This is a genomic window from Kitasatospora sp. NPDC051705 (genome assembly GCF_044453265.1).
Classification (GTDB): Bacteria; Actinomycetota; Actinomycetes; order Streptomycetales; family Streptomycetaceae; genus Kitasatospora.
The window spans coordinates 163,218-218,899 of the sequence record NZ_JBITCO010000008.1; the positions used below are offsets into that span (position 1 = coordinate 163,218).

The window sequence follows — 55,682 nt, forward strand, 5'->3', positions numbered from 1 at the left end:
AGTCGCTGCCCGAGCACAAGCAGCTCGCCGTCTACCAGCTCGCCGTCCGGGCCGGGGCGCTCAACGCCCTGCCCGGGTTCGACGAGCGGCCCCCGGCCGCCGGCGGCGCCGAACTCGTCCACCTGCGCGAACCCGCGGCCAAGGCCGTCCAGGACGTCCCCAGGGTGCAGCGGCAGGAGCCGCCGGAGGGCGAGCCGTGGATCGAGAACCTGCTCGCCGACGCGGCCGGCAAGGTCCTCGCGGAGCGCTTCGTCCCGCAGACCGGCGGCGGCTGCGACCGCTGCTCGTTCCGCCGCAGCTGCTCCGCCCAGCGCGACGGGGCGCAGCTGCTGTAGGGCCTGCCCGGCGAGCCCGTCCGTCGGGCCGGGCGCCGGGCCCGGGTGCGGGGGGCCGGAGTAGCCAGGGTCACTCCGGCCGGGCGTCCGGAGTGTCGGTCCGGCCCGTTAACGTTGCGGGGTGACAGCCGTGCTCAGCCATCCCGACCAGCTCAAGGAGCTGTTGGGCATCCCGTTCAACCGGGAGCAGATGGCGGCCATCGGCGCACCCCTGGAGCCGGCCGTGATCGTGGCCGGCGCCGGCTCCGGCAAGACCACGGTGATGGCCGCCCGGGTGGTCTGGCTGGTCGGCTCCGGCGCCGTGCGGCCCGAGGAGGTCCTCGGCCTCACCTTCACCAACAAGGCCGCCGGGGAGCTCGCCGAACGCGTGCGCACCGCGCTGCGGGTCTGCGGGCTCGGGCTCCCCCCGGCCGAGGGCTGGGGGAGGGGCGCCGACCAGGACGACGCCGAGTCGCTCGGCGAGCCGGAGATCTCGACCTACCACGCCTTCGCCGGCCGATTGCTCAAGGAGCACGGCCTGCGCATCGGCATCGAGCCGGACGTGCGGCTGCTGGCCGACGCCACCCGCTTCCAGCTCGCCGCCAAGGTGCTGCGCACCGCCCGCGGCCCGTTCCCCGCACTGACCGGCACCTTCGCCAACCTGGTCGCCGACCTGATCGCGCTGGACGGCGAGCTCGCCGAGCACCTGGTCGAGCCGGCCGCCCTGCGCACCCACGACGAGGAGCTGCTGGACGCCCTCGCCACCGTCAAGCTGACCAACGACGACCTGCGGGCCGTCCCGGCCACCGCACGGGCCCGGCTGGAGCTGTTGCGCCTGGTCGAGGAGTACCGGCGGCGCAAGCGGGCCGCCGGGCTGATGGACTTCGGCGACCAGATAGCCGCCGCCGCCCGGCTCGCCCAGGACCGGGCCGAGGTCGGCGAGCTGCTGCGCGGCCAGTTCCGGGTCGTGCTGCTCGACGAGTACCAGGACACCTCGGTCGCCCAGCGGCTGATGCTCGCCGGCCTCTTCGGCGCGGGCCCCGACGGCCGGGGCGGCGGGCACCCCGTCACCGCCGTCGGCGACCCCTGCCAGGCGATCTACGGCTGGCGCGGTGCCTCGGTCGCCAACCTCGACGAGTTCCCCCGGCACTTCCCGCGGGCCACCGGCGGGCCCGCCGCCCGCTACGCGCTCAGCGAGAACCGCCGCAGCGGCGGGCGCCTGCTCGCCTTCGCCAACGAGCTCGCCGCCCCGCTGCGGGCCATGCACGAGGGCGTCGAGGCGCTGCGCCCGGCGCCCGGCGCCGAGCAGGAGGGCTACGTGCGGGCCGCGCTGCTGCCCACGCACGCCGAGGAGGTCGACTGGCTCGCCGACTCGATCGCCCACCTGGTGCGCACCGGCACCGCGCCGGGCCGGATCGCGGTGCTCTGCCGGGGCGGCGCGGCCTTCCCGGACATCCACGCGGCGCTGGTCGCCCGGGAGGTCCCGGTCGAGGTGGTGGGCCTGGGCGGACTGCTGCAACTGCCCGAGGTGGCCGACCTGGTGGCGGTCTGCGAGGTGCTCCAGGACCCGACCGCCAACGCCGCGCTGGTGCGGCTGCTGATCGGTCCGCGCTGGCGGATCGGCCCGCGCGACCTCGCGCTGCTCGGGCGCCGCGCCGCCGAGCTGGTGCGCACCGACCGGCCGGAGGGCGTGGAGGCGCTGACGGCGGCCGTCGCCGAGGCCGACCCCACCGAGGTGGTGTCGCTGGCCGACGCGGTGGAGACCTTCCTCGACGCGGACCAGCCCGACGAGCTCCCCTTCTCCGCCGAGGCCCGGGTCCGCCTGGCCCGCCTCGCCCAGGAGCTGCGCGACCTGCGCCGCTCGCTCGCCGACCCGCTGATGGACGTGCTGCACCGGGTGCTGACCGTCACCGGCCTGGAGGTCGAACTCGCCGCCTCCCCGCTGGCGCTGGCCGCCCGGCGGCGGGAGACCCTGCACGCCTTCCTGGACGTCGCCGCCTCCTTCGCCGACCTCGACGGGGACCCGGGCCTGGCCGCCTTCCTCGCCTTCCTGCGCGCCGCCCAGGAGTACGAGCGCGGCCTGGACAGCAGCCTGCCCGGCGGCGAGGACACCGTGAAGGTGCTCACCGCGCACAAGTCCAAGGGCCTGGAGTGGGACGTGGTCGCCGTCCCCGGGCTGGTGAAGGGCGCGTTCCCCTCCGGCAGCCCGCGCGAGCGCTGGACCAGCACCAAGCGGGTGCTCCCGCACGCCCTGCGCGGCGACGCGGCCACCCTGCCGGACGTGCGCGGCGGCTGGAACGGCAAGTCGATGACGGCCTTCCGGCAGCAGCTGGCCGAGCACGCCGGGATCGAGGAACTGCGCCTGGGCTACGTCGCTTTCACCCGCCCGCGCGCCCTGCTGCTGGCCTCCGGGCACTGGTGGGGCCCGAGCCAGAAGACCGTCCGCGGTCCGTCCGCCTTCCTGGAGAAGCTGCGCGAGCACTGCGAGCTGCCCGGCGCCGGCGAGGTGGAGTGCTGGGCCGAGCAGCCGGAGAAGGGCGCCGAGAACCCGGCGCTGGCCGCGGTGGTGGACCGCCCGTGGCCGCTGCCGCTGGACCCGGCCGCCCAGCACGCCCGCCGCCGGGTCGCCGCGGTGGTCCGCGCCCGGGTGGCCGGGCTGGGGGCCGAGCCGGTGCCCGTCGAGCCGATGGCCGTCGAGGACCAGCGCCAGTTGGCCTCCTGGGACCGCGACCTCACCTCCCTGCTGGGCGAGTTGGAGCGCTCCCGGCGCACCGCCCGCGACGTTCCGCTGCCCGCCGCGCTGTCGGCCACCCAGCTCCTGCGGCTGGCCGCCGACCCGGACGGCTTCGCCCGCGACCTGGCGCGGCCGATGCCGCGCCCGCCGCAGCCGGCCGCCCGGCGCGGCACCCGCTTCCACGCCTGGCTGCAGTCCCGGATCGAGCCGCTGATGCTGATCGAGCCGGGCGCGCTGCCCGGTGCGGACGACGACGGGATCGAGGACGAGCAGGACCTGGAGCGGCTCAAGGAGGCGTTCCTGCGCACCCCGTACGCCCAGCGCCGGCCGCACCGGGTGGAGGCGCCGTTCCACCTGGTGCTCGGGGGGCGGGTGGTGCGCGGCCGGATCGACGCGGTCTACCGGGACGGTGACGGGGAGTCGGAATCCGGTGGTGCGTCACGCTACGAAGTGGTGGACTGGAAGACCCACCGCGAGGAGACCGCCGATCCGTTGCAGCTCGCGGTGTACCGGATCGCCTGGGCGGAGCAGGCGGGCGTTCCGCCCGAGCAGGTCACGGCTTCGTTCCTGTACGTCCGCAGCGGGCGGATCGTCCGCCCGACAGGACTTCCCGACCGAAAAGAGTTGGAACGGCTCCTGATCGGGAACAGTGAATAATGAGTCACGCAGAGCATCCAAGTCATCACGGCAACGCCCGAAACCTGTGCGTCATGCACGTTTCGTGCCTATTGTGGGGTCGGTAACCGGTCAACCCCCGTGCTCCGGCCGCCAGCGAGGCCCGCATTCGCTAACCCTCAGTCATCACCGCAGGTGCCCCAGGGCATCGGCGTCTTCTGCTGGAGAGATCGACGTTGAGCGCGACCGGATGGATCAGAGAGCGGTTCACCGGGCCGACCCCGGGACCCGCTCCGGGCGCGACCGGCACCTGGCCGAGGACGGCGCTCGCGCTGCCCTTCCTCGGCATGGCGCTGATCGTCGCCCTCGACTACGTCAGCAACACCGAGGTGACGGTCGAACCGGCCCTCACCGCCGTCCCCGCGCTGGCCGCCGTGGTCAGCCGCCGCACCTGGTACCCGCTCGCCATCGGTCTGTGCACCGAGACCGTGGCCTTCCTGATGGCCCTGCGCAGCGACGCGCTCGACCAGTCCGTGCACGCCGCCAGCGTCTTCGCGATCCTGCTGGTCGCCACCATCGGCTGGGTCAGCGCGACCCTGCGGCTGCGCCAGGAGCGGGCGCTGGCCGACGCCCAGCTCGTCGCCTCGATCGCCCGCCGGGTGCTGCTGCGGCCCGTCCCCGAGCGGGTCGGCACCGTCCGGGCGGCCGTCCACTACGAGGCCGCCGCCGCGCACGCCAGGATCGGCGGCGACCTGTACGAGGTGGTCAACACCCGCCACGGCGTGCGGGCCGTGGTCGGCGACGTCCGCGGCAAGGGCCTCGGCGCGGTCGAGACGGCCGCCGCGGTGCTGGGCGCCTTCCGTGAGGCCGCCCACCAGGAGGGCGCGCTGGACCGGGTGGCCGGCTGGCTGGCCGTCAGCCTCGACCGGGCCCTGCACGAGAACGACCACCCGGGCGTGGAGGAGGAGTTCGTCACCCTGGTGCTGATCGGCGTCGGGCCGGACGGCACCGCGGAGCTCGTCAACTGCGGCCACCCCGCCCCGCTGCTGCTGCGCGGCGGGGAGGTCAGGCCGCTCGAACTCGCCGAGACCGTCCCGCCGCTGGGGGTCCTCGACCCCGCCGACGTCCGGCCGCCGGTGCACCGGGTGCCGCTGCGTTCCGGCGACCGCGTACTGCTGTTCACCGACGGGGTGATCGAGGCCCGGGACCGCTCGGGCGCCTTCTACCCGCTCGCCGAGCGCCTCCCGCGCTGCGCCGACGGCCGCCCGGCCGAGGTCCTGCAGCGCCTGCACGAGGACGTGGTCCGCCACGTCGGCCGCCAGCTCGGCGACGACGCGGCGATGCTGCTCCTCCAGTACGAGCCCCCGTCCGTCCAGGGCGCCCGACTGCCCCACCAGAACGGAGTCCTGGCCCACCGGACGTAGGGCCCGTCCACTTCCTAGAGCGAGACCTCCACCAGCAGCGGCCGGTGGTCGGAGACGGCCGCGCGCGGTGCCGCGGCCGGGCCGACGGCCGTGCGCGGCACGCCGATCGCCAGCACGTGGTCGAACTGCACCGCCGGCCGGTGCGATGGGTAGGTGGGCGTGCGGGCCAGGTCGTACCAGCCCTGCAGCCGGGCCCGGGGTTCGCGCACCCGGCGTCGGCGCGGCTCGGCCAGGGCGGGCCGCGCCCGCCGGGCCGCCCGCAGTTCGCGCACCCGGGCGCGCGGCGCGGTGCGCTCCAGCGCGGTCGCGCCGCCGAGGACGGTGCGCGGCACCGCGCCGACCAGGTTGAAGTCGCCGAGCACCAGGTAGGGCTGCGGCAGGTCGGCGATCCAGCGCCGGATGCCGGCCAGTTGCGCCATGTTCCACCCGGGGACGAAGGAGAGGTGCGCGGCGACCACGGTGAACGGCCCGCGGTCGCCCTCGAGCACCGCGGCCAGCGCCGCCCGCGGTTCGTCCGGCACGGGGGTGAGACCGCGCCGGCCGGCCACCCGCAGGGGCAGCCCGAACGGTGCCGGGGCGAACCGGCGGGCCCGCCAGTGCCGCACCGGCAGCCGGGTCAGCAGCGCGGTGCCGTAGGACGGAGGGGCACCGTCGCCGACGTCGCCGGGGCCGTAGACCCGCAGGCCGCCGGGCACGGACGGCTCCGGCACCCAGCCGGCCACCGGTGCGGGCCGGCCGTGCAGGGCGGCGGCGAAGCGCCAGTCGGCGGCGCCCATGGCCTTGGCGGCCACCGCGGTCTGGTCGGTCCCGCCGGAGCGGGACTGGTGGCGGTCCACCTCCTGCAGGGCGAGCACGTCGGCGTCGAGGGCGGCCACCGCGTCCGCCAGCGGGCCGCCGGCGTCGGCCGGGTAGGGCCGCGGGGCGCCGTCGGGGGCGAGCGGCTGACCGTGCAACAGGTTGAAGGTGGCGATGCGCAACTGGCTCACACCGCACGACGGTACCCGCTCGACGGGGGAGGGGGCGGCTTGAGCCGGTAGGGCATACCGGGTATACATACTCGGTATGTCCATCCGTCACGGTCTGCTCGCCCTGCTCGACCAGGGCCCGCGCTACGGCTACCAACTGCGCACCGAGTTCGAGGCGCGCACCGGCGCCACCTGGCCCCTCAACGTCGGGCAGGTCTACACCACGCTGTCCCGCCTGGAGCGCGACGGCCTGGTCGAGTCCGCGGGGGAGGACGAGGAGGGGCACCAGTTCTACGCCGTCACCGATGCGGGACGCGCCGAACTGCGGGCCTGGTTCGACACCCCGGTGCCCCGGACCAACCCCCCGCGCGACGAGCTGGCGATCAAGCTCGCCATGGCCGTCACCGTCCCGGGCGTGGACGTCGGCGCCGTCGTCCAGGGCCAGCGCCGGCACAGCATCAAGGCGCTGCAGGACTACACCCGGCTCAAGGGCCGCGCCCTGGCCGGCGGCGCCGCGCCGGGGGAGAAGGGCCGGCCGGGTGCGGTGCCCACCGAGGGCAACGACCTCGCCTGGCTGCTCGTCCTCGACCAGCTGATCTTCCAGACCGAGGCGGAGATCCGCTGGCTCGACCACTGCGAGACCCGGCTCGCCCAGCACGCGCAGACCCTGCAGGCCCGCGCTGCCGAGGCCGCCCGCGACGGCGGGGCCACCGCCACCGCACCCGGCCGCCGCCGCTCACGGACCTGAGCCCGGCCACAAGGAACCACCGGCTCGGCCCCGACACCGAGCCCACGACCAGCAAGGGGGGAATCGTGTCCCACTCGGACCCGACCCGGCACACACCGGTGCTGCACCTGGAGAACGTCACCCGCGTCCACGGACAGGGCGCCGCGGAGGTGCAGGCGCTGCGCGGCATCGACCTGAAGGTCCACCCCGGCGAGTTCGTCGCCGTCATGGGCCCGTCCGGCTCCGGCAAGTCGACCCTGCTCACCCTGGCCGGCGGCCTGGACAGCCCCAGCAGCGGCCAGGTCCTCGTCGAGGGCGTCGCCCTCGGCGGACTCACCCGCAAGCGGCTCGCCCAGGTCCGTCGCCGCGCCGTCGGCTACGTCTTCCAGGACTACAACCTGATCCCGGCGCTCACCGCCGCGGAGAACATCTCGCTGCCCCGCGAACTCGACGGCCTCTCCGCCCGCGCCGCCCGCCGCGAGGCGCACGCCGCCCTGGAGGAGCTCGGCATCCCCGAGCTCGCCGACCGCTTCCCCGACGACATGTCCGGCGGCCAGCAGCAGCGCGTCGCCATCGCCCGCGCCCTGATCGGCGACCGCCGCCTCGTCCTCGCCGACGAACCCACCGGCGCCCTCGACTCCACCACCGGCGAGGCCGTCCTCGCCGTGCTGCGCGCCCGTTGCGACGCCGGCGCCGCCGCCATGATGGTCACCCACGAGGCCCGGCACGCGGCCTGGGCCGACCGCGTCGTCTTCCTGCGGGACGGCCGGATGGTCGACGAGAGCGCCAGCCAGGACGCCGCCAGCCTGCTCGTCACCGCCGCCACCAACAGCCTGAAGGTGGACGAGTGAAGCTCAGCGCCTGGCGGGTCGCCCTGCGCATCGCCCGCCGTGACGCGCTGCGCGCCAAGGGCCGCAGCGCCCTCGTCATCGCCATGGTCGCGCTGCCGGTCCTCGGCGTCGCGGGCGCCGACGTGGTGTTCCGCAGCGCCGAGCTCGACCCGGGCGAACGCGTCGTGCGGATCATGGGGCAGTCCGCCGGCGAGCTCCAGATGATCGAACGCGGCTCCACCGTCCTGCAGGCGCCCGACCCCGACACGGGCGTGTACGTCCAGAACCCCAAGGACGACGCCAAGAAGGGCGCGCCCCCGCAGTACACCCCGGCCCAGCGCCGCAGCCTGGACACCGAACCGGCCGACCTGGCGAAGCAGCTGCTCCCGGCCGGCGCCACCCTCGTGCCCGAGCGGCAGGGGCCCTACACCTCGGCCAGCAGCGCCGAGGGCCTGCTCAGCACCCAGACCACCGAGGCCGACCTGACCGACCCGGTGTGGCGCGGCCGGCTCGACCGGGTCAAGGGCCGCGCCCCCGAGCGGGACGGTGAGGTCGCGGTGACCACGGCGTTCCTCGCCCGCTCCGGCCTCAAGGTCGGCGACCGGACCACCGTCCGGGGCCTGGAGGCCACGCCGTTCACCATCACCGGCGTCTACGAGTACCCGGGCGAGCTCACCGCCACCGAGATCATCGCCCGGCCCGGCACCCTGATCGACCCGCTCGCCAAGCTCCCCGGCGCCGTCCAGAGCCGCAGCGCCGGCACCGGCGCGCCCACCCGCTGGCTGGTCGAGCTCCCGGCCGGGGCCGTCCTCGACTGGCCCAAGGTCACCGAGCTGGGCGGCTACGGCTTCACCCTCGCCTCGCGGGCCGTCCTGCTCGACCCGCCGGCCCGCGCCGACGTGCCCTACTACACCCAGGCCGACAAGCAGCGGGTCACCGAGACCTCCTACTTCGACCGGACCTCCGTCGTCATGCTGGCCACCGTGGTCGGCATGGCCCTGCTGGAGATCGTGCTGCTCGCGGGCCCCGCCTTCGCCGTCGGGGCCAGGCGCTCCCGGCGGCAGCTCGGCCTGCTCGCCGCCGGTGGCGGTGACCGGGCGCAGGTCCGGGCCGTCGTGCTCGGCGGCGGCGTCGTCCTCGGCGTCACCGGCGCCGTGGTCGGCCTCGCCCTCGGCGTCGGCCTGGTCGCCCTGCTGCGCACCCAGGCCGAGGAGTACTCGGGCAGCCGCTTCGGCCACTTCGACCTGCAGCCGCTCGACCTCGTCGGCGTGCTCCTGGTCGGCCTGGTCACCGGCCTGCTCGCCGCCGTCGTCCCCGCCGTCCAGGCCTCCCGCCAGGACGTCGTCGCCGCCCTCACCGGGCGCGACTCGCTCAAGCCGCCGAACCGCAAGCTCGCCGTCCTCGGCCTGCTGATGGTCGCCGGCGGTGCGGCGCTCGCCCTGCTCGGCGCCACCAGCGGCTTCGCCAGCCGGAGCCTGGCCGTCCTCGGCGGCTCCGTGATCGCCGAGCTCGGCATGGTCGCCCTCACCCCCTACCTGGTCGGGCTGTTCGGGAAGCTCGGACGCTGGCTCTCGCTCGGCCCCCGGCTCGCCCTGCGCGACTCGGTGCGTCACCGCGGCCGGACGGCTCCCGCCGTCGCCGCCGTGATGGCCGCCGTCGCCGGCTCGGTCGCGGTCGGCGTCTACCTCGCCAGCTACGAGGAGCAGGGCCGCCGCGAGTACGTGGCCTCCGGCCCCTCGGGCGCCGTCATGCTCGGCGGCGGGTACGCCTCCAACGGCCAGGAGAAGCTGCTGCCGCAGATGCGCGACGCCGTCGAGCGCAACATCCCCGGCCTCGGCCAGCGCGCCGACGTCCTGCGGATCAACTACAAGGGCGACTGCTCCGACGGGAACAGCTGCGGCTACGCCCGGATCGAACTGCCCAAGGACCTGCGCTGCCCCGCCTACGAGGGCGACGACCAGCGCGACCCGGAGGAGATCGAGCGCATCGTCCGCTCCGACCCGCGCTGCCAGACGGGCGGCCGCCGCGCCAGCCACTTCGGCGACCTCTCCGCCGGCGACGCCACCCTGCTGCGCAACCTCTACGGCGTCACCGCCCCGGCCGCCGGCGAGGCCCTCGCCGCGGGGCGGGCGGTGGTCTTCGACGCCCGCTACATCAAGGACGGCAAGGTCGTCGTCGAGCTCAACGAGCCCTCGGACGAGGCCGCCGACGGCTCGGTCAGGACCCGGCCCAAGCGCACCGAGGTCGCCGTCGACGCCGTCCTCGCACCGGCCGCGATCCCGGGCGCCGGCCAGGCCGTGATCAGTCCGCAGACCGCCGCGCGCCTCGGCCTCACCACCTCCCCGGCCGGGTCGGTCTGGCTGCCCGACGCCGTCCCCTCGGACGGCGCCGAGCAGAAGGCCAACGGCGCGCTGTCCAGGCTCACCGACCAGCAGGGCCTCACGGTCGAGCGCGGCTACCAGTCCAAGACCGGGCTGATCGGCCTGGGCCTGTCGGTCTTCGCCGCCATCGTCGCCCTGGGCGCGGCCGGCATCGCCACCGGTCTCGCCGCCGCCGACTCCCAGCGCGACCTGACCACCCTCGCGGCGGTCGGCGCCGAGCCCCGGATCCGGCGCTCGCTGTCGGGCTTCCAGTGCGGGGTCATCGCGGCGATGGGCACCCTGCTGGGCATCGTCTCCGGGGTCGTGCCCGGGGTGGCCCTGCGCAAGGTCGAGGCCGCCGCGCACAGCTATCCCGGGATGAGCCCCGATGCGGTCGCGAACCAGGGGATCGTGGTCTTCCCGTGGCCCACCATCACCGTCACCGTGGTGGTGCTGCCGCTGCTCGCGGCCGGGCTGGCGGCGCTGCTCACCCGTTCGCGGATCTCGCTGCTGCGCCGCTCCGGCTGAGGCCCGCGCGTCGCCCCGTCACCCCCGGCAGCCCTCGGCGGCGGCCGGGGGTGACGGATGTTACAGCTCCCGCGGCGCCCGGCAGCCGGACGGCCGGGGCGGGCACCCGCACGGGCGAACTAAAGTCGTCCGTATGACGAGAACCCCGGACAGCGTCGTCCGCTCCTTCATCGACCAGCACTGGTCCGAATTCCTCGCGGACCTCTCCGAGTGGCTGACCATCCCCTCGGTCTCCGCCGACCCGGCCCGGGCCGGCGACGTGCGGCGCTCCGCCGAGTGGCTGGCCGCCAAGCTGCGCGACACCGGCTTCCCGGTGGCCGAGGTGTGGGAGACCGACGGCCTGCCGGCGGTGTTCGCCGAGTGGCCCTCCGGGGACGACTCCGCCCCGACCGTCCTGGTCTACGGGCACCACGACGTGCAGCCGGCCGCCAGGGAGGACGGCTGGGACACCGAGCCGTTCACCCCGACCGTGGTCGACGGGCGGCTGTTCGCCCGCGGTGCGGCCGACGACAAGGGCCAGGTGTTCTTCCACACCCTGGGCCTGCGCGCCCACCTGGAGGCCACCGGCCGCACCGCGCCGGCCGTCAACCTCAAGCTGCTGATCGAGGGCGAGGAGGAGTCCGGCTCGCCGCACTTCGCCGACCTGGTCCGGCGGGAGGCCGAGCGGCTGGCCGCCGACGTGGTCGTCATCTCGGACACCGGCATGTGGTCCGAGACCACGCCGACCGTCTGCACCGGCATGCGCGGCCTGGCCGACGCCCAGATCGACCTGTACGGTCCGGACGCCGACATCCACTCCGGCTCCTTCGGCGGTGCGGTGCCCAACCCGGCCGAGGTCGCCGCGGAGCTGGCCGCCGGCCTGCACGACGCCGACCGCCGGGTGGCCGTCCCGGGCTTCTACGACGGTGTGGTCGAGCTGACGGAGCGCGAGCGCGAGCTCTTCGCCGAGCTGCCCTTCGACGAGGAGCAGTGGCTGCGGGTCGCGAAGTCGTACGGCACCCGCGGCGAGGCCGGCTACACCACCCTGGAGCGGGTCTGGGCCCGTCCGACCGCCGAGGTCAACGGCCTGTGGGGCGGCTACACCGGCCCCGGCGGCAAGACGATCGTGCCGTCCTCGGCGCACCTCAAGCTCTCCTTCCGGCTGGTCGCCGGGCAGGAGGTGGAGAAGGTCCGGGAGGCCGTCCGCGCGTGGGTGGCCGAGCGGGTGCCCGAGGGCATCCGCCACGAGCTGGTCTTCCCGGGCGCGACCCGGGCCTGCCTGACCCCGCTGGACCACCCGGCGCTGCAGTCCACCGTCCGGGCGATGGGCCGGGCCTTCGGACAGCGGATCCTCTTCACCCGCGAGGGCGGCTCCGGCCCCGCCGCGGACCTGCAGGACGTGCTCGGTGCGCCGGTGCTGTTCCTCGGCATCTCGGTGCCCTCGGACGGCTGGCACTCGATCAACGAGAAGGTCGAGCTGGACCTGCTCGCCAAGGGCGTGGAGACCGCCGCGTACCTGTGGGGCGACCTGGCCGAGAACTTCCGGCCCGGCGCGTGAGCGCACCGCGGGACGGGCGACCCGGCGTGCCCGTCACGCCGGGGCACGCCGGCCCGGTCCCGGCGCGGGCGGCCTCCGGGCGCGCCACGGCCGGCAGATCACTCATCCGGATGATTCACCACGTGGGGATGGAACGAAGTGAGCACCGTGCCTGAGACCGAACCCCGGCTGCCCCTGGCACTGGCCCGGGCCGGAGTGGACCGGGCGGCCGAGCACCGGTTCGACGAGCCCTGGCTGGCGGCGGCCTGGAGCCACCCGGCGACCCGGGTGCTGCCCATCGCCGGCGGCGAGGCGTTCGTCGTCGACACCGCGCAGGGCACCGAACTCGTGCTGCTGCCCTCCTTCGAGGCGCCGCAGACCGGGGACCGGTACTTCCTCGGCACCGACGAGGACGGCGTCTCCTACTTCGCACTGGCCGGCGAGAGCCTGCCCGGCCGGCTGGACGGCGACGCCCGCCCGGCCGGGCTGCGCGAGGTCGGCGCGCTGCTGTCGGACCGGGACGCCGGACTGCTGGTGCACGCCGTGGCGCTGGAGCACTGGCACCGGCTGCACAGCTTCTGCTCCCGCTGCGGGCACCCGACGGAGAAGGCCGGCGCCGGGCACGTGCGGCGCTGCACCTCCTGCGCGGCCGAGCACTACCCGCGCACCGACCCGGCGGTGATCATGGTGATCACCGACGAGCAGGACCGCTGCCTGCTCGGCCGCCAGGCGCTGTGGCCGGAGGGCCGCTGGTCGACCCTGGCCGGGTTCGTCGAGCCGGGGGAGTCGATCGAGCAGGCCGTGGTGCGCGAGGTGCAGGAGGAGGCCGGCGTCCGGGTCGGCGAGGTGCACTACGTGGCCAGCCAGCCCTGGCCGTTCCCGTCCAGCCTGATGCTCGGCTTCACCGGCCGGGCGCTGCCGGACGGCACGGCGATCACCGTGGACGGCGAGGAGCTGGCCGAGGCGCGCTGGTTCTCCCGCGAGGAGCTGCGGGCCGGGATGGCGGCGGGGGAGATCCTGCCGCCGTCCGGGATCTCGATCGCCCGCCACCTGGTGGAACTCTGGTACGGCGAACCGCTGCCGTCGTCGGCGCGCTGGTAATTCCGGCCGAATGGGGGCGCGTGGCTTATGCCGCGCGCCCCCATTCGTCTTTGCAATCCCTTCCCGATTCCGACACGAGCGGATGTTCGTAGTCGGACGGGCCAGTTCTGCTACCGCCCGGTGCCGCCCGGCGTGCGGTCCCCACCCGGGCGGACGACATTGCCGGAAACGGCTGAAAACGCGTCACCGCGCTCGCTAGATTCACTCGGGTGACAATCCCCCGGGGCACCGCCCAATCCCCCAAATACCAGCGACTCGCCGCCGACCTGCGCCGCCGGATCGCCGAGGGCGAGTTCACCGCCGACGCCGCCCTGCCGGTCGAGAGCGAACTGGAGCGCCAGTACGGAGTCGCCCGCAACACCGTCCGGCTCGCCGTCGACGTCCTGGTCAACGAGGGCCGCCTGGTCCGCCTCCAGGGCAAGGGCACCTACCTGCGGGAGCACCCCGTCCTGGACCACCGCGCGTACGGGCCGACGCTCGCCCCGGCCGCCCGCGACTGCCTGGCCCTGCCCTCCGCCGTCTACCTCGGCGAGGCCGCCGAGGCCGGCCGCGAGCTCACCACCGACTTCGAGATGATGATCGTCCGGGCCCGGGTCGACATCGCCGAGCGGCTCGGGCTGCGCCCCGGCGAGGCCATCGTGGTCCGCCGCCAGCTGCGGCTGCTCGACCGCGAGCCCTACTCGATCGAGGAGAGCCACTACCGCGCCGGGCTCGCCGCCGGCACCCCGCTGATGGAGCCGGACCCGGTCGAGGGCGGCGACGAGGCCGTCCTCGAGGGGCTCGGCCGCACCGAGATCGGGGCCGTCGACCACCTGGTCGCCCGGATGCCCGGCCCCGAGGAGGCCCAGTGGTTCCAGGGCGGCCCCGGCGTGCCCCTGGTGGTGCAGACCCGCGTCACCTACGACCGGCGCGGGCCCGTCCGGGTCATCGAGACCCGGTACTCGGCCGACCGCAGCCGGCTCGTCTACGGCGTCGGCGACCTCGGCGCGCGGGTCACCCTGCCGGCGCCCGCCGCACCCGTCGACCCCGCCCGGGCCGACGCGCCGTGACGCGCGCCGGCCCGGCCGTCCGGGCCGGCTCAGGCCGCCAGGGCCTTCTTGACCTGCAGCAGGCTCGGGTTGGTCATGACGACCTGCTCGCCGCCGCCGGCCGGCTTCACCAGCACCGTCGGGACCGTCTGGTTGCCGTTGTTCACGGACTCGACGAAGGACGCCGACGCCGGGTCCTCCTCGATGTTGATCTCGGTGTAGCCGATGCCTTCACGGTCCAGCTGGCTCTTGAGCCGGTTGCAGTAACCACACCAGGTCGTGCTGTACATCGTCACGGTGCCGGACATCGAGGGGACTCCTTCGGGAGGGGGGTGCGTACGGTCTCTGGACCGAACGTCCACCGGGCGGCGGGCATTCCGACACCCTGTCGACCGCACTGCGGAGCGATCATCCTCCGATCGCACCGGCCCTGTGGACAACCCCGCCACCGTTGTCCCACCGGGCTGAGAGGATGGAACGCATGCAGGAAGACCTCTTGAGCGGCAGCCCGTCCGACGGCCCCCACGGCTCCCCCTGGGCCGACCCCGGGGCCGCCACGGGCCCCGACGCCGTGCTCGCCGGGCTCGACCCCGAGCAGCGCGCCGTCGCCACCGCCCTGCAGGGCCCCGTCTGCGTGCTGGCCGGGGCCGGCACCGGCAAGACCCGGGCCATCACCCACCGGATCGCCTACGGCGTGCGCAGCGGCGTCTACCAGCCCCAGCAGGTGCTCGCCGTCACCTTCACCGCCCGCGCCGCCGGCGAGATGCGCGGCCGCCTGCGCGAGCTCGGAGCGGACGGCGTCCAGGCCCGCACCTTCCACGCCGCCGCCCTACGCCAGCTCCAGTACTTCTGGCCGCGCGCCGTCGGCGGGCCGGTGCCCCAGCTGCTCGAACGCAAGGTCCAGCTCGTCGCCGAGTCCGCCGGTCGCTGCGGACTGCGCGTCCAGCGCACCGAACTGCGCGACCTCACCGCCGAGATCGAATGGGCCAAGGTCACCCAGACCGGCCCCGACGACTACCCGGCCGCCGTCCAGAAGTCCGGCCGCGAGGCCCCGCGCGACCCGGCCGAGACCGCCCAGGTCTACCGCGTCTACGAGGAGGCCAAGAGCCGCCGCGGCGTCATCGACTTCGAGGACGTCCTGCTGCTCACCGCGGCCATCCTGGAGGACCGCCCCGACATCGCCGACCAGGTCCGCGCCCAGTACCGGCACTTCACCGTCGACGAGTACCAGGACGTCTCCCCGCTCCAGCAGCGCCTGCTCGACCAGTGGACCGGCCCCGGCGGCGGCGCCAGCCTCTGCGTCGTCGGTGACGCCAGCCAGACCATCTACTCCTTCACCGGCGCCACCCCCGACTACCTGCTCGGCTTCCGCGGCCGGCACCCCGGGGCCACCGTCGTGAAGCTCGTCCGCGACTACCGCTCCACCCCGCAGGTCGTCCACCTCGCCAACGGCCTGCTCTCCCAGGCCCGCGGGGAGGCCGCCCGGCACCGGCTCGAACTCGTCTCCCAGCGCGAGGCCGGCCCCGAACCGGTCTACACCGAGTACGAGGACGAGCCCACCGAGGCCGAGACCACCGCCCGCCGGATCAAGGACCTGCTCGCCGCCGGCGTGCGGGCCAGCGAGGTCGCCGTCCTGTTCCGCACCAACGGCCAGTCCGAGGTCTACGAGCAGGCCCTCGCCGACCTCGGCGTCCCCTACCAGCTCAAGGGCGCCGAGCGGTTCTTCGAACGCCCCGAGGTCCGCGACGCCGGCGTCCTGCTGCGCGGCGCCGCCCGGGCCGCCGCCGACCCGCTCACCGCCGGCGCCCCCGACCTCGCCGGGCAGGTCCGCGCCGTGCTGGCCAGCCGCGGCTTCACCGCCGAGCCGCCGGCCGGCTCCGGCGCCGTCCGCGACCGCTGGGAGTCCCTCGCCGCCCTCGTCCGGCTCGCCGAGGAGTTCGAGCGGACCAGGGCCGCCGCCGGCCAGGACGCCGACCTCGCGGCCTACGTCGCCGAGCTCGACGCCCGCGCCGCCGCCCAGCACGCGCCCGCCGTCGAGGGCGTCACCCTCGCCTCGCTGCACGCCGCCAAGGGCCTCGAGTGGGACGCGGTCTTCCTGGTCGGGCTCACCGAGGGCACCCTGCCGATCATCTACGCCAAGACCGACGAGCAGGTCGAGGAGGAGCGCCGGCTCCTCTACGTCGGCGTCACCCGCGCCCGTCGGCACCTCTCGCTCTCCTGGGCCCTCAGCCGCTCCCCGGGCGGCCGGGCCAGCCGCAAGCCCAGCCGCTTCCTCGACGGGCTGCGCCCCGGCTCCAGCGCCCCCGGCGCGCGCACCGGCGGGCGCGGCGGGCGCGGGGGCGTCGAGCCCGGCGAGCGCTCCGCCGGTCGGCGGGTCCGCGGGCCGGTCAAGTGCCGGGTCTGCGACCGGGTGCTGACCGAGGCGGTCGAGCGCAAGCTGCGCCGCTGCGAGAGCTGCCCGTCCACCATGGACGAGGCGCTGTACGAGCGGCTGCGCGACTGGCGCGCCGGGCAGGCCAGGAAGCAGGGGGCGCCGGCCTACGTGGTGTTCACGGACGCGACGCTGATGGCGATCGCCGAGGACGTCCCGGCCAGCCGCCAGGAGCTGGCCGCGATCTCCGGGGTCGGTGCGATGAAGCTGGACAAGTACGGGGCGGCCGTGCTCTCGTTGTGTGCGGGGGAGGAGCCCGAGGAGGATCCGGACGGCGTCGGGGACGGCGAGCCGGTCGATCCGGCGTGAGCCGGTCCGGGCGCGGTCGAGGGGACTGCTCGGGGGACTTCGCAACCCGCCGCGAAAAATAGTTTGCGCCGCGTGCCGGGAGCGCAATAGCCTGCCGGAGCGGTCAAGGGGACGCGGTCGCACGGGGTGACACCTGTGCCGAATCCCCCACACGCAACAGCTTCACCGAGACAGACATCCGAACATTCGGAGCCTGGGGAACCGGGCTCCGCGAGACGCCGAGAGGAGGCGAAGACAGTGGGAAACATCATGATCACCAAAATGACTGGCCAGACCGTTGTCGCTGCCTCCCTGCGTGCCGCCCGTCTGCGGGCGCTCGCCGAGCTCGGTGGAACCGGTCTGGGTCTCGACACCACCGGTGTCTCCGTCGTCCCCGCTGTCAGTGGGCTTGGCCACACTGATCTCTGCGTCGCGGGCGGCAGGGGCGCCGAAGGCACCTCCGTCGAGACCGGTCTGTCCCGCGACTGGGCCTCGGTCGGCACGCCGCGCTCCCCGCGCGACGAGCGACCGATCCAGGCACCGAAGGCAGCCGTAGCCGCCGCCATGCATGGCGGCTATGCGCAGGTCATCGGTGCCGGAAACACCCAGAAGCAGAACGAGCAGCAGATCAACCTGGCCCTGGCCGCCCTCACGGGCGCCGAGGCCATCCGGATGCGGGCCTTCCGCGGGCCTGAACCCTGGAGAGAACGAACCTGAGCAAGCTTCAGGTCGGCACCTCCAGGGCCGCGGAACCCGTCACACCGGGATCCGCGGCCCTTCTGTTTTGTCCGGTACGCAAGACCACCCAGGCCCCTCGGGGCCTCCGGCCCAGACCACCAGTCATCCGGGCCGGAACCACTGAGAAGACGAGGAAGACGCCCACAGTGTCCACGGTCATCACGCCGCCCATCCCGTCCGTACCGCCGACAAGCCAGATCACCAAGGCCGACCAGGCCGACCCCCCGGAGGTTCCTTCCATGCAGCTCAGCTCCATCGAGCAGGCCGAGGCTCTCGGTCTCCCCATCCCCTGCCGCGCCTTCGACCCCGAGGTCTTCTTCGCCGAGACGCCCGCCGACGTCGAGTACGCGAAGTCCCTCTGCGGCACCTGCCCGGTCAAGGACGTCTGTCTGACCGGTGCGCTCGAGCGGCGCGAGCCGTGGGGCGTCTGGGGTGGCGAGCTCTTCGTCCAGGGTGTCGTCGTGGCCCGCAAGCGGCCGCGTGGCCGTCCGCGCAAGACCGAGGTCATGGCGTGAACCGCGAACACGGTGCCAGGGCCGTCCGCCGGGGAGAGCAGCCCCTGTCGGAAACCTCCCTCCGCCGCTCCGTCCGCATCGCCGCCGCCAAGGCCGACGCAGTCCGACCCGCCCACTTCCCGAGCACGCACCCCGAGCAGGACCACCACATGACCGCCGCCGCCATCGATCCGACCGTCCGCTCCGAGCAGACCACCGAACTTCAGATCCAGAACAGGACCCTCGAGATGCAACTCCTCCACGAATCCCTGGCCCGGGCCCATATGCAGGAGCGCCTGCACGAGGCCGAGCACCAACGCCTCGTCACCCGGGTCGCCAGGGCCCGCAGGCTCAAGCAGCGGGCCGAGCGCGCCTCGCTGCGGGCCCGCAAGGCCCTCGCCGTCGCGCTGATGTAATCGCGCCGGTGTCGTCGAGGCCGCCCGGGGACGCCCGGTGCCGCCCCACCCCCGTCGTGCCGCAGGCCGCCCCCCGTCATGGGGGGCGGCCTGCGGTCGTCGGGGTTCCGGGTCCGGTGCGCGCCCTCGCGCGCCCAGCCCGGCCCGGGTCAGTCCTTGCCGAGTCGGGCGCGGGTGCCGGACGTGCGGGGCGCGGCGGCGGGGGGCGCCCCCTCGTCGGCGAACCGGGGGAGCCACTGCAGCATCTCCGCCCGGAACGGGGCCTTGGCGCCCAGCTGGCAGAGCACCCCGATCGTGCTCAGCGTGACCCGGTGGATCAGCAGGTACGCCGGCGGGAGGTTCAGCTGCTTGCCCAGGTTGTAGGCGGGCGAGCGGGGATCGGCGATCCTGGCCGCCTGGGCGCGCATCCAGGCCCGGGTGAAGTGGAAGTCGTCCACGGCGGCCGGCTCGATGATCGGCAGCAGGTAGTCCAGCACCGCGTCCGGGTCCAGCTCGATCGACGGCTTGACGAAGCCCTCCTCGCGCAGCATCGTCAGCACGCCTGCGGCGTCGCCCGCCAGGGCCATCCGTAGCGACGCCCCGATCGGCGCGGGCAGCCCGCCCGGCAGCCGGTCCACCGTGCCGAAGTCCAGCACCCCCAGCCGCCAGCCCGACGCCGGGCCGTCATCCTTCAGCAGCCGGAAGTTGCCCGGGTGCGGGTCCGCGTGCAGCAGACCCGTCCGGGACGGGCCGGCGAACAGGAACCGGGCCAGCAGCTGCCCGGCGCGGTCACGCTCCTCCTGGGTGCCGTCGGCGATCACCTCGGCCAGCGGGGTGCCGTCCATCCACTCGGTGACCAGCACCTGGTCCGCCTGTGCCACCACACCGGGCACCACGATGTCCGGGTCGTCGGCGAACTCCTCGGCGTGCAGGCGCTGGGCCTGCGCCTCCAGCTCGTAGTCCAGCTCCTCCGACACCCGCTCGCGCAGCTCGGTGATCAGCGGCTTGATGTCCAGCCCGGGGATCAGCGGCCCCACCAGCCAGGCCACCCGGCTCAGTTGCGTCAGGTCTGCCAGCAGGGCGTCCCCGGCGCCGGGGTACTGCACCTTGACGGCGACCGGGCGCCCGTCGTGCCAGACCGCCCGGTGCACCTGCCCGATCGAGGCGGCGGCCGCCGGCCGGTCGTCGAACTCCTGGAAGAGCCCGCGCCAGTCCTCGCCGAGCCGCTGGGCCAGCGCGGTGTGGACCTTGGCGGCGGGCATCGGGGGAGCGGCGTCCTGCAGTTTGGTGAGCGCGGCCCGGTACGGCCCGGCGACCTCCTCGGGCAGTGCGGCCTCGAAGACGGACAGCACCTGTCCGAACTTCATGGCTCCGCCCTTGAGTTCACCCAGGACCTTGAACAGCTGGTCGGCGGTGGCCTGCTGCAGCTCGGCCGTGACCACCTCGGCCGAGCGGCCGCCGATGCGCCTGCCGAGTCCGAGCGTGGCGCGACCGGCTATCCCCAGGGGCAGGGCGGCGAGCCGTGCCGTGCGGGTCACTGCCTTGCGCGGAAGATCGCTCACCCGGGCCTCCAATCCCTGGCCCCCCGACACCGGACGGCCCACCATCACTAGGCCATTGTGCCCGCTCCCCGACCCGCCCCCGGCGGAATTTCGTCGGCGCGGAGCGGGGAGTGCCGCACGCCGGCCGGGTCCGACCGGCCGGGCCGGCCACCGTGGCGGCGGTCGGCGTGGCGGTGGTCAGCGTGGCAGGCGGAGGGCGAGGCCGTCCAGGACCACGTCGAGGCCGTACGCGAACTTGGCGTCGCGGAGGGCCGCCGGGTCCGGGGCGGCCGCGGCGGCCGCGTAGGCCTCCGGGAGGAGGTCGAGGCCGGCGATGGCCTCCTGGGCGGCGGGCATCAGCCGGGCGATGAAGTCGACCTCGCTCTGGCCGGAGCGGGCGATGGTGGTGAGCCAGGCCGCCTCGGTGGTGCTCATGCCGACGACGTACGCGATGACGGCGTCGATCGCCCGGGAGGGTTCGGGGAAGCCGGCCGAGGTGAAGAGGACGGCCATCCGCTCGCCGAAGGCCATCAGGTTGGGGCCCAGGTAGGCGAGGCCGGCCTGGCCGAGGACGGCCGACAGCCAGGGGTGGCGCAGTGCCGTCGCCCGGAACGCCCCGGCGGCGTCGGTGGCGGCGGCGCGCCAGTCGGGGCTCTCGGCGGGCGGCAGGGCGATCTCGCCGAAGACCTCGTCCACCGCGAGCTCCATCAGCTCGTCCTTGGTCGCCACGTGCCGGTAGAGGGAGGTGGCGCCGGCGTTGAGCCGGGTGGCGAGCTTGCGCATGCTCAGGGCCTCTATGCCCTCGGCGTCCAGCACGGCGATCGCCTCGCGGACGATCCCGGCCCGGCTGAGCGCCGGCTGGTCGGGCTCGCGCTGCGGACGGGCCCACACGGACGGGATCGGGTTGGTGCGGGCGGCCATGGCGGCACCCCTCCCTCTTCTCTGCTTCGGTGCGTACAGCGTTCGCATCGAGCGTACAGCAGTCGGTTATTGCGCACACCGTTCCGCTGTGCGTACAGTGTTCGCAACGCAGGAACGGAGTGCGCACCGGGGGAACGGTGTGCGCAGACTGGAGGGGTGGCAGATGTCAGCGTCAGAGGTGGCCGGGGGCCGCAATCCGCACCGCTGGTGGATCCTGATCGTGCTGTGCCTGAGCTCGCTCGTCCTGGTGGTCGACAGCATGGCGCTGACGGTCGCGGTGCCCTCGATGACGGCCGACCTGGGGGCCAGTGCCCAGGACACCCAGTGGATCCTCGACTCCTACGTCCTGGTCTTCGCCGGACTGCTGCTGACCTCCGGGAGCCTCGGCGACCGGTTCGGCCGCCGGAGGATCATGATCATCGGGCTGTTGCTGTTCGGTGCGGCATCGCTCGCGGCCACCTTCTGCACCAGCCCCGGTGAGGTCATCGCGGCACGCGTCGCGATGGGGGTCGGCGGCTCGCTGATCATGCCCTCGACCCTGTCGATCCTCATCACCGTCTTCGACGAGGACGAGCGCAACAAGGCGATGGCCGCCTGGAGCTCGGTGGCGATGCTGGGGCTGGTCGGCAGCCCCGTCCTCGGCGGCGTGCTGATCGACCACTTCTCGTGGCACTCGATCTTCTTCATCAACGTCCCGGTCGTGGCGCTGGCGATCCTCGCGGGCCTGCTGCTGATGCCGGAGTCCAAGGGCCCGTGGCAGAAGCCCGACCCGCTCGGTGCGGTGCTCTCCGCCGTCGGCATGACCGCGCTGGTCTGGTGGATCATCGAGATCCCGCAGCACGGCGCCTTCGGCGGTCAGGCCCTGGTCACCCTGGCCGTCGCCGTCCTCTCCCTCGGCGGGTTCGCGGTCTGGGAGAACGTCACCTCCGCGCCGATGGTGCCGCTGGTCCTCTTCCGGCACCGCAACTTCAGCGGGGGCTCGCTGTCGCTGACCCTGGTGCAGATCGGCAACGGCGGCCTGCTGCTGGTGCTCACCCAGTACCTGCAGTCCGTGCTCGGGTACTCCCCGGTCAAGGCGGGCCTCGCCTTCGTCCCGCTGGCCGTCGCCGCGCTGCTGGGCAACGGGGTCGGCGCCAAGCTCGCCGCCACCATCGGCAACCGTCTGCTGATCCTGGCCGGCATGCTCGTCATGGCCTCCTCCTTCCTCCTGCTGACCACCGTCACGGCGGACGGCGGCTTCACCGTCCCGGCCGTCGCCCTGGGGCTGCTCGGGCTCGGCGCCGGCCTGGCGATGCCGGCCGCGGTCGGTGCGCTGATGGGCACCATCCCGCCGGAGCAGGCGGGCGTCGGCTCCGCGCTGAACGACACCATCCAGCAGGCCGGCACCGCGCTCGGCATCGCGATCCTGGGCTCGCTGCTGTCGAGCGGCTTCGCCGACGAGATGCCGGCCGGGCTGCCGGAGGAGGCGAAGCACTCCATCGGCGGGGCGCTGGCGACGGCCGGCGGGGACGCCGGGCTGATCCGGACCGCCCGGGAGGCGTTCACCTCCGCGATGTCGACGACCTTCACGGTCAGCGCCGTCGGCGTGCTGGCGGCGGCCCTGGTGGCCACCCTGGTGATGCGGGACCGCAAGGCGGACGCGGCCGCCGTCGGTGAGCCCGCCGAGAACGCCGCCTGACACCGGCGGACGGCCCGCCCCCACCGAGAAGGCCGGTACCCCTCCGGGGCGCCGGCCTTCGGCGTGCCCGGAGCTCGCCCGGTGGACCCGGTCGACCCGGTGGGTCCGGTGGGTCCGGGCGCCGCCCGCGCGCCCGGCGGCCCGCGCCCTCATCGCGGTGGCTGCGGCTGCCACAGGCACCCGCAGTGCGGATGGCCGCGCAGCCGCAGCCGGCGGGGCATCCCGTCGCCGGCCGACACCTCGCACCAGCCGTCCACGCTCGGCGGCCGCCCGCCGTCCAGCTGCACCTGGACGTGCAGCGCGGCGAGGCCGGCCACCGCCGTGGCCAGCGCCGAGTCGCAGGCCGGGGCGTGCGCCCGCCCCGGCCCGCCGTCGGCCAGCTGGGCGAGCACCCGGGGCCAGGCCGCGTCCTCGTCCTCCCGGCGCAGCACCAGGCAGTGCCCGCAGGCCGACACCCCGGGCAGGACCAGCGGCCCGACCACGCCGAACTCCTCGACCACGCCGACGTAGAGGTGCGGCACCCCGGCCCGGAGCAGCAGGCGGGCCTCGTACGCCCCGCCGGCGAACGCCGCGCTGCCGTCCCGCGGTGCGAGCACGACGAAGTCGGGCGGCTGCTCGCCGCCGCCGCGCCGGGGCGCCGGAGCCGGGGGCCGGGCCGCCGCCCGCTGCACCGCCTCCCGAGCGGCCGTCGTGCGCAGGCGCCCGACGTCCCCGGGCGGCAGCCCGGCCGGGGAGCAGTCCTCCGGGCGGACCCGCCCGGAGTCCACCACGGTGACCCGGCCCGCGCCGCCGGCCGCGAGGACGGCCGCCACCGCGGCCCCGACCCGCCCGGCGCCGCGGACCTCGATCCGGGCGTCGGCCCGCCGGGCCAGGACGGCCGGTGCCGCGCCCGGGCCGGAGTGGACCAGGGAGAGCGAGGAGAAGTCGGGCCCGAGCACGCCCCGGTGGGGCTGCGGGAAGCGGGCCAGGGCCGCCGCGGTGGCGTCCGCGTCGTCCAGCAGGCCGGTCTCCGCGAGGTCGGTCAACAGGGCGTCGGCGGGATCACGGCCGAGACCGATCCGCTCGCCGGCGTCGAGCAGCTCGGCCCGCCCGCGCGTCCCGTCGAGCAGGGCGAGGAAGTCGCAGAGGGTCTTGTCGGCCTGGCCGAGCACGCCGGCGTGGCGGGTGACGGTCCCGAACTGCAGGGTCTCGGCGTCCCGCCAGCTGCGGGACAGGGCGGGCTTCAGCTGGAGGCGCACGGCGGCTCCCCTCCGATCGATTCCGGACGGCTGACCGCAGCATGCCCCACCGGGCCGACACCGTGCTCCGGGTTATCCACAGGCGCGGGCCCATGATCACATCAGCTGTTCGCAGTCCCTGTGGATAACTGCCCGGCCCCTCCGGCGTCGATTTCCGGACACCCGCCGTCGGCCTTTCGTTCCCGATCACTCCACGAAACATTTCGGCCACGGCAGCGGACTTCTGTCAGGGGTTCCGGGTAACGTCGTGTGCCATGGCAGCCGAGCGGGACTCCCATCCATCGGCGTCGCGTCGGCGTGCCCGTGCAGCGTCCGGGTCGCAAGTGGCGGCGCCGAGCACGCGTGGACGGCCGGACGAGCAGCAGCCGAGGTCCGCACAGCCGCAGCACCCGTCCGTCACGGGCGCACCCCCGGAGCCGCACGACCGCGGCCGCGTGGAGGTGCGCCGCAGCGCCCGCCGCAGCCGCACCGTCTCCGCCTACCGCGAGGGCGACCGCACCGTCGTCCTGATCCCGGCCCGGATGTCGCACGCCGAGGAGCAGCGCTGGGTCGCGCAGATGCTGGAGAAGCTCGCCGCCCAGGAGAGCCGCCGGATCCCCGGGGACGACGCGCTGGCGGCCCGGGCCCGCGAGCTCTCGGCCGCCTACCTGGACGGCCGGGCCCGGCCCACCCAGGTCCGCTGGGTCACCAACCAGAACTCGCGCTGGGGCTCCTGCACCCCCAGCGAGGGCACCATCCGGCTCTCGCACCGCCTCCAGGGCATGCCGGAGTACGTGCTGGACTACGTGCTGCTGCACGAGCTCGCCCACCTGCTGGTGCCGGACCACGGCCCGGCGTTCTGGGCCCTGCTGGAGGCCTACCCCCGGACGGAGCGGGCCCGCGGGTACCTGGAGGGCGTGGTGTCGGCGGCCCGGCTGCCGCACATCCCGGGTGCCCGGCACGCGGACCGGGGGCCCGAGCGCGGCGTCGACCCGGCCGGCTCCTGCGGCTGAGCCGGGCCGCCGGCCCACCGGCGGGGACGCTGCCGGGAACGCGGACGACGTCGGGAACGCGGACGCTGCCGGGAACGCGGACGACGTCGGGAGGGGCGCGGACCGATCGGTCCGCGCCCCTCCCGACGTTCTCACCCCAGTCGCTCAGCCCGTCAGCAGCCGCGCCCGCGCCACCAGGTCGCGCACCGAGTGGTCGCTCGGCTCCGGCAGGCGGTCGTAGTCGAACCAGCGCAGGTCCAGCGACTCCTCGCTGATCAGCTCCTGCGCGCCGGCCGGGGCCAGTGCGACGTACTGGACGTCCAGGTGGGTGTTCTCCGGCCGGTCCTTGCCGGCGCAGCGGACCTGGTGGCGGTCGAGCCTGACCGGCACCGGGGCGCCGTCGACCCGCAGCAGCACCAGGTCGGGGATGCCGGACTCCTCGACGGCCTCGCGCAGCGCGGCCGACGCGAGGTCGCCGTCGCCCGGCTCGCAGTGCCCGCCCATCTGCAGCCACCGGCCGACCTTGGGGTGCAGGGTCAGCAGCACCCGCCCGGCCGTCGGGTCGACGACGGCCGCGCTGGCCGTGACGTGCGCGGGCAGGCAGGAGCGGTAGAGGCCCTCGGGCTGCGCGGCGAGGTGCGCCAGGTAGTCCAGCCGCAGCTGCTCCTGGTCCGCGTCGGCGGGCCGCCAGCCGTTCAGGGTGCGGACGGCGTCCGCGTGCAGCGAGGCCGTCCCCGGTTCGGTGACCGTCACGCGGTGGGCCCGCCCTTCCCGTCGGTGCCGCCCTCGTCCTGCGTCGGCTCGTCGCCCTTGGTCAGGTCCGGCCTGGCGGCGGAGCCGCCCGCGGCGGCCTCGCCCAGCAGCTTGTCGATGGCGTCGAAGTCCAGGCCGCCCTCCAGCCCGGCGTCCCGGTGCACGAAGGCGTCCGGGTCGTCGAGGTCGGCGGCGGTGGGGAGCATGTCCGGGTGCTGCCACAGGGCGTCGCGGCCCTCGACGCCGCGCGCATCGGCGAGCAGCGCCCAGAGCCGGGCGGCGTCGCGCAGCCGGCGCGGGCGCAGCTCCAGGCCGACCAGGGTGGCGAAGGTCTGCTCGGCGGGGCCGCCGGCCGCACGGCGGCGGCGGACGGTCTCGCGCAGGGCGCCGGCCTGCGGCAGGTGCGGTTCGGCGGCGGCGTGGACGACGGCGTCGACCCAGCCCTCGAGCAGCGCGAGCGCGGTCTCCAGGCGGGCGAGCGCGGCCTTCTGCTCGGGGGTGTCCTCGGGCTGGAGCAGACCGCCGGCCAGTGCCTCCTGGAGTGCCTCCGGGTTGCTCGGGTCGAGCTGACCGACCAGCTCCTCCATGCGGGAGGTGTCGACCTTGATGCCGCGGGCGTAGGCCTCGACGGCGCCGAGCAGGTGGGCCCGCAGCCACGGCACGTGGGCGAAGAGCCGCTGGTGGGCGGCCTCGCGCAGGGCCAGGTAGAGCCGGACCTCGTCGGCGGGGACGTTGAGGCCCTCGCCGAACTCGGCGACGTTCTGCGGCAGCAGCGCGGCCTTGCCGGCCGGGGCCAGCGGCAGTCCGACGTCGGTGGAGCCGACCACCTCGGCGGCGAGGGCGCCGAGCGCCTGGCCGATCTGGGTGCCGAACATGGCGCCGCCCATGGAGCGCATCATGCCCATCAGCGGGCCGGCCATGGCCTGCATCTCCTCGGGCAGCACGCCGCCCATGGCGTTGCCGACCCGCTCGGCGACCGGGTCGACGAGGTCCTTCCAGACCGGGAGGGTGGCCTCGATCCACTCGGCGCGGCTCCAGGCGACGGCGGTGCCGGCGCCGGAGGGGAACTCGGTGACGCCGTCGAGCCAGAGGTCGGCCAGCCGGACGGCCTCGGCGACGGCCGAGCGCTCCGCGGCGCTGACCGAGCGGTCCTTGCTCTTGCCCTCGGCGGGCTCCGCGACGACGGTCTGCCGGGCGATGTTCTTGGCGAGGTCCCAGTTCACCGGGCCGCCCTCGAACGAGAGCATCTGCCCGAGCTGCTGGAACGCGGCGCCGAGGTCGTTGGGGTCGAGCCCGCCGAACATCGCGGCGAACGGGTTGTCGGCGCCGCCCGGTGCACCCGGCGCGCCGGGTGCACCGCCGGGCATGCCGAAGAGCGCGCCGAACGGGTTGCCGGCGCCGAAGCCGAAGGACTGCGGGCCGCTCTGGCCGGAGCCGCCGGCGCCCTGCTCCTTCTTCTTCTGCTCGTCGTCGGGCTTGGCCTTGCCGTCCTCGGGCTCCTCGGGCGGAACGCCGAATCCGAAGGGAAGGTCGCTCACGGGGTCCTCGATCCGGTCGGCCGTCATACGGGTGGGGCGGGATGTGCTGCCCGCCCGGGGCACCGGCGCAGTGGGGGTCGCGCGGGCGGCTCCGGGCGGTAGGCCCGCGCCGGGTGCACCGCGGGGCCTTCGCCTCGGGCAGGATGGACGTACGTGACACACGTCCGTACGCACATAAGCTAACCGTGGAGGATGGCCGGTGAGTTCCCCGCCTTCGGACGTTCGCTCTGGGCTGACCGGAGGAGAGGACGCCCCGGACACCACGGCGTCGCCGCCTCCAGCCTACGGCGGACGGCCGCTCACCGTGGCCGTCACGGGCGCCGCGGGCGTGCTCGGCGAGCGGGTCGCGGCCCGGCTGGTCGCCTCGCCGCACGTGCGCAGGGTCCTCGCGGTGGACGACCGCAGGGGCGAGGTCGCGGGCGTGCAGTGGCGGGTGCTGGACGTGCGGGACCCGGCGGTGGCCGAACGGCTGGCCGGGGTCGACGTCGTGGTGCACCTGGCGATGGACTTCGGCATGGAGTCGGACCCGCGCGCCCGCAGCGCCTACAACGTGCGCGGCGCGCAGACCGTGCTGACCGCCGCCGCGGCCGCCGGGGTGCACCGGGTGGTGCTCTGCACCTCCGCGATGGTCTACGGAGCGCTGGCCGACAACGAGGTGCCGCTGGCCGAGGACTCCGAGCTGCGGGCGACCGAGGAGGCCTCGCTGGTCGGGGACCTGCTGGAGATCGAGCGCCTGGCCCGCCGCGCGCCGCGGGCCCACCCGGGCCTGCAGGTGACGGTGCTGCGGCCGGCCGTGGTGGTGGGCCCCGGGGTGGACACCGTGCTGACCCGGCACTTCGAGGCGCCGCGGCTGCTGGTGGTGGCCGGTTCCCGCCCGTGCTGGCAGTTCTGCCACGTGGACGACCTGGCGGCGGCGCTGGAGTACGCGGCGCTGGGCCTGGTCGAGGGCGAGGTGACGGTCGGCTGCGACGGCTGGCTGGAGCAGGAGGACGTGGAGCAGCTGTCGGGGATCCGGCGGATGGAGCTGCCGGCCGCGCTGGCGCTCGGCACCGCGGCCCGGCTGCACCGGCTCGGCCTGACCCCGGCGCCGGCGGGCGACCTGGCCTACACGATGTACCCGTGGGTGGTGTCGGGCAGCCGGCTGCACGAGGCGGGCTGGCGCCCGCGGCACACCAACGAGCAGGTGCTGGCGGAGCTGCTGGAGCAGGTGTCGGGCAAGCACGCGGTGGCCGGCCGGCGGCTGGGCGGCAAGGAGGCGGCGACCAGTCTGGGCGCGGCCGGGGCGACGGTGGCGCTGGTCGGTACGGCGGCGCTGGTGCGCCGGGCCCGCAAGCGGCGCCGGTTCTGAGGCCGCCCGCGGGCCGACCGCGCCGGGCCGGGAGGGCCGGCCCGGCGGTGTGACGGCCGGCGGGCGAGGCAGTGGCGGGGCCCGAACTTCTCACGATGCGAAATCTCGGAATCGTGATGCGGAAGCCACTTGCCCAGGACCACCCGGAATGGGGAATCATGGGGTCATGTCCGAGAACCACGACCCCATCCGCCTGCTCGCCGTCCGCGACACCCCGCTCTCGCTCGACGAGGTGTACGAGGCGGTCGGCGACGACGCTGCCGGCGGCACGACCGTCTTCGTCGGGACGGTCCGTGACCACGACGGCGGCAAGTCCGTCACCGCGCTGGACTACAGCTGCCACCCCACCGCCGAGCAGGAGATGCGCCGCATCGCCGAGAAGGTCGTCGCCGACTTCCCGGTCAAGGCGCTCGCCGCGGTGCACCGGATCGGCCGGCTGGAGATCACCGACAAGGCGGTGATCGTCGCGGTGTCCTGCGCCCACCGGGGCGAGGCCTTCGCGGCGGCCCGCCGACTGATCGACGACCTGAAGCACGAGGTGCCGATCTGGAAGCACCAGGTCTTCGCCGACGGCGAGGAGGAGTGGGTGGGCGCGGGCGGCTGCTGACCCGGTCGTCGGCGGTGCGGCCGGAACCGGCCGCACACGCAGGACGTCCTCGGTGTCAGGCGCGCCGGGTCCTCACTCGAACGGGTCCGCGACGGCGTGTCGAATACTCCCTGGCAGTGAGCCGATCGGCCCTCCCGTAACCCGGACGGCGGTGATCGCGTTGTCCGCCGGAGTGGTTAATCTGCTCATAGACACGACGAGCTGGGAGTACTGACATGGGTGCGCTCGCCTGGCTGATCATTCCTGTTGTCGCCGTCCTGCTCGCCGCGGTCTGGGCGGGCTGGGCCCAGCGGGCCCCGCGGGCCACCGGGGACCCCGCCTCACTCGCCGAACACCGGCGCTTCATGGCCGCGATGGAACGCACCACCGCGGGCAGCGGCGCCCCCGGGGACGGCTCGGGCCGGTAGCCCGGGGGGCGCCCGCTCGCGCGCGTCCCGTACTGTCGAGGCATGCCACGCCGCTCCGCGACGATGCTCGCTGCCACCCTGCTGCTCATAGCGCTGCTCTGCGTCTCGGTGCTGATGAAGGTGCCGTACACGGAGATGAGCCCGGGGCCGACGTACAACACGCTCGGCAACCAGGGCGGCAAGCCGGTGATCACCATCACCGGGCGCGACTCGTACCCGACGACCGGGCACCTGAACATGACGACCGTCCAGGTCACCGGGGCCAAGTACGAGCCCAGCCTGGTCAACGCGGTGGTCGGCTGGCTGCGGGGCGACGTGATGGTGGTGCCGCACGACAACGTCTACCCGAAGGGGCAGACGGACGCCGACGCCAAGAAGCAGAACGCGGAGGAGTTCGCCTCCTCCGAGGACAGCGCCCGCACCGCGGCGCTCAACCAGCTGGGCATCCCGGTCGGCAACGAGCTGATCGTCAAGTCGGTCACCGCCGGCGCCCCGGCCGAGGGCAAGCTGCACGCGGGCGACCAGATCGTGTCCGTCGACGGTGCGCCGGTGACGGCCGTCGACCAGGTGGTGGCGGCGGTCACCAAGCACAAGCCCGGCGAGTCGGTGGTCTTCACCGTCGTGCCGCGGGTCAAGGACGCCGCGGGGGCCGGCGCCGCCGCCAGGGCGGACGTCGCCGTCCCCACCGTGAAGGCCAAGGACCTCGACCCGAAGGCGCCGGCCGAGCGGGCCGAGCTCGCGGTGGTCGGCATCGGCACCGGGATCCGGCACACCTACCCGTTCCAGATCGACATCGGCCTGCAGGACGTCGGCGGTCCCAGCGCCGGGCTGATGTTCTCGCTCGGCATCATCGACAAGCTCACCCCGGGCGGCGACCTCACCGGCGGCAAGTTCGTGGCCGGCACCGGCACCATCGACGACGACGGCAAGGTCGGCCCGATCGGCGGCATATCGATGAAGCTGATCGCCGCCCGGGAGGCCGGCGCCGAGTACTTCTTCACCCCGTCCTCGAACTGCGCCGAGGCGACCAAGGACATCCCGTCCGGGCTGACCCTGATCAAGACGGACACGCTGGACGGCGCGCTGAAGTCGCTGGAGCAGATCCGCTCCGGGCAGACCTCCGCGCTGCCGTCCTGCGCCGCCGGGTAACGGGCCGCCGGGCGGCCGGGGGCCGGGGCCTCAGGCGAAGGTCGCCAGCAGCGCCTTGGTCAGACCGGGCACCAGGTCCGGGCCGGTGAGCACCTCGCGCGCGCTGTCCTTGGAGCGCAGCCGCAGCGCGATCTCCTTCTTGCCGTCGCGCAGGACGGCGGCGGTGATCCGGACCTCCTCGCGCTTGGGGTGGTTGGCCACCCACTCGGCGAGCTGGGCGTCGCTGGCGTTGCGCGGGCGGGACTGCTCGGCGCCGGGCGGCAGCATCATCCGCTCGACGACCAGGGCGCAGCCGGCCACCGCGTCGGGCCAGGCGATGGTGCCGAGGAACTTGTCCAGCTCCATGCCGGCCGGCAGTTCGTCCTGCTCGACCGGGGTGAGGCCGGCCGCGTCGTCGTCGCCGAGGCCGAGCTGGGCGGCGATCTTCGGGTCGGCCCTGCGCAGGGCGGTGCTGTCCACCAGGGCGAACAGCCGGGCCGGGAGGTCCCAGCCGAGGGTGGCGGCGTACTCGTCGATCTCCAGCGCGGCCCGGGTGAGCGGGGTCGCGGCGGGGAGCTTGGAGACGTCGTCGGGGGAGTTGAGTGCATCGGGCGCGTCGGACATGCCCCAATCCTCACACGTCGGGGGCGCCGGCGGTGCCGGGAGCGGCCGGGCCGGGGGAGGCCGGAGTAACCGTCTGCTAACGGTGGGAACTCGACCAAAGCCTGGTTAAGTTTCCCTGAAGACCGATCGACTCCAGACCACACAGCCGAGGTGCCACCGTGGTATTCCAGATGCCGGAACGCTCAGGGCCGGGATTCCGGCGCAGGGTAGGCCCTCCCTCGCGGCGCGCGCGGGTCGCCCTGCTGACGCTGGGCGTGCTCGCGGTGCTGTTCCTGCTGTTCGTCATGTTCGCCGGCTTCTGGACGGACTGGCTCTGGTTCAAGTCGGTCGGCTACTCCTCGGTGTTCACCACCCAGCTGTGGACGAAGGCCGGCCTGTTCGCGGTGTTCGGCCTGCTGATGGCGGTGATCGTCGGCTTCAACGTCTGGCTGGCGCACCGGCTGCGGCCGCCGCTGTCGGCGATGTCGGTCGAGCAGCAGAGCCTGGACCGCTACCGCTCCGGCCTGGCGCCGTTCAAGCGCTGGGCGCTGATCGGCGTCTCGCTGGTGATCGGCCTGGTGGCGGGCGCCGCGGCGTCCGGCCAGTGGCGGACCTGGCTGATGTGGACGAACGCGACGTCCTTCGGCGAGAAGGACGCGCAGTTCGGCATGGACGTCTCGTTCTACGCCTTCTCCCTGCCGTTCTACGAGTTCCTGCTGGGCTTCGCGTTCAGCGCCGTGATCGTCTCGCTGCTGACCTCGGCGCTGGTGCACTACCTCTACGGCGGGCTGCGGCTGCAGGGCCCGGGCCGGCGCGCGAGCGCGGGCGCGCAGGGGCACCTGGCGGTGCTGCTCGGCGTGTTCGTGCTGCTGAAGGCGGCGGCGTACTGGCTGGACCGGTACGCGCTGGCGGTGAAGACCGGCTCCTACAAGGGGGTCTCCGGCTGGACCGGCCTGCGCTACGTGGACGCCAACGCCTTCCTGCCGGCCAAGACCATCCTCTTCTTCGTCGCGATCATCTGCGCGGTGCTGTTCTTCCTGACCCCGGTGCGCCGCACCTGGGCGCCGGCCCTGATCGGGCTCGGGCTCATGGTGCTGTCGGCGGTGCTGATCGGCGGGCTGTACCCGGCGATCGTGCAGCAGTTCCAGGTCAAGCCGAACGAGCAGGCCAAGGAGACGCCGTACATCCAGAAGAACATCGACGCCACGCGGCAGGCGTACGGGATCGCGGACGCGCAGACCTCCCAGTACAGCCCGCAGGGGTCGACCACCGCGGAGGCGCTCAAGCCGGACGCGCAGACCATCGCGGACATCCGCCTGCTGGACCCGAACATCGTCTCGCCGACCTTCCAGTCGATCGAGCAGCAGCGCAGCTACTACGCGTTCCCGAACACCCTGGACGTGGACCGCTACGGCGCCGGCACCGGCAAGCAGGACACCGTGATCGGCCTGCGCGAGCTCGACCTCAACGGCGTGCAGCGCAACTGGATCAACGACCACTTCAAGTACACCCACGGCTACGGCGCGGTCGTCGCCAAGGGCAACCAGGTCAACGACAAGGGCCAGCCGGTGTTCACCGAGTCCGGCCTGCCGGCCACCGGTGCGCTGGGCGACTACCAGCAGCGGATCTACTACGGCGAGAAGACCACCTCGTACTCGATCGTCGGCGGCTCGAACCAGGAGATCGACTACACCACCGAGACCGGCGAGAACAAGCAGTACCAGTACACCGGTGACAGCGGGGTCTCGCTGGACAACCCGATCACCCGGGCCGCGTACGCGGTGCGCTTCGCCGAGCCGCAGATCCTCTACGCGGGGGCGATCACCGACGGCGCGAAGGTGATCTACAACCGGACGCCGAAGGAGCGGGTCGAGAAGGTCGCCCCGTGGCTGTCGATCGACGCCGACCCGTACCCGGTGGTGCAGGACGGCAAGGTGGTCTGGGTGCTGGACGGCTACACCACCTCGGACGGCTACCCGTTCTCCTCGAAGACGACGCTGGGCACCGCCACCAAGGACTCGCTGACCAACCAGCGCGGTGAGCTGCTGACCGTCGCCAACCAGGTCAACTACATCCGCAACTCGGTCAAGGCCACGGTGGACGCCTACACCGGCGAGGTGAAGCTCTACCAGTGGGACGAGCAGGACCCGGTGCTGAGGACCTGGATGAAGGCCTTCCCGGGCAGCGTCGAGCCGAAGGCCGACATCCCGGCGGACCTGCTGCCGCACCTGCGCTACCCGCAGGACATGTTCAAGGTCCAGCGCGACCTGCTCGGCCAGTACCACGTGACCGACTCCAACTCCTTCTTCAACGGCAGCGACATCTGGCAGGTCCCGGTGGACCCGACCAGCGACACCAAGCAGGTCCAGCCGCCGTACTACCTGACGGTGCGGATGCCCGACCCGGCGGTCACCTCGGCGAGCTTCTCGCTGACCTCCACCTTCGTGCCCAACGGCCGGGACAACCTGGCGGCCTTCATGGCGGTCAACGCAGACCCGGGCCCGGACTACGGGAAGATCCGGATCCTCAAGATCCCCGGCGACAGCAAGACGCTCGGCCCCAACCTGGTGCAGTCGCAGTTCAACTCCCGGCAGGAGGTGGCGCAGCAGATCACCCTGCTGAAGAGCGGCGGGGACTCCGACCTGGAGTACGGCAACCTGCTCACCCTCCCGGTCGGCGGCGGACTGCTCAACGTCGAGCCGGTCTACGTGCGCGGACGCGGCGCCAAGTACCCGACGCTGCAGAAGGTCCTGGCGGTGTACGGGAACGACAACGTGGCGTTCGAGAACACCCTGGAGGACGCCCTCAAGAAGGTGTTCGCCGGATCGGCCCCGCCGACCACCCCGACCGCGCCGTCCACCCCGGGCACCCCGACCGGCCCGTCGACGCCGACGCCCACCGCCCCGGCCACCCCGGCCCCGGGCGGGACGATCTCGCCCGAGCTGCAGAAGGCGCTCTCGGACGCGGAGAAGGCGTACAACGACAGCCAGACCGCGTTCAAGAACGGCGACTGGGTGGCGTACGGCAACGCCCAGAAGGCGCTCGGCGACGCCCTGAAGGCGGCCGAGGCCGCCCGCGGCACCGGCTCGCCGGCGGCCCCGTCCGCGGCGGCGACCCCCGGCGGATCGGCGAGCCCGCACCCGTAGCCCGCTGAGCTGCGACAACCGATTCCGACTCCACCCCGTGCCCGTGCTATGGTTTAACCACCGACGCGGGGTGGAGCAGCTCGGTAGCTCGCTGGGCTCATAACCCAGAGGTCGCAGGTTCAAATCCTGTCCCCGCTACTCAGTGCCAGAGGCCCGGAGGATCCTTCCTCCGGGCCTCTGGTGTTTCCGCTCCCAAGCGGTGGGAACCGCTCCGGTACTATCGACCGTCGCCAACGAGGACGGCTCAGGGGTTTGTGGGGTTGAAGTGTCGGGAAATCGACAAAGCGCCGAAGCAATTTCGTCGGCTTCGAGTCGACCCCGCCCGAATTCGGCCGGGGCAGGTGTACGCGGTTAGCGGGTGATGCGACGATGGGACACACGGGGGACGGTACGCGGCTGCTGATCAGCCGTCGGGTCCGGCGCCTCCCCTGGGGGTCCCCCCGGCCGCGGGCCGGGGCACGATGCCGCGACACTCTGGGGGAGCGGGAGTCGGCATGAGGCTGATCGGCAAGAACGGGTCAGGCACCAAGTCCGCCGCGGCCACCGAGGCGGACACCGACGCCTGGGCGGAGAGCCCCGAGAGCCGCCCCGGAGCCCTCCCCGCCCAGCGCACCAGCGGTCTGACCGAACGTCCGCCGGTCGGCGGCTCCGGCCCCGACAGCCTCGTCCACGTGTCCGCCCGTCAGTTCGCCGCCGCCGTCGGTCCCTACGGCCCGGACGCCGACACCGACGGCTCCGGCGCCGCCGCGCTCGACCCGGCCGGCCTGGACACCACCAGCTTCGAGTCCGCCCTGGCCGCCCGAGAGAGCGCCGCGCTGGAGGCCCGGCACCGCCAGGCCGCCGACGACGGCGACCCGGACGCCGCCTGCCGGCTCGGGACCCTGCTGCTGCGCCGCGGCGACCTCGAGGACGCCGAGTCCTACCTGCGCGCCGCCGCGGCCGCCGGCCTGCGCGCCGCCGCCAACAACCTCGGCGTGCTGCTCCACCAGCAGGGCCACCGGGCCGAGGCCGCCCAGTGGTGGCGCCAGGCCGCGGTGGCCGGCAGCGCGCCCGCCGCGCACGCGCTCGGGCTCCAGCTGCGCGACCAGGGCGAGGAGGAGGCCGCCGAGTACTGGCTGCACTTCGCCGCCGACCACGGCCACCCGCTCGGCGCCTACGCCCTGGGCGACCTGATGGAGCACCGGCGCGACGTGCGCGCCGAACGCTGGTTCAAGGTCTCCGCGGACGCCGGGCACCGCGAGGCCGCCTACCGGCTCGCCCGGATGCGCGAGGCGGCCGGGGACAAGGAGACCGCCGAGACCTGGTACCGCACCGCGGCCGCCCGCAGCCACGCCCGGGCCGCACTGCGCCTGGGCGTGCTGCTGGAGGAGCGCTCCGGCGACGACCAGGCCCTGCTGGAGGAGGCCGCCCGCTGGTACCGGCAGTCCGCGCAGAACGGCGAGCCGCGGGCGGCCTGCGCCCTGGGCTTCCTGCTGCGCGACTCCGGGGACACCGGCGCGGCCGCCGAGTGGTGGCAGGAGGCCGCCGAGGCCGGCGACGGCAACGCCGCCAACGCGCTCGGCGCCCTGCACGCGGGGCGCGGCGAGGCCAAGAAGGCCGAGCACTGGTACCGCACCGCCCTGGACGCGGGCGACCAGAACGGCGCGTTCAACCTCGGCCTGCTCTGCGCCGGCACCGGCCGCGACCAGCAGGCCGAGCAGTGGTACCGCCGGGCCGCGTACGCCGGTCACCGGGAGGCCTGCAACGCGCTGGCCGTCGTGCTGCTGCAGCGCGGTGACGAGTCGGGCGCCGAACCGTGGTTCTCCAAGGCCGCCGAGGCCGGCAGCGTGGACGGCGCCTTCAACCTCGGCGTGCTGCACGCCGGGCGCGGCGAGCAGCGGCAGGCCCAGGAGTGGTACGCGCGCGCCGCCGCGGAGGGGCACGGCGAGGCCGCGCTCCAGCTGGCCGTCGTCCAGGAGCAGCGCGGCAACCTGGCCGGCGCCCTGGAGCGCTACCGGCAGGCCGCGGCCGGGGGATCGGCGGAGGGTGCCTTCCGGCTGGCCTCGGTGCTGGACCGCCGCGGCGACGCCGACACCGAGGCCGAGCACTGGTACGCCGTCGCGGCGGACGCCGGGCACCGGCGGGCGCAGGTGCGGATGGGCGTGCGGGCGGCCGAGCGCGGCGCGCTGGAGATCGCCGAGAGCTGGTACCGGCGGGCCGCCGAGGCCGGCAGCCGCAGTGCGGCGTTCAACCTGGGGCTGCTGCTGGCCCGGCAGGACCGCGAGGCGCAGGCGATGCTCTGGTACACCCGGGCCGCCGACGCCGGGCACGGCCGGGCGGCGCTGCGGCTGGCCCTGCTGGCGCTGCGCCGGGGCGAGCCGGTGCAGGCGGAGAACTGGTGCCGCCGGGCGGCCGACTACGGGCCGGCCGAGGTGGCCGAGCGGGCCGGGCGCCTGCTGGGCGCGCTGCACGCGGAGCTGAGCGCGTAGGGCGGGTCGGGCGTGCCCCGGGGTCACCGGGGTCTCACCGGGGTGGGTCCGTCCGGGATTCTTCGTCGAGGTCTCGCCTTGCCCGCGGGGGTCGCCGGGCCGTGTTACGGGCCGGCGGTGCAGTCAGGGCAGAGGCCGCGGTAGGTGATCTCGGCGGCCGTGACGGTGAAGCCGAAGCGCTCCCCGGCGGGCAGCGCCTCCAGCGGGTCGCCGTGCGGGTGGACGTCGCGGATCGCGCCGCAGCCGGAGCAGAGCAGGTGCTGGTGGGCGCGGTGGGCGTTGGGGTCGTAGCGCTTGGCGCGGCCGTCGGTGGCGACCTCCAGGACCTCGCCGAGGCAGACCAGTTCACCGAGGGTGTTGTAGACGGTCGCGCGGCTGATCTCGGGCAGCCGGGCCACCGCGCGCGCGTGCACCTCGTCCGCGGTGAGGTGCACGTGGTCGCCGTCGAGGACCTCGGCCACGACCCGGCGCTGTGAGGTCAGCCGCCAGCCGCGTCCGCGAAGTCGTTCCAGCAGGTCGCTCATGGGCCCAGAGTAAGTCACGATCCGAGATTGGTTCCAGTGTTGACTTGGACAAAGTCCAAGTTAGGATCGAGTCGTCACGACCGGACACCGCGGAGGCACCCCCATGACGACCCAGGACGAGCTGCGCCCCACCCTCACCACGGAGGCGGGTGCCCCCGTCGCCGACAACCAGAACACCGAGACCGCCGGCATCGGCGGCCCGGCACTCATCCAGGACCAGCTGCTCTTCGAGAAGCTCGCGCACTTCAACCGCGAGCGGATCCCGGAGCGCGTCGTGCACGCCCGCGGTGCGGCGGCCTACGGCACCTTCACCGTCACCGCCGACGTGACGGCCCACACCCGGGCCGCGTTCCTCTCCGAGATCGGCAAGCAGACCGAGGTCTTCCTGCGCTTCTCCACCGTCGCCGGCAACCTCGGCTCCGCCGACGCCGTCCGCGACCCGCGCGGCTTCGCGCTGAAGTTCTACACCGAGGAGGGCAACTACGACCTCGTCGGCAACAACACCCCGGTGTTCTTCATCAAGGACGCCGTGAAGTTCCCGGACTTCATCCACACCCAGAAGCGCGACCCGTACACCGGCTCCCAGGAGGCGGACAACGTCTGGGACTTCTGGGGCCTGTCGCCCGAGTCCACCCACCAGGTGACCTGGCTGTTCGGCGACCGCGGCATCCCCGCCACCTACCGCCACCTCAACGGCTACGGCTCGCACACCTACCAGTGGCAGAACGAGGCCGGCGAGCACTTCTGGGTCAAGTACCACTTCAAGACCGACCAGGGCATCCGCAACCTCACCCAGGACGAGGCCAACCGCCTCGCCGGCGAGGACCCGGACAGCCACCAGCGCGACCTGCGCGAGTCCATCGAGCGCGGCGAGTACCCGACCTGGACCGTCCAGGTGCAGATCATGCCGGCGGCCGACGCGGCGAACTACCGCTTCAACCCCTTCGACCTCACCAAGGTCTGGCCGCACGCCGACTACCCGCCGATCGAGATCGGCAAGCTGGAGCTCAACCGCAACCCCGAGAACGTCTTCGCCGAGGTCGAGCAGTCGATCTTCTCCCCGGCGCACTTCGTGCCCGGCATCGGCCCGTCCCCGGACAAGATGCTCCAGGGCCGCCTGTTCGCCTACGCGGACGCCCACCGCTACCGCGTCGGCATCAACGCCGACCACCTGCCGGTGAACCGCCCGCACGCCACCGAGGCGCGCACCAACGGCCGCGACGGCCACCTCTACGACGGCCGCCACGGCCGGCAGAAGAACTACGAGCCGAACAGCTTCGGCGGCCCGGTCCAGACCGGCCGCCCGCTGTGGGCCGCCACCGCCGTCACCGGCGCCACCGGCAACCACGTCGCGCCCTCGCACGCCGAGGACGACGACTTCGTGCAGGCCGGGAACCTGTACCGGCTGTTCTCGGAGGACGAGAAGCAGCGGCTGATCGCCAACCTGGCCGGCTTCATCGCCAAGGTCTCCGCCGACCGCGAGGACATCGTCGAGCGGGCGGTCGACAACTTCCGCAAGGCCGACGCCGACTACGGGCAGCGGCTGGAGGCGGCCGTCCGGGAGCTGCGCAAGCAGTAGCCCGGCGCGCGCCCCGATGAGCAGCGGGCCCCGTGACCAGATGACTGGTCACGGGGCCCGCACCAGTTCCGGGGCCGCCCGCTCGCCGGAGAACGGGGCCCGGGGCGGCCGGGGTCAGACGCTCAGGCGGCGCAGGGTCTCGTCGTGGAGGATGCCGTTGCTGGCGACGGCGTCCGCGCCGCCGGGGCCGGGGACGCCGTCCAGACCGGTGAAGCGGCCGCCGGCCTCCTCGACGATGATGCAGTTGGCGGCCATGTCCCAGAGCGAGAGCTCGGGCTCGGCGGCGATGTCGACCGCCCCCTCGGCCACCATCATGTAGGACCAGAAGTCGCCGTAGGCGCGGGTGCGCCAGCAGGCGCGGGTGAGGTCCAGGAAGGGGTCGAGGCGTCCGCGCTCCTCCCAGCCGGTGAGCGAGGAGTAGGAGAAGGAGGCGTCCTCGATCCGGGAGACGCCGGAGACGTGGATCCGGGAGGCCTTGGTCAGGCTGCGGCCGGCGAAGGCGCCGAGGTCCTTGGCCGCCCACCAGCGGCGCTGCAGCGCGGGGGCGGACACGATGCCGACGACCGGGCGCTCGACGCCGTCCGGGCCGTCCTCCAGCAGGGCGATCAGGGTGGCCCAGACCGGGACGCCGCGGATGTAGTTCTTGGTGCCGTCGATCGGGTCGATCACCCAGCGGCGGGGGCCGGAGCCCTGCAGGCCGAACTCCTCGCCGAGCACCGCGTCGCGCGGGCGGGCGCGCTGCAGCACGCCGCGGACGAGTTCCTCGGCGGCCTTGTCGGCGTCGCTGACGGGGGTGAGGTCCGGCTTGGTCTCGACGGTGAGGTCGAGGGCGCGGAAGCGCTCCAGGGTGACCGAGTCGGCCGAGTCGGCGAGGACGTGGGCGAGTCGGAGATCGTCGTGGTAGTCGGCCATGTCCGAAACCCTAGCGAGCCCGCCGGGATCGGCACAGCCGGGCTCGCGGAGCGGGACGGGGCGGTCCACGGGCCCGTCGGGGCGTGCCCCGCGGACCTCAGTGCGCGGTGCCGCTGAGCTGGAGGCCGATGACGCCGGCGATCACCAGGGAGATCGAGACCAGCTTCAGCACCGAGGTGGTCTCGTCCAGGAAGACCATGCCGTAGACGGCGGTGCCGGCCGCGCCGATGCCGGTCCACACGGCGTAGGCGGGTCCGACCGGCAGGCTCTTCAGGGAGAGGGTGAGCAGGCCGAAGCTGCTCAGGGCGAACACGCAGAAGCTGATGGTGGGCCAGAGCTTGGTGAATCCCTCGCTGAGCTTGAGGTTGATCGCGAAGCCGGTCTCCAGCAGGCCGGCCAGGATCACCAGGGCCCATGCCATCGCGTGCCCTCCCTGTCGATCGACGGGTCGGACCGCACTGTGGCCCGACTTTCCTATGATCACCAGGCTGGCGCGGTCCGACACCTCGAACGGTGGGGAAACCCGGGGGCGGCGGGGCCGCCGGCCGGGTCAGTCGCCCTCGCGGGCCTCCTTGCTGGAGAGCAGCCGGCGCAGCGAGTAGAGCCGGGCGCCCTCGGCGTGGCCGTCGGCGACCCAGGCGTCGAGCGCGCAGTCCGGCTCGTCGTGGCTGCAGGCACGGGGGCACTCGACGGTGCCGGGCTCCAGGTCGGGGAACGCGTGGATGACCCGGGACGGGGCGATGTGCGAGAGGCCGAAGGACCGGAACCCCGGGGTGTCGATCACCCAGCCCGGGTCCAGCGCCTTCCGGGACCCGGGCTTGGCGCCGGGCGGCGGGGGCAGCCGCAGGGCCAGGGCCGAGGTGGTGGTGTGCCGGCCGCGGCCGGTGACGGCGTTGACGTGGCCGGTCTGCCGCTGGCGGTCCGGGACGAGGGCGTTGACCAGGGTGGTCTTGCCGACGCCGGAGTGCCCGATGAACACCGTGGAACGCCCGCGCAGGTGCTCGCGGACGGCCTCGGCGCCGGTGGTCCCCAGCTCGTCCCGGCGGGTGACCACGTAGTCGATGCCGAGCGGCGCGTAGGCCTCCAGCAGCGGCTCGGCCGGGGCCAGGTCGGACTTGGTGAGCACCAGCAGCGGGTCCATGCCCGCGTCGTAGGCGGCCACCAGGCAGCGGTCGATCAGCCGGGGCCGCGGCTCCGGGTCGGCGAGCGCGGTGACGATGGCCAGCTGCCCGGCGTTGGCGACGACGATCCGCTCGTACGGGTCGTCGTCGTCCGCGGTGCGCCGCAGGACGGAACTGCGGTCCTCGACCCGGACGATCCGGGCGAGCGTGTCGGCGTCCCCGGAGAGGTCGCCGACCAGGTTGACGACGTCGCCGACGACGACGCCCTTGCGGCCCAGCTCGCGGGCCTTCATGGCGACGACCTCGCGCTCCTGCTTGGTGCCCGGGTCGACCAGGCAGGTCAGCCGGCCGCGGTCGACGGTCAGCACCATCGCCTCGGCGGCGTCGTCGTGCTTGGGCCGGATCCGGGTCCGCGGCCGGGAACCGCGGCGTGCGGGGCGGTTGCGGATGTCGTCCTCGTCGGCGTCCTTGCCGTAGCGGCGCATGTGCTCAGTCTCCGATCAGGCGTCCGCCACCGCTTCGCCGAGCAGTTCCGCCCACATCCGCGGGAAGTCGGGCAGGGTCTTGGCGGTGGTGGCCACGTTCTCCACCTCGACGCCGGGCACGGCGAGGCCGACCACCGCGGCGGCGGTGGCCAGGCGGTGGTCCTCGTAGGTGTGGAAGATCCCGCCGTGCAGTGCGCGGGGGCGGATCCGCAGGCCGTCCTCGGTCTCGGTGACGTCGCCGCCGAGGTCGTTGATCTCCTTGGCCAGGGCGGCCAGCCGGTCCGTCTCGTGCAGCCGCAGGTGGGCGATGCCGTAGAGGTGCGACTCGGAGTCGGCCAGCGCGGCGACGGCGGCGATCACCGGGGTGAGCTCGCCGACGTCGTGCAGGTCCGCCTCGATGCCGTGGATCCGGCCGGTTCCGGTGAACTGCAGGCCCTCGTCGGTGAACTCGCAGGCGCCACCCATCCGGGTGTAGATCTCGCGCAGCTGGTCGCCGGGCTGGGTGGTGTGCTTCGGCCAGTCGCGCACGGTGACGCGGCCGCCGGTGACCAGGGCGGCGGCGAAGAACGGCGCGGCGTTGGAGAGGTCCGGCTCGACCACCAGGTCGCGGCCGATCAGGGCGCCGGGGGTGACCCGCCAGACGTCCTTCTCACCGCCGTCCTCGGGGGCGTCGACCTGCACGCCGGCCAGGCGCAGCATCTCGACGGTCATCCGGATGTGCGGCAGCGACGGCACCGGGCCGCCGACGTGCCGGACCTCGACGCCCTGGTTGTAGCGGGCGCCGGACAGCAGCAGGGCCGAGACGAACTGCGAGGACGAGGAGGCGTCCAGCTCGACCGGGCCGCCGTCCAGCGCGCCGGTGCCGTGCACGGTGAGCGGGAAGGCGCCGCGGCCGCCGTCGTCGATCCGGGCGCCGAGCGCGCGCAGGGCGTTGATCACGCCGTGCTGGGGGCGCTCGTAGCTGCGCGGGTCGCCGTCGAAGTGCACCGGGCCGTCGGCGAGGACGGCGAGCGGGGGCAGGAAGCGCATCACGGTGCCGGCGTTGCCGACGTCGATCGAGGCGGGGCCGCGCAGCGCCGGGGTCGGGATGACCCGCCAGGCCTCGCCGCCGCCGGTGCCGCCGGAGTCGTTGTTGACCCGCTCCTCGATGCCGACGCCGAGGGCCCGCAGGCCGTCGGCCATCAGCTGGGAGTCGCGGCTGCGCAGCGGGCGGCGCACCCAGCCGGGCTCGTCGGCGAGCGCCGCCAGCACCAGGGCTCGGTTGGTGACCGACTTGGAGCCGGGGATGGTGACGGTGGCGTCAACGGGGGTGGTCGCGACGGGGGCGGGCCACAGGGTCTCGGTCATGGGGGCCAGTTTAGGGGCCGTACCGGAACGGCCCCCGTGACGGCCGGATGCTGAGAGCCGCCGCCGGGCGCGTCCGGGCCCCGTCCGCGGCTACAGCGGAGCCAGCAGCCAGCTGGCGCCGAGGGCGAGGCTGGCGAGGGCGGTGAGCAGGAAGACGGTGATCCACGCCAGCCCGGGGACGTGGGTGAGGCGGGCGAGCTGGTCGGCGTCGGAGTCGCGGGCCCAGCCGGTGCGGCGCTGGTGCTGGAGTTCGAGGACCGGGCGGACGGCGCCGAACAGCAGGAACCAGCAGCCGAGGTAGGCGAAGCCGGCCTGCACCTCGGCGCTGCCGAACCAGGACACCAGGAAGAAGGCGCCGCCGGCGACCAGCACGGTGAACAGGCCGAAGGCGTTGCGGATGCGCACCAGCAGGGCGAGCAGCAGGACGACGGCCAGCCAGAGCAGCAGGGTGGTCCGCCCGGCGGAGAGCAGGGCGGCGCAGCCGAGGCCGAGCAGGGCGGGGGCGGTGTAGCCGGCGGCGGCGGTGAGGATCATGCCGGGGCCGGTGGGGCGGCCGTAGGAGAGGGTGAGGCCGGAGGTGTCGGAGTGCAGCCGGATGCCGGCCAGCCGGCGGCCGGTGAGCAGGGCGGCGAGGCCGTGGCCGCCCTCGTGGGCGATGGTCACGGCGTTGCGGGTGACGTGCCAGAGCGGGCGGGCGAGGACGGCGAGCAGGGCGGCGCCGGCCGTGGCGAGGACCAGCCAGCCGGGCGGGCCGGGCTGGGTGCCGGTGACCTGGTCCCACAGTTCGCCGAGGTTCCGGTCGGTCGGGTGAGGGCTCATCGTTCTTCTCCGCCTCCGTTCGCTGCGTTGGGCCGTTCGGGGCAGCCTCCCATGCGGGGACGGTCGGGCGGGAGCGGGTGGTTCTGTCCGTGGGATGAGGAAGTGGTGAGCGTGGCGGGCATGGCAAGCTGACCGGCATGTGCGGTCGCTTCGCAGCCAGCAGCAAGCCCGAGGACGTCGTCGAGATCTTCGGTGTCGAGCAGTGGGACCCGGCGGAGACGCTGGCGGCCAACTGGAACGTGGCGCCGACGAACAGCGCCTTCGTGGTCCTGGAGCGGGTGCCGAAGGGCCGGGAGCGGCCGGTGCGGCAGCTGCGGGTGCTGCGCTGGGGGCTGGTGCCGCAGTGGTCGAGGTCGGCCGAGACGGCGGTGAAGATGATCAACGCTCGTTCGGACACGGTGCACGAGAAGCCCTCGTACCGGCAGGCCTTCGCCTCCCGCCGGTGCATCGTGCCGGTGGACGGCTACTACGAGTGGCAGACGGTGCCGGGCGAGCGCGGCAAGGCGCGCAAGAAGCCGTACTTCGTCTCCCGGGCGGACGGCACCCCGCTGGCGCTGGCCGGGCTGTACGAGTTCTGGCGCGACCGGACGGTGCCGCCGGACCACCCGGCGGCCTGGCTGGTGACCTTCACCATCGTCACCACCGACGCCGAGGAGTCGCTGGCGCCGATCCACGAGCGGATGCCGCTCTTCCTCGACCCGGCGTCCCACGGCGAGTGGCTGGACCCGGGGCTGACCGACCCGGACGCGCTGCAGCGGCTGCTGATACCCCCGCCGCCCGGCGAGCTGCTGGCCACGCCGGTCTCCCCGGCGGTCGGCAGCATCCGCAACAACGGCCCGGAGCTCAAGGAGCCGTGGGCCGAGGCCGAGTACGAGACCACCCTGTTCTGAACCGGCTGGAGTGCCCGAGGATGACCCGCGAACCCGCCCCCACCGAACCCGTTCCCACCGGGACCGACCCCACCGAACCCGTTCCCACCGGATCCGTCCCGACCGAGCTGGTCGCGACCGGGGCCGGCGACGCCCGGATCCGCTACCACCGGGCCGCCGCGCCGCGGGCGCTGCTGGCGCTCGGGCACGGCGCGGGCGGCGGGGTCGAGGCCCGGGACCTGGTCGCGCTGGCCGAGGCGCTGCCGCCGCGCGGGATCACCGTGGCGCTGGTCGAGCAGCCCTGGCGGGTGGCCGGGAAGCGGCTCGGCCCGGCGCCGCGCACGCTGGACCTCGGCTGGACGCCGGTCGCCGAGCGGCTGGCAGGTCAGGGCCTGCCGCTGGTGGTCGGGGGGCGCAGCGCCGGGGCGCGGGTGGCCTGCCGGACGGGCGCGGCCACCGGGGCGGTGGGGGTGGTGGCGCTGGCGTTCCCGCTGCACCCGCCGGGCCGGCCGGAGAAGAGCCGGGCGGAGGAGCTGCTGGAGTCGGGGCTGCCCACGCTGGTGGTGCAGAGCGCGGCGGACCCGTTCGGTGGTCCGGTGGAGTTCCCGGAGCTGCCGGCGGGGCACGAGCTGGTGGCGGTGCCGTACGGCAGCCACGGCTTCGAGGTGCCGAAGCGGGCGCCGGTCGGGCAGGACGAGGTGCTGGAGCTGATCTGCCGGGCGGTCGGGGACTGGGTGCTGGCGCTGCTCTGAGGCAGGGGGCACCGGGGGCGGCCGGGCGGCCGGAGCCGACCGGGCGGCGGTGACCAGGGGTTTCCGGCCGATCGCCCGTGCGAGTGATGAGGCGGCCGCGGCGGGAATGCGGGCGCCGTCCGGGTGGTTGACACCCTCGTCAGCACGATTCCCGGTGAGAGGCAGGGCAGATGGGTTCGATCGCGTGCCCCGAGCGGCCAGAGGAGCGCGAGGCCGCTGCGGCGTTCGCCCCCGCCTGGTCCGACTGGATTGTCGCGGGCGAGAAGCCCGTCAGCCCGATATCCTCCATTTCGGGGCGGCCCGCCGGGGGTCGTGCCCGCCATGCCGAGGAGGTGGGTCCGGTCGTCGGGACCGAGCACGAGGCCGAGCCGGGCCGGGGCCCGGAGGAGGGCCAGCCCGTGGGCGAGGCGCTCACCGGTGAGGAGCTGGCCGAGGCGATCGGTGAGGACACCTTCCGGGTGTCCGCGGAGGAGAGCGAGGAGGCCCGGCGGGAGCGCTTCGAGCGCGACGCCCTGGGCTACCTGGACCCGATGTACTCCGCGGCGCTGCGCATGACGCGCAACCCCGCGGACGCGGAGGACCTGCTCCAGGAGGCGTTCGCCAAGGCGTACGCGTCCTTCCACCAGTTCCGCGAGGGCACGAACCTCAAGGCCTGGCTGTACCGCATCCTCACCAACACGTTCATCAACTCGTACCGCAAGAAGCAGCGGGAGCCCCAGCGCACCGCGGCGGAGGAGATCGAGGACTGGCAGCTGGCCCGCGCCGAGTCGCACATGTCGACCGGTCTGCGCTCGGCCGAGACCCAGGCGCTCGACCACCTCCCCGACAGCGACGTGAAGGACGCGCTCCAGGCCATCCCGGAGGAGTTCCGGATCGCCGTCTATCTCGCGGACGTAGAGGGCTTTGCGTACAAGGAGATCGCGGACATCATGGGTACTCCCATCGGTACGGTGATGTCCCGGCTGCACCGCGGCCGCCGTCAGCTGCGCGGCATGCTGGAGGACTACGCCCGTGAGCGCGGGCTCGTCCCGGCCGGCAGCGGGGCAGGGCAGGAAGCGAAGGGCTCGGGCTCATGAGCTGCGGCGATCCGCACGACACGGAGTGTGGCGAGGTCCTCGACCACCTCTACGAATTCCTCGACAACGAGATGGCCGAGGGGGACTGCGCCAAGCTGCGGGAGCACTTCGAGGAGTGCTCGCCGTGCCTGAAGCAGTACGGGCTGGAGCAGGCGATCAAGGCGCTGATCAAGCGTTCCTGCGGCTGCGACGACACCCCGGCCGACCTGCGCAGCAAGGTGCTCGCCAGGATCGACTCGATCCGGGCCGGCCAGCGCTCGGGTGAGCAGGTGGTGGTCGCCGTCGAGACCGCGGTCGAGATCCACGTCGAGGCCGCCCGACCGGCCCCGACCCCCGGCCAGGGCGGCCAGGCGCCGTCCGCGCGGCCGGGCGCCCCCGTCGAGGCGGGTGCTCCGGCGGAGTAGCCGGCGCCTCCGCGCGGCCGGACGGCCGACCGGAGCAACCACCGGGCCCGTCGGCGAGGACGGGCCCGGTGGTCAGGACACGGAGTTCAGCGGCCCCGGGAGCGTGCGCTCCCGGGGCCGCTCCCGTCGTGCTCGCATGCGCCCTCACTCGTTCGAGTGAGTTGACGGTGTGCCAGCTGCGCCATTGCGCGATCATGCGTCCCCGCGCCCGGACGGCGGCCTATCCTCCTGACGGACGCTCACCGCCGGTCCGCCCGGCGTGCTGAGGCAACGCGGGCCCGGACGGCGGGGGAGGTCGAGATCGCTACCGACAGTGGAGGCGCGGCCCTGCCGCAGGGAGCGACGCGCTACCTGGTGGCCGTTCCGGTGGCGGCGCTCTGCTGCCTGCTGCCGCTGCTGCCCGCCGAGGCCGTCCCCGGGGTGCCGCGCTGGCTCGGAGCGCCGGTCGACTGGCCCAAGGTCGGGCTGCTGGCCCTCCTGCACGGGTGCTGGGAGTCGCTGGCCCAGGGCCTGCCGACGCCCTGCCTGCGGCTGACCCGCCTTCTGCTGCGCCGCCCGCCGCCGTCCGAACGGGCGCCCAACCGGCCCGGCGTCAACGCCTTCTTCCCGGTGCTGTTCGCCGGTGTGCTGATGCTCCCGCCGGCCGCCGCGGCCCTGGTCGCGGTGCCCGCCGCGCTGCTCGGCGGCCCCACCCGGCGCACCTGCCGGGCCCGTCAGCTGTGGAACGGCTCCCAGCTCGCCCTGTGCGCCTTCGCCTCCTCGGCCGCCTTCCAGCTGCTGCGCGGACCACAACTGCTGCTGGGCTCCCGGTTCCCCGCCGCACTGCTGCCCGGCTTCGCCGCCGTCGCCACGTTCTGCCTGGTCAACGGGGTGCTGGTGGGCGCCATGCTGATGCTCACCGAGGACCGCCGGCCGGTGGTGCTGCTGCGCGGGGCCGTCGCGGTCTGCGGACTGCCGGTGCTGGTGCACGCCGCCGGCGGCCTGATGGTGACGGTGCTCTGGCAGGGCCCTTACGGGGCGTTCGCGGCGCTGCTGGCGCTGCTGCCGCTGTCGATCTCGGCCTGGGTGTTCGCCCAGGGCCAGCGTGAGCGGGACGCCCACCAGGCCACCGTGCAGTCGCTGGTGCAGGCCGTGGAGATCAAGGACGCGTACACCCGCGGGCACAGCGAACGGGTCGGCCGGGCCTCGGTGCTGATCGCCACCCAGCTCGGCATGGAGGCCGAACGGCTGCGCACCCTGCGCTTCGCCGGGATCCTGCACGACGTCGGCAAACTGGGCGTGGCCACCGAGCTGCTGCGCAGAAACGGTCCCCTCAGCGAGGCCGAGCGGCGGGCCGTCGAGATCCACCCGGTGTACGGGTTCGAGCTGGTGCGCGGCATCGCCTTCCTCGGCGAGGCGCACGCCGGGATCCTGCACCACCACGAGCGGATGGACGGCCGGGGCTACCCCAGCGGGCTCAGCGGCGAGCAGATCCCCGAGTTCGCCCGGATCATCTCCGTCGCCGACGCCTTCGACTCGATGACCTCCACCCGTTCCTACCGGCGCGGCCGGCCCGTCACCGAGGCGATCGCGGAGCTGCAGCGCTGCTCGGGCAGCCAGTTCGACCCGGCGATGGTGCGGGCGCTGATCGACGCGCTGGTCGTGCACGACTGGCAGCCGGTGCTGCCGCCGCCCGACGGCAGCATCCGGGCCGTCCCGGACATCCCGCTCGGGGTGCCCGAACCGGTCCGGGCCGCGCCGCGCCGGGTGCCCGCCCAGGGCGGGAGCGTCCCCACGGCCGGGCAGCCGTGACGGCGGCCGGCCGGCAGGCCCGCGCCGTGCACGCGGCGGCGGCCGCGCTGCTGTTCCTCGCGTGGGCCGCGGTCGCGCTGCGAGGGGTGGCCGAGCCGCGGGTCGCGCTGGCGTTCACCACGCTCATCGCACTCGGCGAGTGCGTCCGGATCACCCTTCCGGGGGACCGCGAGCAGGCACCCATCGGCGCGGCCGGCGCACTGGCGTACGCGCTGCTCGGCCCGCTGCGCGGGGTGCCCACCGCGCACGGCACGCTCCAGGTGGTCGCGGTGACCGGGGTCGGCCTGCTGCTCGCCTGGCTGCCCGGGCTCGCCCTGCCCTGGCTCAAGGCGCACTGCAGGGGCGGCGACGGGGCCGGCCTGATCCACCGGGCCCGGCCGGACCGGCCGCACCGGCGCCCGCCCTGGGCCGACCCGGCCCGCCGGGACAGCGCGGCCCGCCGGCTGCTCGGCGTCGGCTTCGCGGCCGCCGTCTTCCAGCCGCTCTACAACGGCGGCCTGGTCGACCGCTTCTCGCCCGAGGGCCCGGCGTACGGGGCCTTCCTGACCGCCGTCGCCGCCCTGGCCGCCCTCTGCGACGCGACCCTGGCCGCCCTGCTGCGCCGCTCGGCGGCAGGCCCGGACACCGGGCTGCGGTTCCCGGCGGCGCTGGAGGACGAGCTCCGCTCGCTGTTCGGCATCGGCTCGGCCATCGTCGCCACCGGGATGCTGGTCAGCCTCGCGGCCGGCGAGGTCGGGCTCTGGGCGCTGCCGCTGTTCTGCACCCCGCTGCTGCTCGCCCAGGTGTCCTTCCGGCGCGCCGCGGCCGTGCGGGCCACCACCGGGCAGACCATCGCCAGCCTGGCCAGGGCCACCGAGGTGGCCGGCTACACCCCGCACGGGCACGCGCGCCGGGTCGCGGACACGGCGTGCGCGCTGGGGCGCGAGCTCGGACTCGGGACCCGGGAACTCGCCCTGCTGGAGTACGCGGCCCTGATGCACGACGTCGGCCAGCTCTCGCTGGTCGAACCGGTGCCGGACGGCGCCACCGCCCTGCTGTCCTGCGCCGAGCAGCAGCGGATCGCCCGGCTGGGCAGCGAGGTGATCCGCCGCACCGGGGTGCCCCGGCAGGTCGCCGAGCAGGTCGCCCGGCTGGCCGATCCGGTGCTCGGCCCGGCCGGCGCGGACGGCTCGGTGCCGCTGGCCGCCCGGATCATCCGGGTGGCCAACGCCCACGACGACCTGCTGACGGCCGCCCGCGGCCGCGGGGTGGGCGAGGCGGTGGGGCGGCTGGAGGCCCTGGAGGTGCTGCGGCTGGGCCGCGGCCGGGTGTACGACGCCCGGGTGGTGGACGCGCTGGCCCGGGTGGGCGGGCAGGCCCGGGGGTGAGGGGCCCCGGGAGCGCGCCGCGGGGCCGAGGTCCGAGGACTCGGGCAGCCGCCGGCCCGGCCGTCCCGGGCAGCAGGGGTGACCGCCGGCCCGCCCGTCCCGGGCAGCAGGGGTGACCGCCGGCCCGGCCGGGGGTTCACCGAGGTCGACGGGGGTACCCGGCGTCCGTACGGGCGCCGGTGGGGGCCCGCACCCGGCGGGCCCGGGTCGGGTCCGGCCCGAGGCGGACTGGAGGCGCGGCCCAGGCACGGGCGCGCGACCACCCGCCGGGGTTGAGGCCGGGCGGCCGGGCGGGCAGGCTGGGTAGGGCGGGCGCCCAACCTCAGCGGTGGGGAGCGCGGGCGGGGGCGGGCGTGGTTGGATGCGGTCGTAGCGTGGAACACCGACCCGGGACACCGGGCCCGAACCCCGCGAAGCGTCCGGCCCCGAGGAGTTGGGGTGGGCGCGGTGGTACGGGACTCGAGCGGACGACGACGGCAGGGACGAACGTGAGGATCTTCCACCGGGCACGGCACCGGCCGTCCGCCACCTGGCGGCAGACGACCGACCGTGCCTTCACGCTGATCGGCGACGGCCGCTACGAGGACGCCGGCGCGCTGCTGGTGATGGCCGCCGACCTGGAGCCCTGGCTGTCCGACTCCTGGTTCAACCTCGCCCTGCTGCACAAGTTCCGCCGCGACTGGGAGCAGGCCCGCTCGGCCGGCCTGCGCGCCGTCGCCCTGCTCGACCGCGAGCACGGCGCCCCCGACTGGTGGAACCTCGGCATCACCGCGACCGCCCTGCAGGACTGGCCGCTCGCCCGGCGCGCCTGGCAGGCCTACGGGCTGAAGCTGCCCGGCGGCCCCGGCGGGCAGCCCGACGGCCCGGTCAGCCTGGACCTCGGCACCACGCCGGTGCGGCTCTCCCCGGACGGCGAGTCCGAGGTGGTGTGGGGCCGCCGGCTCGACCCGGCCCGGATCGAGGTGCTGTCCATCCCGCTGCCCTCCTCCGGCCGCCGCTGGGGCGAGGTGGTGCTCCACGACGGCGCCCCGCACGGGGAACGGGTCACCGACGGCGTCGCCTACCCGGTGTTCGACGAGATCGAGCTGTGGGCGCCCTCCCCGGTGCCGACCTACGTGGTGCTGCTGCAGGCCGCCACGGCCGGGGACCGGGACGCCCTGGAACGCCTGGTCGCGGACGCCGGCTACGCGGCCGAGGACTGGACGTCCTCGGTGCGGCTGCTCTGCCGGGCCTGTTCGGAGAGCCGGATGGCCGCCGACGACGGCCACACCGCCCACCACGACCCGCACGACGACGGCGACGCCGCGCACCCCGGGCACCTGAGCCACCTCAGCCAGGGCGGCGCGGCCGGGATGTCCTGGCTGGTCGAGCGGGAGTGCGGGATCGCCGCACCCGCACTGCTGGTCCGCTCGCTCCTCGACCGCTGGGTCGCGGCCGCGCCCGCTGCACGGGCGTACCGGGATCTGGAGGAAGTCTGCTGAGCGGGCCGCTTACCCTTGAGCGGTATACCTGGCCCATTCTCGGAAGCGGAAGCGGAAAAGTAGCGATGGCGGAGCAGCACGACCACCAGCACGACCACGACCACGAGCCCGCAGGGGACGCGGCCCAGCCGGTGAAGGTGGTCGGTGAGGAGCCGGACCTCTCCAAGGGCACCGCGCGTCCGATCACCGTCGTGGGCAACCCGGTCCTGCACCGCGAGGTCAAGGACGTCACCGCGTTCGACGGCGAGCTCTCCGCGCTGATCGACGACATGTTCCAGTCGATGTACGCGGCCGAGGGCGTCGGCCTGGCGGCCAACCAGATCGGCGTCGACCTCAAGGTCTTCGTCTACGACTGCCCCGACGACGAGGGCGTGCGCCACATCGGCCACGTCATCAACCCGAAGCTGGAGGAGTACCCGGCGGACCGCAAGCGCGTCCTGGACGACGGCAACGAGGGCTGCCTGTCCGTCCCGACCGCCTACGCCGAGCTGGCCCGCCCGGACTTCGCCGCGGTGACCGGCGTCGACAAGGACGGCAACCCGATCCGCGTCGAGGGCACCGGCTTCTTCGCCCGCTGCCTGCAGCACGAGACGGACCACCTCTTCGGGTTCCTCTACATCGACAAGCTCTCCAAGCGCGACCGCAAGGACGCCCTGCGGCAGATGGCCGAGGGCACCCCGCGCTACGCGACCGTGCCGAACGCGTAGTCGCCGCCCGCGTCGAACACCGCTGCCCCGTACGGGAGTTCCGTACGGGGCAGCGGTGCGTCCCCCCGTTCGGGGCGGGCGCCGGTTCGGGCGCGGTTGTCGTTCAGTGGTGCATCCGGGCCCCCTTGAGGACCTTGTCCACCGCGTTGCGCGGCCCGTGGACGGCCAGCCCCACCAGATCGAGCAGATCCCCGGGCACCGCCCGCACGGCCGCCCGGTTGTCCCGGTCGTTGCCCGTGGCGAACAGGGCCGAGGTGAAGACGGCCGTCGGCAGCGACCGGCCGAGCGCGCGGCCGTGCGCGGCCGTCAGCACCTCCTTCGTCCCCTGGAACACCAGGACGGGCTGGCGGAACATCGGCAGGTACGCGGTGCCGTCGGCGTCCGCGTACGGCTCCCCGACCAGCTCGGGGCGGACCGTGCCGAGGCCGCTGACCAGGAAGGCGGTGACGTTCAGCCGCTGCCAGGGCTCCAGGTCCTCGCGCAGCAGGACGGCGATCTTCGTGTCGAAGCGCACGGGCGCGCCCGCGGTCCCCGCGTCGGTCCCGGTGTCGGTCCCTGTGTCGGCTGCCGTGTCGGCCCCGGCCCCGGGTTCCGTGCGGGCGCCGGTCTCATCGATCGTTCTCATGCGTCGAGACTGCGGGGCGCCCGCCCCCGCCGTCTTGTACGTTCTTTGCATGGCATCCGGGCAGGAGATCTCTGCTTGGCGTCCGACCGTCCCGGGCGTCACCGAGGTCTTCCACGCCCACTTCACCGAGCACGCCTACCCCATGCACGTCCACGACAGCTGGACGCTGCTGATCGTCGACGACGGCGCGGTCCGCTACGACCTGGACCGCCACCAGCGCGGCACCCCCGGCGACACCGTCAGCCTGCTGCCCCCGCTGGTCCCGCACAACGGCTCGCCCGCCACCGCCCACGGGTTCCGCAAACGCGTCCTCTACCTCGACATGACCCAGCTGGACGCCAGCTACATCGGGCCCGCCGTCGACGGCCCCGACCTCGCCGACCCGCTGCTGCGCACCCGCATCGGGCAACTGCACACCGCCCTCGCCGACCCGGGGGACGAGCTGGAGGCGGAGAGCCGCCTGGCCCTCATCGGCCAACGCCTGCGCGCACACCTGCGGCCACGGCCGGCCGGCAGCGATCCGTCGCCCCGCCCGGGCGTCGCCCAGGACCTGCGGGACCTCCTCGACGAGCGGCTGCTCGACGGCACCACCCTGCAGGAGGCCGGGGGAGTGCTGCACGCCCACCCCGCGCACCTCGTCCGCGCCTTCAGCGCCGCGTTCGGCCTCGCACCGCACCAGTACGTCACGTCCCGCCGCGTCGACCTCGCCCGCCGGCTGCTCCTCGACGGACGGCCGCCCGGCGAGGTGGCGACCGCGGCGGGCTTCTACGACCAGTCGCACCTGACCAGGCACTTCAAGCGGGTCTGCGGCGTCACCCCGGGCCGGTACGCCCGGACGGCGCGGGGCGGCTGAGCGGCACCGCGGGGGCGGCGGCGGGCTTCGTTGCCGGCGCGGGCCGGCCGGCCGGGCAGGGGAGGTCCGTCCAGAGCCGGTGCGGGCAGACGATCACGTAGTGGCCCGACCAGCGGGTGTCGGAGATCCAGCGGGACCACAGCACGTCGCAGGCGCCGGCCAGTTGGGCCAGGGCGTACCGGCGTCGGGCGTCGAGCGGCAGCCAGGGGTCGCCGTCGGGGGTGTGGCCGGTGTAGCGAGCGGTGAGCCAGAGCACGGCGGCTTCCGGGGTGTCCCACGTGCCCCGGACCTGGGAGGCCGGGCGGCGCAGCCACCAGCCGGTCATCATCGGCGGGAGGTCCGAGGCGCCGAAGCGGATGATGTCGACCGGCCGCCGCTCGGCCTCTCTGGTCAACAGTCGGCCGTCACCGGCCCACTCGTAGCCGTGGAAGTGCAACGGTGCTTCTCCTCTGGGGCGTTGATCCCCTCCCGCCCGCGCGGGACCGCGGGCGGGAGGGGCTTTCAGGAGGCTCAGACGGACAGGCCGAACCGAGCCGGGTCGATCCCGGCGCTGGTGAGCTCCTCGGCGGTGAAGAGGAGGGGCGCGCGGTCGGGCCGCTTGCTGTCGCCGAGGGCGTAGACGCCGTGCTCGACCAGGCCGAGGGTCACGCACGACTCGCCGTCGTCACCCCCGCCCTGGTTGCCGCCGCACGCGCGGTTGAGCGTGAGCTGCGAGAGGTCGAGTTCGTAGAGGCTGCGATCGGTCATCGCCGACACCACCTTCCGGTGTGGTTCCGGGGCACGCACGGAACGGCCCCGTCCCGCCCAGGAGTTGGGCGGAAGATTCGAGGGCGGTCAGCCCCAGAGGCTGATACGCGTGGTGAGCTGGTCGACGGGCGCCTGCCGCGATGGGGCGTCCGGCGCGAACAGCGGCCGGACCAGGGCCCGGCCGTCCTGGGCGCCGACGATCTCGACCAGGCCCCCGGTGGTGAGGTCCTTCCGGACGGGGTTGTCGTCGACCCGCGCCATGAACTCGGCATGCGTCCGGCGGCGGGCACTGGTCGGTTGCGCGGAATTCTCAGCGGGCATCGCGGACTCCCCGTGGCTTGGCTTCCCGGCTTAACTAAACGGTAGGCGCGGCCCTCAGGTAATTCCACATCTATGCGCGCGGTTGCATAAATTCCTAGGTCGAAGTTCGGAAGTCGTCGGACCACTGTTCGAGGAGGTTTCTCATTTCTGCGCCGAACATGGCGCATCCCTCCATGGTGGAGAAGGTATCCACGTGTATTGCGACGTCCTTCGGGTCCCTGAGTGCCAGGACTCCAGTGGTAGTTTCGATGGTTACGAGGGACCTGTCGTAGACGGTAAAGGTGTCCATCGGTGCGACGGGCATCAGGCCGGTCAATGGGATTATGCCGATTTGGATGTTGGGGAGCCGTGAGAGTGAGATGAGTCGATCAATCTGCATGGCCATGGCCGGAGCTGGGATCAATGGCCACCTGGCAGCCATCTCCGAGAGCAGGAACGTGAATTTCTTGTCGGTGTCGTAAAGGATCTCCTGTCGGCTCAGCTTCCGTGCGATGAGCTGACTTTGGTCGCCTTGAAGATGGGACAGGCTAGCCTTAATGTATTCGGGTGTGGAGAGAAGCCCAGTGATCATCGACAGAAGGAAGAACCTGAACTCGGTGGACGACGACTCCAGGTTGGCGAGCTCCTGCTGCTTGCGGTGAAGCCCCTTCCTTCGCAGCGCACGGAGGCCTTGCCAGTCCGTGCTCGCCAGGCGCGCGAGCTCCGCGACCGAAGCCAGTATCTCTGGTGGGGCCTTCAAGGCTCGCAGGATCTGTTCCACGTCCATGGGAGTGGCCGGGCTTTTCCCGCTCTCAATCCTGGAAATTTTCGACTGAGACATGTTGCAGCGTGCAGCGAGCCGGGCTCCCGAGAGCCCGGCTCGCTTTCGCAGATCTTTCAGCGTCGCAGCTAGTTCCTGCTTGGACTGGCCCAGCTGCTCTGGGTGGAGCGTCACGATCCGAGGTACTCCGCGAATGGAACCGAAGCCAAAATGGCGATCCGCTGGTATTCGAGGTAAGGTGCGAGGTCGCCGTCGAAGAGCTCGCGACTGATCTGAGTTCCATCCGCTCTGTAGTTCATGAGGACGA

General features: G+C 74.1%; 51 protein-coding genes and 1 tRNA gene (2 of these 52 cut by a window edge). 32 read left to right on the top strand and 20 right to left on the bottom strand.

From position 1 onward, the window contains the following. The 3 genes from ACIA8Q_RS13575 to ACIA8Q_RS13585 form a co-directional block, all read left to right on the top strand. On the top strand, nt 1-335 hold the 3' portion of the coding sequence (locus ACIA8Q_RS13575) for an ATP-dependent helicase (protein WP_396317205.1). It extends 2,980 nt beyond the left edge of the window; the window shows 335 of its 3,315 coding nt (coding positions 2,981-3,315); its start codon lies off the left edge, out of view; it ends in the stop codon at nt 333-335. 121 nt (nt 336-456) lie between these two features. Continuing rightward, entirely contained in the window at nt 457-3,705 is a 3,249-nt protein-coding gene (locus ACIA8Q_RS13580) for an ATP-dependent DNA helicase (protein WP_360213863.1), read from the top strand. A 194-nt stretch (nt 3,706-3,899) separates the two neighbouring features. Next, entirely contained in the window at nt 3,900-5,087 is a 1,188-nt protein-coding gene (locus tag ACIA8Q_RS13585; protein WP_360213865.1) for a PP2C family protein-serine/threonine phosphatase, read from the top strand. Between the two features lie 14 nt (nt 5,088-5,101). Here ACIA8Q_RS13585 and ACIA8Q_RS13590 read toward each other — a convergent pair whose 3' ends face one another. Further along, complete coding sequence (locus ACIA8Q_RS13590; RefSeq protein ID WP_360213867.1) at nt 5,102-6,073, bottom strand: endonuclease/exonuclease/phosphatase family protein; 972 nt, start codon at nt 6,071-6,073, stop codon at nt 5,102-5,104. A 76-nt stretch (nt 6,074-6,149) separates the two neighbouring features. On the opposite strand from ACIA8Q_RS13590, the gene ACIA8Q_RS13595 reads away from it, so the two are divergent. The 6 genes from ACIA8Q_RS13595 to ACIA8Q_RS13620 all read left to right on the top strand — a co-directional run bounded on the left by ACIA8Q_RS13595 (nt 6,150) and on the right by ACIA8Q_RS13620 (nt 14,163). Further along, on the top strand, nt 6,150-6,800 hold the full coding sequence (locus tag ACIA8Q_RS13595) for a PadR family transcriptional regulator (protein ID WP_360213869.1): 651 nt from the start codon (nt 6,150-6,152) through the stop codon (nt 6,798-6,800). A 65-nt stretch (nt 6,801-6,865) separates the two neighbouring features. Beyond that, nucleotides 6,866-7,630 (top strand): ABC transporter ATP-binding protein, encoded by a 765-nt coding sequence (locus ACIA8Q_RS13600; RefSeq protein ID WP_360213871.1) that lies wholly within the window; start codon nt 6,866-6,868, stop codon nt 7,628-7,630. After that, complete coding sequence (locus ACIA8Q_RS13605; RefSeq protein WP_360213873.1) at nt 7,627-10,497, top strand: FtsX-like permease family protein; 2,871 nt, start codon at nt 7,627-7,629, stop codon at nt 10,495-10,497. Before ACIA8Q_RS13600 ends, ACIA8Q_RS13605 begins: the two co-directional genes overlap by 4 nt. Before the next feature lie 133 nt (nt 10,498-10,630). Next, nucleotides 10,631-12,034 (top strand): dipeptidase, encoded by a 1,404-nt coding sequence (locus ACIA8Q_RS13610; RefSeq protein ID WP_360213875.1) that lies wholly within the window; start codon nt 10,631-10,633, stop codon nt 12,032-12,034. Nucleotides 12,035-12,172: 138 nt separating this feature from the next. Further along, nucleotides 12,173-13,114, top strand: a complete 942-nt coding sequence (gene nudC, locus ACIA8Q_RS13615) for an NAD(+) diphosphatase (RefSeq protein ID WP_360213877.1) — start codon at nt 12,173-12,175, stop codon at nt 13,112-13,114. A gap of 209 nt (nt 13,115-13,323) precedes the next feature. After that, nucleotides 13,324-14,163, top strand: coding sequence for a GntR family transcriptional regulator (locus tag ACIA8Q_RS13620; RefSeq protein ID WP_360213879.1), 840 nt, complete (start codon nt 13,324-13,326; stop codon nt 14,161-14,163). A 29-nt stretch (nt 14,164-14,192) separates the two neighbouring features. Here the strand turns inward: ACIA8Q_RS13620 and ACIA8Q_RS13625 are convergent, their stop codons facing one another. Next, nucleotides 14,193-14,450, bottom strand: a complete 258-nt coding sequence (locus tag ACIA8Q_RS13625) for a mycoredoxin (protein WP_360213881.1) — start codon at nt 14,448-14,450, stop codon at nt 14,193-14,195. Between the two features lie 164 nt (nt 14,451-14,614). Here ACIA8Q_RS13625 and ACIA8Q_RS13630 point away from each other — a divergent pair, with 164 nt between their 5' ends. From ACIA8Q_RS13630 to ACIA8Q_RS13645, 4 genes are all read left to right on the top strand, one after another. Next, complete coding sequence (locus ACIA8Q_RS13630; RefSeq protein ID WP_387904372.1) at nt 14,615-16,882, top strand: ATP-dependent DNA helicase UvrD2; 2,268 nt, start codon at nt 14,615-14,617, stop codon at nt 16,880-16,882. 249 nt (nt 16,883-17,131) lie between these two features. After that, nucleotides 17,132-17,578 carry a hypothetical protein gene (locus ACIA8Q_RS13635; RefSeq protein WP_387904369.1) on the top strand — a complete coding sequence of 149 codons (447 nt, stop codon included), beginning with the start codon at nt 17,132-17,134 and terminating at the stop codon, nt 17,576-17,578. Between the two features lie 167 nt (nt 17,579-17,745). Then, nucleotides 17,746-18,114, top strand: coding sequence for a WhiB family transcriptional regulator (locus ACIA8Q_RS13640; RefSeq protein WP_387904367.1), 369 nt, complete (start codon nt 17,746-17,748; stop codon nt 18,112-18,114). Nucleotides 18,115-18,263: 149 nt separating this feature from the next. Next, nucleotides 18,264-18,509, top strand: a complete 246-nt coding sequence (locus ACIA8Q_RS13645) for a hypothetical protein (RefSeq protein ID WP_387904527.1) — start codon at nt 18,264-18,266, stop codon at nt 18,507-18,509. A gap of 149 nt (nt 18,510-18,658) precedes the next feature. Here ACIA8Q_RS13645 and ACIA8Q_RS13650 read toward each other — a convergent pair whose 3' ends face one another. Continuing rightward, the gene (locus ACIA8Q_RS13650) at nt 18,659-20,050 is read right to left on the bottom strand and encodes an AarF/ABC1/UbiB kinase family protein (protein ID WP_360213887.1); all 1,392 of its coding nucleotides are present in this window, start codon (nt 20,048-20,050) and stop codon (nt 18,659-18,661) included. Nucleotides 20,051-20,227: 177 nt separating this feature from the next. Further along, nucleotides 20,228-20,950, bottom strand: a complete 723-nt coding sequence (locus tag ACIA8Q_RS13655) for a TetR/AcrR family transcriptional regulator C-terminal domain-containing protein (protein ID WP_360213889.1) — start codon at nt 20,948-20,950, stop codon at nt 20,228-20,230. 163 nt (nt 20,951-21,113) lie between these two features. Between ACIA8Q_RS13655 and ACIA8Q_RS13660 the strand changes: the two genes are divergently transcribed. After that, the gene (locus tag ACIA8Q_RS13660; protein ID WP_396317206.1) at nt 21,114-22,628 is read left to right on the top strand and encodes an MFS transporter; all 1,515 of its coding nucleotides are present in this window, start codon (nt 21,114-21,116) and stop codon (nt 22,626-22,628) included. 149 nt (nt 22,629-22,777) lie between these two features. On the opposite strand, the gene ACIA8Q_RS13665 is transcribed toward ACIA8Q_RS13660, so the two are convergent. Further along, nucleotides 22,778-23,866, bottom strand: a complete 1,089-nt coding sequence (locus ACIA8Q_RS13665) for a ThiF family adenylyltransferase (RefSeq protein WP_360213893.1) — start codon at nt 23,864-23,866, stop codon at nt 22,778-22,780. 323 nt (nt 23,867-24,189) lie between these two features. Between ACIA8Q_RS13665 and ACIA8Q_RS13670 the strand changes: the two genes are divergently transcribed. Beyond that, nucleotides 24,190-24,858, top strand: coding sequence for a M48 family metallopeptidase (locus tag ACIA8Q_RS13670; protein ID WP_396317207.1), 669 nt, complete (start codon nt 24,190-24,192; stop codon nt 24,856-24,858). A 144-nt stretch (nt 24,859-25,002) separates the two neighbouring features. Here the strand turns inward: ACIA8Q_RS13670 and ACIA8Q_RS13675 are convergent, their stop codons facing one another. Both ACIA8Q_RS13675 and ACIA8Q_RS13680 read right to left on the bottom strand, forming a co-directional pair. Further along, nucleotides 25,003-25,590, bottom strand: a complete 588-nt coding sequence (locus ACIA8Q_RS13675; RefSeq protein WP_396317208.1) for an NUDIX hydrolase — start codon at nt 25,588-25,590, stop codon at nt 25,003-25,005. Continuing rightward, entirely contained in the window at nt 25,587-27,128 is a 1,542-nt protein-coding gene (locus tag ACIA8Q_RS13680; RefSeq protein WP_360204285.1) for a zinc-dependent metalloprotease, read from the bottom strand. The genes ACIA8Q_RS13675 and ACIA8Q_RS13680 overlap by 4 nt, the downstream gene beginning before the upstream one ends. Before the next feature lie 199 nt (nt 27,129-27,327). On the opposite strand from ACIA8Q_RS13680, the gene ACIA8Q_RS13685 reads away from it, so the two are divergent. From ACIA8Q_RS13685 to ACIA8Q_RS13700, 4 genes are all read left to right on the top strand, one after another. Continuing rightward, complete coding sequence (locus tag ACIA8Q_RS13685; RefSeq protein WP_387907268.1) at nt 27,328-28,476, top strand: NAD-dependent epimerase/dehydratase family protein; 1,149 nt, start codon at nt 27,328-27,330, stop codon at nt 28,474-28,476. Between the two features lie 166 nt (nt 28,477-28,642). Continuing rightward, nucleotides 28,643-29,083, top strand: a complete 441-nt coding sequence (locus ACIA8Q_RS13690; protein ID WP_387907271.1) for a molybdenum cofactor biosynthesis protein MoaE — start codon at nt 28,643-28,645, stop codon at nt 29,081-29,083. Between the two features lie 215 nt (nt 29,084-29,298). Then, a complete protein-coding gene (locus ACIA8Q_RS13695) occupies nt 29,299-29,490 on the top strand; it encodes a hypothetical protein (protein ID WP_360204293.1) in 192 nt (63 codons plus the stop codon). A 42-nt stretch (nt 29,491-29,532) separates the two neighbouring features. Then, nucleotides 29,533-30,639, top strand: coding sequence for a PDZ domain-containing protein (locus ACIA8Q_RS13700; RefSeq protein ID WP_360204296.1), 1,107 nt, complete (start codon nt 29,533-29,535; stop codon nt 30,637-30,639). Between the two features lie 30 nt (nt 30,640-30,669). Here the strand turns inward: ACIA8Q_RS13700 and ACIA8Q_RS13705 are convergent, their stop codons facing one another. Beyond that, nucleotides 30,670-31,242, bottom strand: a complete 573-nt coding sequence (locus ACIA8Q_RS13705) for a PPA1309 family protein (protein WP_360204298.1) — start codon at nt 31,240-31,242, stop codon at nt 30,670-30,672. A 170-nt stretch (nt 31,243-31,412) separates the two neighbouring features. On the opposite strand from ACIA8Q_RS13705, the gene ACIA8Q_RS13710 reads away from it, so the two are divergent. The 3 genes from ACIA8Q_RS13710 (at nt 31,413) to ACIA8Q_RS13720 (ending at nt 36,835) form a co-directional block, all read left to right on the top strand. Further along, the gene (locus ACIA8Q_RS13710; protein ID WP_360204301.1) at nt 31,413-34,367 is read left to right on the top strand and encodes a UPF0182 family protein; all 2,955 of its coding nucleotides are present in this window, start codon (nt 31,413-31,415) and stop codon (nt 34,365-34,367) included. Between the two features lie 64 nt (nt 34,368-34,431). Next, nucleotides 34,432-34,505: transfer RNA gene (locus ACIA8Q_RS13715), tRNA-Met, on the top strand. Between the two features lie 356 nt (nt 34,506-34,861). Continuing rightward, nucleotides 34,862-36,835: a tetratricopeptide repeat protein gene (locus ACIA8Q_RS13720; protein WP_360204303.1), complete on the top strand. Its 1,974-nt coding sequence runs from the start codon at nt 34,862-34,864 to the stop codon at nt 36,833-36,835. Between the two features lie 104 nt (nt 36,836-36,939). Here the strand turns inward: ACIA8Q_RS13720 and ACIA8Q_RS13725 are convergent, their stop codons facing one another. Continuing rightward, nucleotides 36,940-37,359: a Fur family transcriptional regulator gene (locus tag ACIA8Q_RS13725; protein ID WP_360204306.1), complete on the bottom strand. Its 420-nt coding sequence runs from the start codon at nt 37,357-37,359 to the stop codon at nt 36,940-36,942. A gap of 103 nt (nt 37,360-37,462) precedes the next feature. On the opposite strand from ACIA8Q_RS13725, the gene ACIA8Q_RS13730 reads away from it, so the two are divergent. Next, the gene (locus tag ACIA8Q_RS13730; protein WP_360204309.1) at nt 37,463-38,938 is read left to right on the top strand and encodes a catalase; all 1,476 of its coding nucleotides are present in this window, start codon (nt 37,463-37,465) and stop codon (nt 38,936-38,938) included. Between the two features lie 114 nt (nt 38,939-39,052). Here ACIA8Q_RS13730 and hisN read toward each other — a convergent pair whose 3' ends face one another. The 5 genes from hisN to ACIA8Q_RS13755 form a co-directional block, all read right to left on the bottom strand. After that, on the bottom strand, nt 39,053-39,850 hold the full coding sequence (hisN, locus tag ACIA8Q_RS13735; RefSeq protein ID WP_360204312.1) for a histidinol-phosphatase: 798 nt from the start codon (nt 39,848-39,850) through the stop codon (nt 39,053-39,055). A gap of 97 nt (nt 39,851-39,947) precedes the next feature. Then, nucleotides 39,948-40,271, bottom strand: coding sequence for a multidrug efflux SMR transporter (locus tag ACIA8Q_RS13740; RefSeq protein ID WP_360204315.1), 324 nt, complete (start codon nt 40,269-40,271; stop codon nt 39,948-39,950). A gap of 129 nt (nt 40,272-40,400) precedes the next feature. Continuing rightward, nucleotides 40,401-41,456 carry a ribosome small subunit-dependent GTPase A gene (rsgA, locus tag ACIA8Q_RS13745; protein WP_360204318.1) on the bottom strand — a complete coding sequence of 352 codons (1,056 nt, stop codon included), beginning with the start codon at nt 41,454-41,456 and terminating at the stop codon, nt 40,401-40,403. Between the two features lie 15 nt (nt 41,457-41,471). Further along, nucleotides 41,472-42,803 carry a 3-phosphoshikimate 1-carboxyvinyltransferase gene (aroA, locus tag ACIA8Q_RS13750; RefSeq protein ID WP_360204321.1) on the bottom strand — a complete coding sequence of 444 codons (1,332 nt, stop codon included), beginning with the start codon at nt 42,801-42,803 and terminating at the stop codon, nt 41,472-41,474. Between the two features lie 90 nt (nt 42,804-42,893). Continuing rightward, on the bottom strand, nt 42,894-43,622 hold the full coding sequence (locus tag ACIA8Q_RS13755) for a M50 family metallopeptidase (protein WP_360204323.1): 729 nt from the start codon (nt 43,620-43,622) through the stop codon (nt 42,894-42,896). A 137-nt stretch (nt 43,623-43,759) separates the two neighbouring features. Here ACIA8Q_RS13755 and ACIA8Q_RS13760 point away from each other — a divergent pair, with 137 nt between their 5' ends. The 8 genes from ACIA8Q_RS13760 (at nt 43,760) to def (ending at nt 52,069) form a co-directional block, all read left to right on the top strand. Next, complete coding sequence (locus ACIA8Q_RS13760) at nt 43,760-44,512, top strand: SOS response-associated peptidase (protein WP_360204326.1); 753 nt, start codon at nt 43,760-43,762, stop codon at nt 44,510-44,512. Nucleotides 44,513-44,532: 20 nt separating this feature from the next. After that, a complete protein-coding gene (locus ACIA8Q_RS13765; protein ID WP_360204329.1) occupies nt 44,533-45,243 on the top strand; it encodes an alpha/beta family hydrolase in 711 nt (236 codons plus the stop codon). A 332-nt stretch (nt 45,244-45,575) separates the two neighbouring features. Then, on the top strand, nt 45,576-46,319 hold the full coding sequence (locus ACIA8Q_RS13770) for a sigma-70 family RNA polymerase sigma factor (protein ID WP_360204332.1): 744 nt from the start codon (nt 45,576-45,578) through the stop codon (nt 46,317-46,319). Next, nucleotides 46,316-46,723, top strand: coding sequence for a mycothiol system anti-sigma-R factor (rsrA, locus tag ACIA8Q_RS13775; protein ID WP_360204334.1), 408 nt, complete (start codon nt 46,316-46,318; stop codon nt 46,721-46,723). Before ACIA8Q_RS13770 ends, rsrA begins: the two co-directional genes overlap by 4 nt. A gap of 354 nt (nt 46,724-47,077) precedes the next feature. Beyond that, a complete protein-coding gene (locus ACIA8Q_RS13780) occupies nt 47,078-48,514 on the top strand; it encodes an HD-GYP domain-containing protein (RefSeq protein ID WP_396317209.1) in 1,437 nt (478 codons plus the stop codon). Next, a complete protein-coding gene (locus ACIA8Q_RS13785; RefSeq protein WP_360204339.1) occupies nt 48,511-49,881 on the top strand; it encodes an HD domain-containing protein in 1,371 nt (456 codons plus the stop codon). Before ACIA8Q_RS13780 ends, ACIA8Q_RS13785 begins: the two co-directional genes overlap by 4 nt. Before the next feature lie 488 nt (nt 49,882-50,369). Further along, nucleotides 50,370-51,362, top strand: coding sequence for a hypothetical protein (locus tag ACIA8Q_RS13790; RefSeq protein ID WP_360204342.1), 993 nt, complete (start codon nt 50,370-50,372; stop codon nt 51,360-51,362). A 65-nt stretch (nt 51,363-51,427) separates the two neighbouring features. Continuing rightward, the gene (gene def, locus ACIA8Q_RS13795) at nt 51,428-52,069 is read left to right on the top strand and encodes a peptide deformylase (RefSeq protein WP_360204344.1); all 642 of its coding nucleotides are present in this window, start codon (nt 51,428-51,430) and stop codon (nt 52,067-52,069) included. Nucleotides 52,070-52,172: 103 nt separating this feature from the next. Here def and ACIA8Q_RS13800 read toward each other — a convergent pair whose 3' ends face one another. After that, entirely contained in the window at nt 52,173-52,694 is a 522-nt protein-coding gene (locus tag ACIA8Q_RS13800) for a DUF2000 domain-containing protein (RefSeq protein WP_360204347.1), read from the bottom strand. A 49-nt stretch (nt 52,695-52,743) separates the two neighbouring features. Here ACIA8Q_RS13800 and ACIA8Q_RS13805 point away from each other — a divergent pair, with 49 nt between their 5' ends. Then, nucleotides 52,744-53,547, top strand: coding sequence for an AraC family transcriptional regulator (locus ACIA8Q_RS13805; RefSeq protein WP_360204350.1), 804 nt, complete (start codon nt 52,744-52,746; stop codon nt 53,545-53,547). On the opposite strand, the gene ACIA8Q_RS13810 is transcribed toward ACIA8Q_RS13805, so the two are convergent. The 5 genes from ACIA8Q_RS13810 to ACIA8Q_RS13830 form a co-directional block, all read right to left on the bottom strand. Beyond that, a complete protein-coding gene (locus ACIA8Q_RS13810) occupies nt 53,507-53,983 on the bottom strand; it encodes a hypothetical protein (protein ID WP_360204353.1) in 477 nt (158 codons plus the stop codon). The genes ACIA8Q_RS13805 and ACIA8Q_RS13810 overlap by 41 nt on opposite strands. A 74-nt stretch (nt 53,984-54,057) precedes the next feature. After that, the gene (locus ACIA8Q_RS13815; RefSeq protein ID WP_396317210.1) at nt 54,058-54,294 is read right to left on the bottom strand and encodes a DUF397 domain-containing protein; all 237 of its coding nucleotides are present in this window, start codon (nt 54,292-54,294) and stop codon (nt 54,058-54,060) included. 87 nt (nt 54,295-54,381) lie between these two features. After that, complete coding sequence (locus ACIA8Q_RS13820; RefSeq protein WP_396317211.1) at nt 54,382-54,615, bottom strand: hypothetical protein; 234 nt, start codon at nt 54,613-54,615, stop codon at nt 54,382-54,384. A 94-nt stretch (nt 54,616-54,709) separates the two neighbouring features. Next, a complete protein-coding gene (locus tag ACIA8Q_RS13825) occupies nt 54,710-55,549 on the bottom strand; it encodes a helix-turn-helix domain-containing protein (protein WP_396317212.1) in 840 nt (279 codons plus the stop codon). After that, a protein-coding gene (locus ACIA8Q_RS13830) for a DUF6879 family protein (protein WP_387907303.1) crosses the window boundary here: on the bottom strand, nt 55,546-55,682 show its end. It continues 376 nt past the right edge of the window; only the last 137 of its 513 coding nucleotides appear in the window; its start codon lies beyond the right edge, outside the window; its stop codon occupies nt 55,546-55,548. Before ACIA8Q_RS13830 ends, ACIA8Q_RS13825 begins: the two co-directional genes overlap by 4 nt.

Excerpts from the sequence above, each read along its gene's own strand:
- ACIA8Q_RS13595 (WP_360213869.1), top strand. The coding sequence starts at position 6,150 with ATGTCCATCCGTCACGGTCTGCTCGCCCTGCTCGACCAGGGCCCGCGC.
- ACIA8Q_RS13610 (WP_360213875.1), top strand. The coding sequence starts at position 10,631 with ATGACGAGAACCCCGGACAGCGTCGTCCGCTCCTTCATCGACCAGCAC.
- ACIA8Q_RS13625 (WP_360213881.1), bottom strand. The coding sequence starts at position 14,450 with ATGTCCGGCACCGTGACGATGTACAGCACGACCTGGTGTGGTTACTGC.
- ACIA8Q_RS13630 (WP_387904372.1), top strand. The coding sequence starts at position 14,615 with ATGGAACGCATGCAGGAAGACCTCTTGAGCGGCAGCCCGTCCGACGGC.
- ACIA8Q_RS13635 (WP_387904369.1), top strand. The coding sequence starts at position 17,132 with ATGATCACCAAAATGACTGGCCAGACCGTTGTCGCTGCCTCCCTGCGT.
- ACIA8Q_RS13645 (WP_387904527.1), top strand. The coding sequence starts at position 18,264 with ATGACCGCCGCCGCCATCGATCCGACCGTCCGCTCCGAGCAGACCACC.
- ACIA8Q_RS13655 (WP_360213889.1), bottom strand. The coding sequence starts at position 20,950 with ATGGCCGCCCGCACCAACCCGATCCCGTCCGTGTGGGCCCGTCCGCAG.
- ACIA8Q_RS13660 (WP_396317206.1), top strand. The coding sequence starts at position 21,114 with ATGTCAGCGTCAGAGGTGGCCGGGGGCCGCAATCCGCACCGCTGGTGG.
- ACIA8Q_RS13690 (WP_387907271.1), top strand. The coding sequence starts at position 28,643 with ATGTCCGAGAACCACGACCCCATCCGCCTGCTCGCCGTCCGCGACACC.
- ACIA8Q_RS13695 (WP_360204293.1), top strand. The coding sequence starts at position 29,299 with ATGGGTGCGCTCGCCTGGCTGATCATTCCTGTTGTCGCCGTCCTGCTC.
- ACIA8Q_RS13700 (WP_360204296.1), top strand. The coding sequence starts at position 29,533 with ATGCCACGCCGCTCCGCGACGATGCTCGCTGCCACCCTGCTGCTCATA.
- ACIA8Q_RS13705 (WP_360204298.1), bottom strand. The coding sequence starts at position 31,242 with ATGTCCGACGCGCCCGATGCACTCAACTCCCCCGACGACGTCTCCAAG.
- ACIA8Q_RS13710 (WP_360204301.1), top strand. The coding sequence starts at position 31,413 with ATGCCGGAACGCTCAGGGCCGGGATTCCGGCGCAGGGTAGGCCCTCCC.
- ACIA8Q_RS13720 (WP_360204303.1), top strand. The coding sequence starts at position 34,862 with ATGAGGCTGATCGGCAAGAACGGGTCAGGCACCAAGTCCGCCGCGGCC.
- ACIA8Q_RS13725 (WP_360204306.1), bottom strand. The coding sequence starts at position 37,359 with ATGAGCGACCTGCTGGAACGACTTCGCGGACGCGGCTGGCGGCTGACC.
- ACIA8Q_RS13730 (WP_360204309.1), top strand. The coding sequence starts at position 37,463 with ATGACGACCCAGGACGAGCTGCGCCCCACCCTCACCACGGAGGCGGGT.
- hisN (WP_360204312.1), bottom strand. The coding sequence starts at position 39,850 with ATGGCCGACTACCACGACGATCTCCGACTCGCCCACGTCCTCGCCGAC.
- ACIA8Q_RS13740 (WP_360204315.1), bottom strand. The coding sequence starts at position 40,271 with ATGGCATGGGCCCTGGTGATCCTGGCCGGCCTGCTGGAGACCGGCTTC.
- rsgA (WP_360204318.1), bottom strand. The coding sequence starts at position 41,456 with ATGCGCCGCTACGGCAAGGACGCCGACGAGGACGACATCCGCAACCGC.
- aroA (WP_360204321.1), bottom strand. The coding sequence starts at position 42,803 with ATGACCGAGACCCTGTGGCCCGCCCCCGTCGCGACCACCCCCGTTGAC.
- ACIA8Q_RS13755 (WP_360204323.1), bottom strand. The coding sequence starts at position 43,622 with ATGAGCCCTCACCCGACCGACCGGAACCTCGGCGAACTGTGGGACCAG.
- ACIA8Q_RS13760 (WP_360204326.1), top strand. The coding sequence starts at position 43,760 with ATGTGCGGTCGCTTCGCAGCCAGCAGCAAGCCCGAGGACGTCGTCGAG.
- ACIA8Q_RS13765 (WP_360204329.1), top strand. The coding sequence starts at position 44,533 with ATGACCCGCGAACCCGCCCCCACCGAACCCGTTCCCACCGGGACCGAC.
- rsrA (WP_360204334.1), top strand. The coding sequence starts at position 46,316 with ATGAGCTGCGGCGATCCGCACGACACGGAGTGTGGCGAGGTCCTCGAC.
- def (WP_360204344.1), top strand. The coding sequence starts at position 51,428 with ATGGCGGAGCAGCACGACCACCAGCACGACCACGACCACGAGCCCGCA.
- ACIA8Q_RS13800 (WP_360204347.1), bottom strand. The coding sequence starts at position 52,694 with ATGAGAACGATCGATGAGACCGGCGCCCGCACGGAACCCGGGGCCGGG.
- ACIA8Q_RS13805 (WP_360204350.1), top strand. The coding sequence starts at position 52,744 with ATGGCATCCGGGCAGGAGATCTCTGCTTGGCGTCCGACCGTCCCGGGC.
- ACIA8Q_RS13815 (WP_396317210.1), bottom strand. The coding sequence starts at position 54,294 with ATGACCGATCGCAGCCTCTACGAACTCGACCTCTCGCAGCTCACGCTC.
- ACIA8Q_RS13820 (WP_396317211.1), bottom strand. The coding sequence starts at position 54,615 with ATGCCCGCTGAGAATTCCGCGCAACCGACCAGTGCCCGCCGCCGGACG.